Here is a 57,671-nt window from a genome sequence, read left to right as displayed (position 1 = left end):
CACCAAGGAGATAATAAAAATGAAAAAGTTATTAGTGATTGCGCTGTTAGCCAGCTTTATTACAGCGTGTGGTTCAGACAAGGAGGCTGCATTAGAATGCCCGCCTACAGCGATTGCAATTGATATAAATGACATTAAATTAGCGGTTAATAATGGCCAGTACCAAGCGAATACTTTAATTTCCTACGACAAAATCAACGTATCATTTGAAGCCTCAGGCACCAATGTTTACAGTGCCGGTAACGAATTCGATGAAAACAAAACGTATGCTGAAAATTGCGTAACCTTGCCTGTTGTTATCCCGGCTAATAATAAATTAACCAAGCTTAATGTTTATTCGTCCGCTGACTTTAGTGCTGACTTAACAGCTGGCAGCAGTTTAAACGATGTGTTTAGTGTCATTGAATTTAATATTGAGAACAGCCAAGAAGCGGTTACAGTTACAAAAGTGGAAGAGTTACTGCCCATTATGATGCAAAGGTACTTTAATTTTACACTAAATACAGCGCCTGAATTTGAAAGCAGCCATGTGTTTTATATCGAAATTAGCTTAGACAACGGTAAGCAGTTTTTACTAGAGACCCCTGAGGTTTTACTTTCTAACTAACTGGCACACCTCACTGTATGGTTAACATCTCAGCTGTAAAGGCTCACTTGCTATTGCAGCTGAGATAATTTAAAAAAGAATAAGACGGGTTTGATTGATTCTGATCAACATAAAGCTACCTTAAACGCCATACACTCTCGCGCTTCATTTAATCTCAATTTTCATGCAACTGATTTGCACTCAGTTCGATGTATGGAGCGCGCATGCCGTCAGCTATTTCTACCCCTAATTCATCTACCCCAGATCTTTTTGTGCCTGAGTTGCTATCGCCAGCAGGCAGTTTAAAAAATATGCGTTACGCATTCGCCTACGGTGCAGATGCCGTGTATGCGGGGCAGCCTCGTTACAGTTTACGGGTGCGAAATAATGAATTTGATCTCGATACCCTTAAAACAGGCATTAACGAAGCTCACGCACAAGGTAAAAAGTTTTATGTGGTATCAAACATCGCGCCGCACAACGCTAAAGTTAACTCTTACCTGCGTGATATTGAACCTGTGATAGCTATGAAACCGGATGCGTTGATCATGTCAGATCCTGGTTTAATCATGCTAGTTCGTGACAAGTGGCCCGATATGCCCATTCATCTATCGGTACAAGCGAATGCGGTAAACTTCGCAAGCGTTAAGTTTTGGGCAAAGCAGGGCATAGAACGCGTTATTTTATCGCGCGAATTATCACTTGAAGAAATCAGCGAAATTCGCACACTGTGCCCAGAAACAGAGCTCGAAGTATTTGTACATGGCGCACTATGTATGGCGTATTCAGGGCGTTGCTTGCTCTCGGGTTACATAAACAAGCGGGATCCTAACCAAGGTACTTGCACTAATGCATGTCGTTGGGAGTACGACGTAAAGCCCGGCACTGAGAACGAAACCGGTGAGATGGTACATAAAATTGATCCGAAAGATGTGATCCCGACACTTGGCGAAGGCGCACCGAGCGACGACATTGTGATGCTTGAAGAGCAAGGCCGCCCTGGTGAATATATGCCCGCGTTTGAGGACGAGCACGGCACTTACATCATGAATTCAAAAGATTTACGCGCTGTACAATACGTTGAACAATTAACAAAAATGGGCGTGCACAGCTTAAAAATAGAAGGGCGTACTAAATCATTTTATTACGTAGCCCGCACCGCACAAGTGTACCGCAAAGCCATTGATGATGCCGTGGCAGGTAAACCCTTTGATGCCAACCTATTTAAAACACTTGAGAGTCTAGCACATCGAGGGTATACCGAAGGCTTTTTAAAACGCCACGCTCACCAAGACTACCAAAACTACGAATACGGCCATTCAGTGTCAGACAAACAACAGTTTGTTGGCGAAGTGCTTGGTCGAGATGAGCACGGGTTAGTGCAGATTGATGTGAAGAATAAGTTTTGCGTGGGCCACTCACTGGAGCTAATGACCCCGCTGGGTAACTTTAACTTTACACTGCAAGCGATGCAGAATAAAAAAGGTGAGGCAATTACTGATGCAAAAGGCTCTGGCCACATCGTTAGTATCCTATTACCTGAAAGCATAAACTTAGAGCACGCCATTTTAATGCGCAATCTTGATGAAAACCAAGATACTCGCAATCCGTTTAAAAAAGCCGTGGTTGGTGGCTAAATCATGGCTTTACTAATAAATAATAAATGCATTAACTGCGACATGTGCGATCCAGAGTGCCCTAACGAAGCCATTTACATGGGCGCTAAAATTTACCAAATCGATCCTGCAAAATGCACCGAATGCGTAGGCCACTACGACAAGCCAACTTGTGTGAGCGTGTGCCCAATTGACTGCATAAAGCCCGATCCAGTCCACCGAGAAAGTGTGGATGAACTGGCCGAAAAGTATGTCAGGCTAACGGGGTAATCAAAACGACTGATTGATACAAGCAATCCAACCGACATAACCTTTGCCCGCTAATCTTTATTTGTTATTATCTTGCTTAACAAGAACAATGGATTAGCCATTTAGCCTTAAGCTAACAAGGCTGGCAAAGGAATACGATGTCGTTACCCGATTACCAATCTTTCATGACTCCTCTTTTAGAATGTTTAGCCAATGGGAAAACGGTTAAATTGCGTGATATTGACGCCGACGTTTATCATAAAATTGGGCTATCAACTGAACAACTAAAATTACGTATACCCAACGGTAAGCAAACCTATGCCTATCATCGCTTGGGGTGGGCTAAAACCTATTTGGTGCAAGCGGGTTTAATTGAGCAGCCTAAAAGAGCCTTTTGTAACATTACACAAAAAGGTTTATCAGCATTAGCAACGGGCGAACTAATCAATAACCAGTACTTAAGCCAATACCCTGAGTTTTTAGACTTTAAAACCCGCACTAAAGACACTAGCGACTCACTAGATGAAAACACTACCAGCTTAGTAAATAGCAACTCACACAAAACACCAGAAGAGCTTATAGAAGCCGCAGTAGATACACTCAATACTAACTTGAGCGACGAAATACTACAGGCAGTGCTTTCGGCCTCACCTGCGTTTTTTGAAAACCTTGTAGTCGATTTAATGCTAGCTATGGGTTACGGCGGATCACGTAAAGATGCAGGTCAAGCTACGCAGTATACTCAAGACGGTGGCATTGATGGCGTAATAAAAGAAGATAAACTCGGCCTTGAAATGATATATTTACAGGCTAAGCGCTATACCAATAAAACAGTGGGTAGACCAGACATACAAGCCTTTGCGGGTGCGCTTGATATGCACCGCGCTAAAAAGGGTGTATTCATTACCACCAGCGGCTTTAGTAAAGATGCATTGGAATATGTAGGCTTAATAGAAAAGCGCATAGTGCTGGTAGATGGTAAACAACTTACAGAGCAAATGCTTACTCATAACTTAGGCGTTAGCACTAAACAAGTATTTGAAGTAAAAGCGTTAGATAGCGACTATTTTATTGAAGATTAATAAGTACGCTCGGCGTGCTAGTAGAAGCCTCTACGCGACCAATTAAGAGAACACACAACAATGGTTCAACAACACCAACAAGAATTAAAAAAGCAGCTTTGGAATATTGCTAACAGTTTACGTGGCAACATGTCTGCTGATGACTTCCGCGATTACATACTTGGGCTTATTTTTTATAAATACCTGTCTGATAAGCTTAACACTTATGCCGATCAGCTACTGAGTGAAGACGGTATTGTATTTGCTAAAATTGACGAAACAACAGCAGAAGGCCAAGAGTATTTAGAGGCAGTGCAAGAAGAGGCACTTGATAAGTTAGGCTACTTTTTAAAGCCAGCAGAGCTTTTTCATGTGCTTGCTGAGCGCGGTGCTAACGATAAGTTTATTTTAGACGATGTAACCAATGTACTTAACCATATTGAACAAAGCACCATGGGCGCAGATAGCGCCGATGATTTTAATGGTTTGTTTGACGAGCTAGATTTAACCTCTAACAAGTTAGGTAAAACACCGGATTCGCGAAACAAGTTAATAGCCAAAGTATTAGAGCACCTTGATAACATCGACTTTCACTTAGAAAGTAGCGAAATTGACATACTTGGCGACGCTTACGAATACCTTATTGGCATGTTTGCCAGTGGCGCGGGTAAAAAAGCAGGCGAGTTTTATACGCCGCAAATGGTGTCAAAGTTACTGGCAAAATTAGTAACCTTAAATAACCCGCATATTAAATCGGTTTACGACCCGACCTGTGGCTCGGGCTCATTGTTGTTACGTGTTGCTAAAGAGACTAATAACCCTGATTTAAAATTTTACGGCCAAGAGCAAAACCCAAGTACCTATAACCTAGCGCGTATGAACATGATTATGCACGACGTGCATTACACCAAATTCGACATTCAAAACGACGATACGTTAGAAGTTCCCGCGCACCTTGAACAACGCTTTAGCGCCGTAGTCGCTAACCCACCATTTTCGGCTGACTGGTCTGCCAACCCGCTACACATGAATAACGAACGCTTTGCCGATTACGGTAAGCTAGCACCAAAAGGTAAAGCTGACTTTGCTTTTGTGCAGCACATGATCCACCAGCTTGACGACAACGGCACTATGGCGGTGGTGTTACCGCATGGTGTGCTGTTTCGTGGTGCTGCCGAAGGGCATATACGCAAACACCTTATTAAAGAAAAAAACTACCTTGATATGGTAATAGGCTTACCTGCTAATATATTTTTTGGCACGTCTATTCCTACCTGTGTACTTGTACTTAATAAACATCGTAACGCCGACGACAACGTATTGTTTATAGATGCCAGTAATCATTTTGAAAAAGGCACTAACAACAACGTAATGAGTGAGGAAGACTTACAACGTATTTTAAATGCCGTTAGCAAACGCGGTTTCATTGATAAATATGCCTTTACCGCAACACAAGCAGATTTAGCAGAGAACGACTACAACCTGAATATTCCGCGTTATGTAGATACCTTTGAAGATGAAGAGGTTGTTGATTTGAGTGAAGTTACAAAGCAGTTGATCGCAAATGATAAAGCAATGCTTGAAACAGATAAAACAATCGCTGATTTTTGCGATGAGTTAGGGATTGATAGTCCGTTTGAGGTGTGTGAATGATACCTGCATTAAGGTTTAGCAAATTTAAATCTGAGTATTTACCTAAAACTATTGATGAAATCGCAAAAGTTACTTCCGGCGGCACACCTAGTAGGGCGAAAGCTGATTATTGGAATGGTCATATTCCTTGGGTCACAACTTCACAAATAAATTTTAAGGATATTACTGTTGCAGATGAGTACATTACAGATTTAGGCTTAAAAAAGAGTTCTGCAAAATTATTTCCAAAGGGAACCATACTACTTGCATTATATGGACAGGGGATAACCAGAGGTAGAGTCTCAGTTTTAGAAATAGAAGCTACAACGAACCAAGCATGTGCGGCTATTATTTTGGAGTCAGAAGATGTAAATACAAGATTCACTTTTTACTATTTACAATCTAAGTATGAAGACATCCGAAACCTAGCGAATAATGGTGGGCAAAAAAATCTAAGCGGTGGGTTAGTTAAATGCCTCCCAGTGGTTTTACCTTCAGATGTTATGGAACAAACTAAGGTTGCTGACTTCCTAACCTCTGTAGATACTAAAATCAGCCAGTTAACTGAAAAGCGTCGCTTATTAAAAGACTATAAAAAAGGTGTAATGCAACAAATTTTCAGCCAACAAATCCGCTTTAAAGACGATGATGGAAAAGTTTTTCCTGATTGGAATATGCATAAGTTGATTGATATTGCTGAACCAATAAAACGTAAGGCAGATAGAGTAATTGATAATGTAATGACTATCTCTGCAGGTAAGGGGTTTCTTCATCAAAATGATAGGTTTAGCCAAGTTATTGCAGGTACTAGCTTAAATAAATATATCCATTTAAAACGAGGGGAGTTTGCATATAATCGTGGCAACTCTAAAAGTTATACCTATGGCTGTATTTATAGGTTAGAGGCTGAGGAGGCATTAATTCCTTTTGTATACCGAAGCTTTAAATTATCTAAAGGTGTAGAAGGTTTTTTTGCTCAACTGTTTACGATGAAATATTTGGATAAACAACTAAGAAGATTAATTTCATCATCTGCTCGTATGGATGGACTATTAAATATTGGTGAGAAAGACTTTTATCAGGTTAAAGTTCCTTTCCCATGTATAAAAGAACAACAAAAAATAGCGCGGTGCTTACAATCACTCGATAAAAAAATAGACGCTGTTAACGATCAAATAGAACAAACTAAGCTATTTAAAAAAGGCTTACTACAGCAAATGTTTGTGTGAGAAATAATGACTAATAAAATTAACGACAACTTAATTACGAATGTTATTGATATTCAAACTTTGCAAGAAAGCGTAGAGGTTGAGTGCAAGCTGGCTGGTGGCCGCGATGGCAGTGGCGCAGTGCCTAACGATATGTGGGAAACCTATAGCGCGTTTGCCAATACCCGTGGTGGCTTAATTTTATTGGGCATTAAAGAAAAAAAAGGCACGTTTACAGTTGAGGGTATAACAAACCCAGCGCCGCTAATTAAGAATATTTGGGATACGGTCAATAACCCGAATAAGGTGAGTGTTAATTTACTCAGCGAAAGCGACGTGCGGATTGAAACACTTGAAGGCAAGTCGGTTATTGCGATTACTGTACCTCGCGCCCCGCGCGAAAGCCGCCCTGTATTTATAAATGCGAACCCACTTAATGGCACCTATCAGCGTCGTTACGAGGCCGATCAAAAATGTTTGCCACCGGCAGTAAATAAAATGCTGGCAGAGCAAGAGGAAGTACGCGACAACCGAATTTTAGAGCATTTTACCCTTGACGACATAGACCCCGAAAGCCTGCGCATTTATAGGCAAATGTTTGTTGACACTAAACCACAACACCCTTTTTTAGAATTAAGCGACCAAGAGTTTTTACGCTCAATACGTGGCTGGCAAAAAGACCGCGCAACAGGTAAAGCGGGTTTAACCCTTGCAGGCTTAGTGATGTTTGGTAAGTGGGATGCGATTCAAGATGCATTGCCAAGTTTTGCACTTGATTATCAAGAAAAAGACGACAGCACGCACCGTTGGATAGACCGTATTTACACTGATGGCTCTTGGTCGGGCAATGCCTTTGATTTTTATCGTAAGGTGTATCGTAAGCTCACGGCAGATTTAAAAGTAGGTTTTAACTTAACTGATGACGGTCAACGGCAAGATACCACTCCTGCGCATGAGGCCATTCGTGAAGCACTCGTTAATACATTGGCACATGCAGAGTTTAATACCGAAAGTAATATTTTAATTGAAAAACACCCTGACTTTATCGGCTTTAGAAACGCAGGCTTAATGCGTATACCTGTGCATGAGGCTAAAGCGGGGGGTAACAGCCAGTGCCGAAACCCTGCTATTCATCAAATGTTTTTAAATATTGGTTTAAGCGAAAAAGCAGGCTCAGGTATTCCTAAAATATACAGTAACTGTAAAGCGCAAAACTGGCAGCCCCCACATTTATACGAAAAAGACGAGCTAAACCAAACCTTATTAGAGCTGCGTATGGTAAACATGGTATCGCCAGAGTTACACCAACGCCTTATTGAAACGTATGGTGAAGGTTATAACAAACTAAGCGAGCTGAAACGCACCATTTTAATGACCGCCATTACTGAGTCATGGTTTAACCACGAGCGTATTTGTTCACTCACCTCTGAGCATACAAGAGAAGTGACACTTGCGTTAAGCCAGTTAGTTAATGCAGGGTACTTAGAGTCGGCAGGCCAGCACCGAGGCAAGATATATCATTTAAAAGGGATAGAGGTGCCAACGCCAGACAACGAGGCAGGCAGAAACATTAGCTTTGTATTATCACCTAGTCCGGCAGAATCCCCCTTGATTGGTAGTAAAACAATTAATGAAGTGCCAGACTTAACCGAGCCAGTGCCGGAGTTAGTGCCGGAGCTTAACCCGCCAGTGCCGGAGTTAGTGCCGGAGCTCAATCCGTCAGTGCCGGAGTTCGATTTAAGTGCTTCTAACCTTTGGCTTGAACTCAAAGAAATAGCATCGCCTATTGCAAAAAACTCAGGACGTAAACAAAAGTCTGATGTAGAAAAAGCGATAATTGATTTATGCACTAAGTCTGCTCCTAATTGCTTAAGGCTTAGCGATATAGCGCAGTTGCTTAACATGAATACTGATACATTGAGAAAGCATTACTTACGTGAAATGGTCAAAGAGCAGGTATTGTTTTTGGCATACCCAACAATACCGAATCACCCTGAACAGGGTTATAAGTTACACAAAGATTAACAACAAAGCTGTGAATGTATTACACAAGGCGAGCACCAAGGAATTATAGGTATAAATGAATTATCAAAGTGAACAACAATTAGAAGATAACTTAATTGCACAGCTTAGCGAGCAAGGTTTTACGCGTATTGTTTTAAAAGACAATGTCGCACTTGAGGCCAATCTTAAACAGCAGCTTGAAAAAGTGAATAGCTGCACGTTAAGCGATACTGAGTTTACACAAATATTGGGTAAGCTTGGTAAAGGTAATATATTTGCAAAAGCCAAAATACTGCGTGACCAGCTTGATGTAACACTCGATAACGGCGACAGTAGGCACTTAACTTTATTGTTTGATGAGCCGCAGCTAAATAGCTTTCAGGTGGCGCAACAAATAACAGTAAAGGGCACATATACTAACCGATACGATGTAACGTTATTGGTTAATGGTTTACCGCTGGTGCAAATAGAATTAAAGCGCCGTGGTATTGAACTAAAAGAAGCGTTTAACCAGATTAAGCGTTATCAAAAGCATTCGTTTCATGCCAATCATGGTTTGTTTAACTACGTGCAGTTGTTTGTTATGTCTAATGGGGTTAATAGCCAGTACTTTTCTAACAACAGTGACATGTCGGCTAAGCAAACCTTTGACTGGACTGATAATGAAAATAATAAAATAAGCCAGTTACATGACTTTGCCGAAGCATTTTTAACGCCTTTGCATTTAACGCGTATGCTCACCAAGTATATTGTACTTAATGAAACAGGTAAGCACTTAATGGTGCTTAGGCCGTATCAGTTTTATGCAGTAGAGGCGATTGTAGAGCAAGTTAAAACTACAACCGATAATGGCTATATTTGGCATACAACGGGATCGGGTAAAACATTAACCTCGTTTAAAGCCGCGCAAATTATGACCTCGCGGAGTGAGGTTGATAAAGTAGTGTTTGTGGTAGACCGTAAAGATTTAGATTACCAAACTGCGCTTGAATTTAATGCGTTTGTAAAAGGCTCTGTAGACAGCACCGATAACACCAGTATGTTATTCCACCAGCTGTTAGATAAGCCAATGAAAGGCAAAAAGATCAACCAAAGCCGTAATACTAAGCTGGTGGTAACTACGCTGCAAAAGCTAAATAACGTGGTTACTAAGCAGCGCTATTTAAAAGAAATGCAAAGCCTGCAAGATAAGCGCATTGTGTTTATATTTGACGAGTGCCACCGCAGCCAATTTGGTGATACACATAAAAACATTACCGAATTTTTTAATAACGCGCAGTTGTTTGGTTTTACGGGCACGCCTATATTTGCCGACAACGCGGTTGCTAAAAACTCAGTTAAACGCACCACAAAAGATTTGTTTGGTGAATGCTTACACCCGTATGTAATTGTGGATGCGATACGTGACGCTAACGTGCTTAAGTTTGCTATTGAGTACGTTGGGCGTTATCAGTACAAAGATGGCTCTAATAACAATCTAGACATTGAAGTTGAAGACATCGACACCAAAGAGCTTTTAACCTCGCCTGCACGGTTAGATAAAATAACCGATTACATTATTGCCCAGCATAACCGTAAAACACATAGCCGCGAATATAACGCCATGTTTTGTGTATCAAGTGTAGCTGAGCTTATTCAGTACTATGAGCTATTTGCAACGAAAAAGTCACAGGGCAAACACAACCTTAAAATTGCCACCATATTTAGCTACGAGGCCAATGAAGAGGAAGAGTACGAATTAGGTAATGATGATGCGCAAATTAAAGAGGCATCAGCCAAGTATTTAAACGAAGGGCAAGCCGTTAAGCTGCATAGCCGCGATAAGTTAGACTCATTTATTAACGACTACAACGCAATGTTTGGTACAAGCTACTCCACCAAAGACAGTAAGTTATTTGAAGACTACTACAAAAATATATCTAAGCGCGTTAAAGCCAAAGAGATTGATATATTGCTGGTAGTGAATATGTTTTTAACAGGCTTTGATGCCCCTAAACTCAATACCTTATACGTTGATAAAAATCTTAAATACCATGGTTTAGTTCAGGCGTTTTCGCGCACTAACCGTTTACTGGGTGAGACTAAATCGCACGGTAACATAGTGTGCTTTAGAAACCTTAAAAAAGCTGCTGACACTGCCTTTACTTTATTCTCAAATAAGCAGCCAAAAGAGTTTATAGAAACCCCTTCATATAATGAGCTACTAGCCGATTTTAACGAAGCTTATGGCGCGCTAATCGCAATTACGCCTACCGTTGACTCAGTTGATGCTTTACCTGACGAAGAGGCTCAGGCGTTATTTGTGAGGCAGTTTCGCGAGCTTATGCGCTTAAAGAACATGTTAAGCAACTTTGCTGACTTTGATATGGACTCTACCGCGATGGGCGAGCAAGAGTTTCAGGATTATACGAGTAAGTATGCCGATCTTGGCAGGCAGTTGCGTGAGAATTCAAGTAAAGAAAAGGTATCGGTTTTAGATGACGTTGATTTTGAACTAGAGCTACTACACAGCGATATAGTAAACGTAACCTATATTTTGCAGTTATTACGCGAGTTACACGGTGAAGAAAGCACCGACGAAAAAGCCCGTAAACGCCAAGTAATAGCAAACCTGATAGCCACAGACCCAACCCTGTTAAGTAAAAAAGCACTCATAGATAAGTTTATGGACGAGCATTTACAAGGCATACCCGCCAGTGCTGACATTGATGAAGAGTTTGAGCTTTATTGGGAAAAAGAAAAACGCCTAGAGCTTGAGAAGTTTGCCCAAGAACAAAAGCTAAACCAAGCACGCCTAGAAAAGCTAGTAACCCGTTATGAGCTAAGTGACGAAATGCCACTTAGGGATGACTTTGCTGACGTGCTTGAAACCAAACCCAGCTTGCTACAGCGTAAAAAAGTACTGCCCATTATTACTGATAAATTTAAACGCTTTGTAGATACGTTTATGACAGGGTTTTAAATTCTTCCGCTGATATATACAATCACTAGGTTAATAGAAGTCATAGGTAATTTAAGTGAATAAATATAGAAAAAGTAATAGCTAACACCTTTGTTTTTTACTACCTGTAAATAAGGACTGATTGTGATATTTAATTTAAATGATATAAAGCAACGCGCGGCCAGTAAAACCTTTGATCTGGGTTGTGAGTTGTTTGCGTCAAACAGTGTGAGCAAGTTGCTTATTATTGATAACCAGGCCATGGCAACCGTGGCAGGGCAGTATAAATATAAAGTCACTTTAGAAAATAGTGAAAGCGGACAATGTTTGGCTAGCTGTACCTGCCCTGCAGGCGATTATCAAGAGATATGCAAACACGCCATTGCCGTGGCGCTCAAAGTAAATAGTTTATCCGCTGCTGAATTCGCTGATGCAAATGCTAATGATGAAACAGCGCAAGATAATGAGCGCAGTGAACTCATCGCGTGGTTTATGGATAAACCCACTACTGAACTGACCGATATAATCATGGCTTTTTTAGACGAGTCAGAGCATGAATACGACAAATGGGTACTTATGATGGCAAACGATAAACAGGCAATGGGCGCAGGTGAACTAAGCAAACTGATCACCAAGGCGTTGCCTAAAAAGCAAATATGGGGCTGGAGTGAAGTGCGAGGCTATTTTGCAGATGCAGACTCGCTGTTTGAATTGATATTTCCTGCGATAGAAAAACTGCCCGTTGATCAGCAATGGAAACTAAACCTTAAAGCCTTGGTACGTTTAAATACAGTGCTTGAGGGTATAGATGACTCGGGCGGCTTTCGCTATGAAATAGAGGGGCAGCTTAACCAAAACTTGAGCGAGCTTTTTAATCAACTACCTTGGTCTGATGAACAAAAAGCGCAGTGGATTTTTGAGCACTTTGCAGATTATAAATACGATGTATTCCCGAGTGTGCCGCATGACTTTGACATAACGCCTAGTGTAAATACCTTGTTTTTATCACAGTGTACAGCGGCAATAGAAAAACGACTGCAAACAGGCGTTGATTTTGATGATTGGAGACAAAAAAGCGCAGTTACCCGTCTTACCTCGGTATTGATAAAACAAGCGCAAGAACAGGATGATTGGCAAGAGCAACTGCGTTTAATTAAACTAACAGCCCATGATTCAGATGATTATTTAAAAATAGTGGCGCTTTGCAAAGCGCGTAATGACCTATTAGATGCCGAGTATTATTTAAAGCAAGCGTATCAACGTGCACACAAACCGCACGAACTGCTTGCATGTAAACGCGATGAGATAGAACTTCGCCTTGAATTGTCAGAGTTTAAAGCCGCATGGGCAATAGCGTGGCAGTTATTTGTTGATAACCCAAGTTTTAATGGCTTTAAAGATTTACAAACGCTACAACTAAAAATCGGCATCATTGATGCAGAGTTTACGCAAAAGGTAGAGCAATTATTACTTTCTTTGTCAGATAAAGCGGTTAAATCAAACCAAGGTGCTTATCGCTTTACTAATTATCCGAGTGAGTTACTGGATTTTTATATTGATCAAAACGACATTGCAAAAGCACGCTCATTAGCTGCAAAACATGAGGTTAAGTCGAGTCAATTAATTAAATTAGCCGATATAATTTTAATGCAATACCCACAAGAGTCGATTGATTTGTATCAAAAATCAATCAGCAACATCATTGGACAAACCAATAACAACGCCTACCGCGAAGCAACTAATCTATTAATTAAAATAGAAAAAAACTTAAAAGACACCAACGCTGACTGCACGCTATTGTATGACATGATTGGTACACTCGCTAAAAGCTTTAAACAAAAACGCAACATGATGAAGTTATTGCGAGAATACTTTCCTGAGTGTTTTTAATAATTAAATTTTACGTGCTTTTTTAACTAAGCGTTACGCCTACAGCTACGATACTAATCTAATTTTAAAACTTGGCATGGCGCGTAATAACCGACAGTGATGGAGCTCTAAATGGGCTGGTCAGCCCACTTTAAGGATGCTATGAGTTTCTAATCCCTGCTTATAAAACACATATAGATAAAGTTAGCCCTACAAAGGACAAATCGTTTATGACCATGCCTAGACCTGTACGAATATTCCATATTACTGCGATTGATAACTTGCCGGTGATTTGTCAGCACGAAGCATTGTGGAGTAAAACGAAGTCAACGGGATTAGGCATTACATACAATAATATTGCACATAAAGGCGCGCAAAGCACTCGTGCTAACAAATAGGTGATTAACCCTCCTGGTGGAAGTATTCATGATTATGTGCCTTTTTATTTTGCACCACGTTCACCAATGTTATCTGCAATTCATAATGGGCGAGTAGGGGGCTGTAAGTATAGTCAAACTGATATTATTTATTTTGAATTAACAATAGAGGGAGCCTATCGCTCAGGTATGCGTGAGTATATATTTTTTGATCGAAATGCGACTATTGCGTATAGCAAATCAAGTACGGACTTAAAACAATTACATACATTAATTGACTGGGAACTTCTAACAGAACAGCCTAGTTTAGATGGGTATTGTAAATTTTTTCATGCAGTGCCTACTAATCCTCGATATACACAAAGGCTAGAAAAACGTATGGCTGAGTTTTTGATAAAAGATCAAGCACCACTTAACTGGGGAGTACGAATTGGTGTAGCCAACCAAACAAAAGCGCAAGAAGTTAATGCTATTTTGAGGCGCTTTGCGTTAGACTTGCCAGTAGTTGTTATGCCAGCTTGGTATTTTTAAGAGTCATTTTGGGGCTGTATGAGTATTAAATCAGTAGAGGGCAATCTTTTACAACAGCAAAATGTTGATGCCATAGTCAATACCGTTAATTGTGTTGGCGTTATGGGTAAAGGTATTGCGTTACAGTTTAAAAAGAAATGGCCCAGTAACTACAAAGCTTATGCAACAGCCTGTAAAGCTGGAGACGTTGCCCTAGGTAAAATGTTTATTTTTGAACTGGGTGCACTTGCTACTCCTCGGTTTATTATTAATTTCCCAACAAAAGGCCATTGGCGCAGTGATTCTCGCTTAAAAGATATTGAAGCAGGTTTACAAGATTTAGTTGCTCGTATTAAAGCATTAAATATTCAATCTATTGCTATACCACCTTTAGGTTGTGGTAATGGTGGGCTCGATTGGGAAATAGTAAAACCTTTAATGTTAAGGTATCTGGCTGACATTCCAGAACTGGATGTTTATTTATATGAACCGACAGATTCTATAAAAGCACAAGATATGCAAACAAGTACCCCTAAGCCAAAAATGACTCCAGGCAGGGCTGCAATTTTAGCTCTGCTAGAATCGTACCAATCAGTTAGTTATGGCTTATCAAAAATTGAAGTGCAAAAGCTTGCCTACTTTTTGCAGGCCGCTGGCGAAGATATGCGACTTAACTTTGTTAAAGATAAGTTTGGTCCTTACGCTGATGCGCTAAGACACGCTTTAAATACGATGGACGGTCATTATATTCAAGGTGTAGGCGATGGTGTTGTAGAGTCTGAAATCCGCGCTGTTGAAAGTACACTTGAAGATGCTAAATTATTTTTAGCAAGTTCTAATCCTGAAATTAGTTCACGTATTGCTCGTGTTTCAGATTTGATAGAAGGGTATGAATCACCATATGGTGTAGAGTTATTAGCGACAGTTCATTGGGTGGTGAAGCAAGAGCAAGCCAATACACCAGAGCAAGCATTTCAAGCAATCCAACATTGGAATGACAGAAAAAAGGGCTTAATGTCTTTAGAGCATGTTACTTTTGCGTGGGATCAATTAAAGAGCCACGGTTGGTTATAAAAAGCTGACTGTACTAACGCGCTAACAACCAAACTCATCTTACTACTGTGCAAAATAAGTACTGCTAGCTATTACCGGAACTCAAATATAGACAAGTTTATGACCGAGTTTTAAATTTTGCAGACGGTGTCTGCAAAATTGAGCAGGTTATTTTTATTGAGCTTGCAATGATTTAGCGTGGATTTAACGCGGACTTACACACGGTAAGCCCGCAGCTATACGTTACTCTGCGTAATCACGCTTTTTAGACATGCCGCCGATGCCTGCATTTAAGGTATTGGTTGGGTCTAAGTGTCGGTAATTATCGGCCAAGGCAGGTTTGGCATGATAATGATGCCCTACGTTATGCTCTGCAGGATATTCGGCACCACGTTGCTCTAACAGTGCGAGTAAAGCCGCTTTTACGGCTTTGCAGTCTTCGCCTTTGCGTACTAAATAGTCTTGATGAAATACGTGACACAAAAAGTGGCCGTAATAAAGTTTACTCACTAGTTTATCGGTAATGCTGGGTGGTAGCTTTTCAAACCATTCGTTGTCGTTGCGTTTTAATGCGATATCTAGCGCGAGAATATCTTCAACTTCGTTATGGTTTATTTTTGCATATTGTACTGCTGCGCCTGCGGCTGCAAAACGCAGCAAATACGCTGCTTTTGCTTCTTGTTCGCTACACTGAAAAAAATCAAGTTGGTAGTCTTTTTTAACTTGCTCAAGCAGTGCTAGAGTTTGCTGGTGAGCATCCCCTTTGACAGTCAAAATTAATTGGTGTTGGTATTGCTTGTTCCATTGTTGGAGTTTCTTTGGCGTTTGGCTTGGGAACAGCTTAGCAAGGCGATAAACTAATTTATCAATGGTGTTTTTTGGTAAAAAAGGCAGTTTTTGGCATACAGCATCAAGTTGGCGCTTAATATTAAAAAATTTAGGTAGCCAGTTTGTGCCTAGGTTTTTTATGAGTAAAACCGTATCGCGGCCGTAGTTATCAGCAAGTTCAAAAATATCGCGGTGTAAATACTCAGCGTAAACAGGCAAGCTGGTGGCTTGCTCTAGCAATATTTTGCGTACAGCTTGTAATGCGGTCGATGAATTAGTACCAAGATAGAAAGTAAGTTCTTGTTCGTTTTTGGCAAAGGTGTCTACACGTACTGCAAAAACAGCGAGTTTGCCTGCGCAGCCGCTGGCTTGGTGCAAGCGCCGTGGGTCAGCATTAAAGCGTGCAGGGGTATCATCATCCGTTTTACGCACCCAGTCAGCGTATTCTCGATCAGAGGCTTTTTTTGCTGTTGTTTTTACATCGTGTTCGCTGTATTTCTTATTTTGTAAGTTAGTGAGTATTTGCTCTGGTGTATCACCAAGGTCAATATCTAAATTATTAATTAAGCTTAGGCTGCCATCACTGTTTATTTGTGCATATAAGGCAAGCTCAGTATACGCTGGGCCACGTTCCACTAATGCGCCACCTGAGTTATTACATACGCCGCCAACAATCGATGCGCCAATGCACGAGGAGCCGATAACGGAGTGTGGCACTCGGCCATACGGGGCGAGGGCTTTTTCTAGTGAGAATAAGCTAGCCCCTGGAAATGCCACAATTTGTTGTTGCGCGGGCAGTACTTGAATATCGCTAATTCGTGTTGTGTTAATAATAACCGTATTACGGTCACACCCTTGAGTTGGGGTTGAGCCGCCCGTTAAGCCGGTATTGGCCGCTTGCATAATAACAATGACATTGGCGCTTACACAGGCTTGTAAAATATGCCATTGCTGTAATAGTGTGGCAGGTTTTACTACCGCAAGCGCGGGGCCATGGCCTTCTCTAAAGCCTGTACGATAAGGCGCTGTGGCGCGGTCGCTTGTTAATACATAACGAACGCCAACGATTTCTTTTAATGATGCGACTAACTGTGACTGTGACATAAGAGCTCTAATTTAGTGATGGCTTTAATGATGTGTCATTAAATAGGTTTTTACGCACGCTGGTACGTAGTTTTTCTTGTTCTAACAAATGCGTTGCGTCTATATCATTTAAGGGTAATGCGTCTTCTCGAGTTAAATTGCCATCGGCAACCAACGATAAATAGCGCGAACAGCACACACGCAAAAATGACGTGAAGTTACCTATGTCGTGATCAGCATCAAGAGACTCAAGATACAACTTAGTGATCATTTGGTTTACGGTCATTTGATCACGAAATGCGACTTCTTCTAAAATATCCCAAAAAAACTCTTCTAAACGGATTGAGGTAACAACGCCATCAATACGCAAAGATTTGGTACGACAGGTCCATAAGCGGCTGTCGGCATTAATAAAAAGTTGGCACATAAAAATTAACCTCTCGATGCTGTATTAGCAGTGCTTATAACAATGCCACAAATTGCTTTAACATGGCAGGGTGTGCAGGCCATGCCGGGGCCGTTACTAATTTACCATCTGTGATTGCGCCGTCCATCGGTAAATCTACGTATTGTGCACCCGCCATTTTTATTTCTGGCTGGCAAGCAGGGTATGCTGATACTTTTTTACCTTCAAGCACTCCCGCTGCGGTGAGTAATTGTGGGCCGTGGCAAATAGAAGCAATGGGTTTATCTGCCGTTGCAAAGTGTTGAATAATTTCGATTACTTTAGGGTTTAAACGTAAATACTCAGGGGCACGGCCACCGGGTAAATAAAGCGCATCGTAGTCATTTACATTAAGCTCGGCAAATGTCGCGTTTAATGCAAAGTTATGGCCGCGTTTTTCTGTATAAGTTTGGTCGCCTTCAAAATCATGAATTGACGTTGCGATTGTATCGCCTGCTTTTTTATCAGGGCATACGGCATCAACATCGTGTCCCATTGCTAATAAAGCTTGAAAAGGCACCATGTTTTCATAGTCTTCGACAAAATCACCGGTGATCATTAGTACTCTAGCCATGCTGTGCTCCAAATTTAATAGGTATTTGCTCGTTGCTTTAAGTGCGTTCAAATACAAAAATATAAGAGAGTCTAGTAAAACATATGTGGATCCGGAGCGGGTAATATCCAAATACTACACAGAGCTATTTTGTCGGGTTTTTGCATATTATTAAACGTTGGCTAAATCACATTTAAAGTTTGTAATAGGTAATCTCTTAAAGGGTGTTTTAGTTCAAAAAGAAGAGATCACTGCGTCGATGGGCGCTTAATATTAAATCATGATGCTTTAAATGCCGCTAAAGCTTAAATTATGGTTATGTCCCTAAAATTCTTGGGTACTAAACTAAATGGAATAATATATATCGTTTTTAGTAGCATATTTATAATTTAAAGTTTATAAATGGCCATAACGTATTAGCAGATAAATCCCCCTGCACAGCATTAACGGCGGAGCTTTTAGGATTTAGGTACGTATTTGATTTAATTATATGGTGTAGATTTATCAGTGAGTAACTATTCAGATTTAGCGCAACGAAAGCTAATAATAAAATTATTTTCCGTAATTGGTTTTTTAACTACCAGTTTTATGTCTGTTATGGCATTTTGGGGCGGCTTAGGGGTACTAAGTTTAGTACTTGTTATAGCATCCATCTGTTTTGTAATTTCATTCGTTGTCACTGCATTTTTACAAAAACGCCTATTGCTCGCTTCGACCACTATTTTATACACCATTTATATTTTGATGTTCTACTTGGTTTTAACCGGAGGGAGTCACGGAACTGGGCCATTGTGGATTTATGTTGTTGCACCGATCACCTTTTTTATTCGTGGTTTCAAAAAAGGCATTATTGATATTTTTTGTTTTGTATTAGCAATATTGTATGCATTTCATTTAGCGTCTACTTATCAATTAGTCGATTACGGCACTTTACATTTTCCTTCACGTATTATTTTAACGTTTATTATAGTGGCTGCACTAAGTGGATTATATGAATATTTTAGGCAACACCACAGTGAAAAATTGACGCTTTTAGCGCAAAAGAATGAATTACTTGCCACGATTGACCCACTGACTAACCTACCCAATAGACGCAGTATGATGGCAAAGTTGGCGGAATTAAAAAGTAATGATGTTAATCCTGTGTTTTCGATTATATTGCTTGATGTAGATGATTTTAAAAAAATAAATGATCAGTATGGTCATTTTGTAGGAGACCATGCATTAACCCACCTTGCTGATATTTTTACGCAGCAGCTTACACATAACGACCTAGTGGCACGTTGGGGCGGCGAGGAGTTTTTATTTGTTTTACCAAATAAAAACAAAGCAAAAGCGTTACAATTAACAGATACGTTACATGGCGCACTTAAATCACAGCCGCTGCATATTGACGGTTATACTATAAGCATCACCGTGAGTATGGGGATTGCTGAGATCACAGATTCATCTGCAATTGAGCGCGACATTCAACATGCCGACGCTTTACTCTATCAAGCAAAAAATAGTGGTAAAAACCGTACTTGTGCTTAATGAGGTCTAGTGAGGTCTAATGAGTTTATTGTTGTCGATTGCGCTTAGCGCGCTTCCTGTATTACCCGAACCAGTTGCAAATAATGCAGTAGCAAAAGTAATTGTGAATGAGCAGCCCTATTTTTTAAGTTTTATGGGCATTGGCGCGAGTAAAGATCATACCAGTGTGCACAATAAAGTGTGGGCATTAAAACTAGGCGACGCTAAATGGCACGCTAAAGCACCCGTTCCCAGTAGCTTGTCAATTAAAGGCCGTTTAGCCAGCACCGCCGTTGGTGTAGGTGAATATGCGTATGTATTTGGTGGTTATACGCTAAGCGCAGATCATAGCGAAATTTCCAGCCCTGATGTATACCGTTATGATTTAAAAAACGATAGCTACACTGAGCTTAGTACAATGCCTGTTCCAGTTGACGACAGCGTAGCACTCACTTATCAGCAGCGTTACATCTACTTAGTCAGCGGTTGGCATAACGATGGCAATGTAAATCTTGTGCAAGTGTACGATATAAAAACCGATACATGGCAACAGGCATCGCCATTTTTAGGTGAACCTGTATTTGGCCAAGCCGCTGCAATTAGTGGGAATACAATTGTGGTGTGTGATGGCGTAAAAACGCAGGCAAACGTTGATAAACGTCGATCATTTGCAAGCGTTGCTCAGTGTTTAAAAGGCACTATTGATGAGAATAACCCATTAAAAATTGATTGGCGCACGTTGCCACATCCAACGGGAACATCACATTATCGTATGGCGGCCACCCGCTTTAACGGCGCGATTTATATGTTCGCAGGATCGTCAAATCCCTATAATTACGATGGTATGGGGTACAACGGTAAACCAGCACCAGCGAGCAACCACGTGTGGCGTTTTGATATTGTAAGTAATCGCTGGAATGTGCTTGCCCCGGCTGAATCCTCAAGCATGGATCACCGTGGTTTACTTGAGCACGATGGTATTTTTTATCGAATCGGTGGAATGGATAACAATCAGCAAGTTACTAACTTAGTATTAGCACATATGGTTAAGGATTAACTATGAATACTCTATACATCACTGGTGCTGGTGTCAGTGCCGCCAGTGGTATCCCGACTTTTCGGGGCGAAGACGGCTACTGGACTATCGGCAGTAAAAACTACACACCGATGGAAATGGCTACTCGGGCAATGTATGAAAACAACCCACGGCAGTTTTTAGCGTGGTATTATCATCGATTTGCCACTTATCGCAATCATGGACCTAATGAAGTACATCACTGGCTTAGCGATAAAAACTTAATCACTCAAAATATAGACGGACTCGATGGTAAAGCAGGTAATAAAAATTACATTGCTATTCATGGCAGACTTGATCAAATGACGGTGTTTCATCATCAGGGCGATGACGTAACACCGCACACTACGCCGTGGGATGATGTAGACGAAAGCTGTTTACACGACTCATTACTTGAGTTGTTTAAAATCGATAATCAACAGCCAGTATTGAACCAGTCTTTCAAACCTTTTGTGTTGTTATTTGACGAATACTACACCGAGCTTTACCGTATTAGTGAAGCGCAGCAACGTATGGCGGATGCTGACAAAATAGTCTTTATGGGCACTTCGTTTAGTGTAAACATTACTCAAATGGCACTTGAGGTCGCACGCAGTTATGCTATTCCTGTTGAGGTAGTCGACCCTGAGCCTGCACACATTATGCACCCTAATGTGAGCTATAAAAAAATGACGGCACTGGAATATATTGATTCTACATTTAAGGGCTAAATTTCAACCGTAATGTTACAAATTAAAAAGCCTCAACATGCTCTTCAGTTGAGGCTTTTTAATGCCTGGTCTTTTGTGAAATTTAAGGCCATGATCAAACATAAAGTAATTCAAAGCAAAAGTTGTTATTTTTAAAGGGCTGTCTACTTCCGAGACTGCTCTAATCTTCTAATCAGAAGTAGAAATAAGGAGATCAAGCAAGCCTTTGTTATGTAGTTCTTGATCACTTATAGCTCGTAAAGATTCATGAGCAAGGATAATTTTTAAATTATCAGGAGTTATTGAAAAATAATTTGACTCAAAAAATGAGTAACCACAGCAATCACATTTTCTTAATGTAATAATTTGTGGAAAGTGACAGCGACTACAACGTTTTATTTCATTATTGCGAAGCAAAAACGAATCAAAGCACTCTATCAGGCCAATTCTTTTTACCTTATCTTCATTTGAAAAATCAACCTTGTTATTTTTTGCCTGTAATCTTTGTGCCTCTCTTATCTTTTGTGCTTCTATAGCTTCAAGTCGTTCACGTTCACGCTCAGCATGTGTTTTAGCATCTTCTTTTTTTTGTTCTTCTATAGCCCTTTCTATAGCTGCAAGTCTTTCACATTCAAGCTCAACTTGCTTTGCAGCATAAGCTTTAGCTTGTTCCAACTTGTGGTCATAAAATGATTTCTTTACTTGTTCTTCAAACGGGTGATAAAGCCACTTTTTGTTAGCTATGTCATTCGTTAACAAATCAATAACAACCTGCCTAAAAGATATATTGTGACGTTCAAATATTTCTCTTGAACCTTCAAGATCAACAATTATATGAGCTAATTTTTCACCATCAATTACATACGGTGTCTTACTATTAAAATCAGGGTCGAAATTTACGGTTATAGCGACTTTTTGAGAGTCGATACATACAAAAAAAGTGCAAGACTGATCTAAAGCGATTGAGGTTTTATAATACGAGTAGGAAAAAGAAGCTGTTTCTTCAGGAATAACGTTTAATTCGACGTCAATATCACTTTCTGGATCGGTTACAAATACATTATAAGCTGGTAAAGCAATTGAGTCTGTAGATTCAAATACCTCTCTACACATCCAAAATACACACCGTTCAAAGCTAATTTCACAAGCATCTTCAGTGGTATCTTTATTCTTGTGTTTAAAGTGGTGTACGTTGACTTCGCCTTTACTAGCAACTAAATCAAGATTGCAACTCAAACAAATACAATTACAATTTTTACCTTGAGCCACTTCGTCAATAGACACTATTTTTTGTGTACTTTTATCCAGCGCAAAAGGGATTAGTGTGCTCAAAATATCATCCCAGCCTAATTAACCGAGTTTCCTTGTTAATAGACTGTGATAGTGTAATCTATATTGCATTAAATAACATTTAAATTATGCAACCAATAAAATGCTAAGACAAATATTAGTCGATAACGATATAAATTCGCTTCTAAATGACGCGTGTACTGGTAAGTATTCACTTAAAGATAGGTATCTAATAACCCAACTTGCTTGCGTCCCCTTGTCACTTACAGAGCATAATTTATTAAAACTACATCAGTTGATAAGTGACAAAGGAGAAGTTTATCGCAAGTGGGTTTTGCCAGCAGAATATAGTCGAAACAAGAATGAGCGCATTATCGAAGTGCCTGAAGTTTTTTGCCAAGCACTAGAGCAATATTTAGACTGGTACGCACAGCAACAAGATTTACCAGTTGAATACAGGCATAACTTAGGAACGTACAGGGGGTTTAGTCAAAAAGCCCCTGCTTTACTTAATGACCGCCTAACTGCGTTTGCTATGAGTGAGCGAACCGTTAAAAAGGGCATTAATAAACAACCAACAAACTTAAGAACCAAAGTTAATACACTGCTTAAAAAGGCTGGTTTAGATTGGGCTACAGCTAAAACCTTTGAGGACTCGCTCATAATCCATTTAGCAAAAAACGTAGATCATGGTGTTGTAGCTGACTTGTTTGGTTACGCATCAAGACAAGTAGTAACAGATAAGTACAACGGTAACTTGTTGCAATTATCGGACGCTATCAATAGCGTGTATTCAAGAATTAAAGTGACAGGACATTAGGAAGTTGAAAAAGTTTAAGTTTATAAACAATCAATCAAAAAAAGAGTTTCTAGCGTTGCCTGATAAAATTCAAAAGCGCTTTGCAAATGATTTAAACGCTATCTGTCAAAACAAAGAACCATTTAGCAAGTTTAAGCACTTAAAGGAGAGTGTAGGGATTGGCGCGGTTGAGCTGATAGAGAACGGCAGACCAGCATACCGAACGATTTACGTTGCAAAGTTTGCAGATACAGTGTTCATCTTACATTCGTTTACCAAGACTACTAACGGAGTGGACAAACAGGCTATGGACACTGCGAAGAAGCGGTACAAGCTAATGCAAAAAGAATTGAACAAATGAATTATATCAGTGCTTGTATATATATCAATGCTGATATATAGTGATTATAAGTTAAGCAATAAGGTTGTTAAGATGAATCTTGAATACTCAAATATCTTTGATGCAATAACCGAAGATAAAGCAGAAGCCTCTGAATTACAGACGCGCTCAGATCTGATGATTGTTATTCGTGACATTATCAATGCTAAGAATTGGTCACAGACCGATGCAGCGATTCAATTAGGGCTAACCCAACCTCGCGTAAGTGATCTGGTTAATGGCCGAATTGATAAATTCAGCATTGATAAGTTAATGACTTGTTTGTATCGAATTGGTTTTCGCTTTAAACCGTCCTTTGCAGATGATCAGTTAACAATGGCCGTTGAAGCCGTTACAACTAACTAATGATTGGAATATATTCAAAGGGTAGGTTTGCGCTAGCCTAACAACATAATGGGAATGATGTGGCATTTATTTTTGAAACTCAAAGACTTAGTGTACGTGAAATCACGCCAAGTGATGCTGAGGATTTAGCATTTGTGCTTGCGGATCCGCTGGTAATGAAACACTCAACAGTGGGTGTGCATTCTGAACTGCAAATAAATGATTTTATAAAAAACTGCCAGCAGCAGTATAGAATAAACGGCTATGGTCATTGGATTATTTATAACAATTTCAATGAATTTGTTGGTGTGTGCGGGCTAAATAAGCATCAAGTAGGTGACAAAGAGCTTGTACACATTAATTATCGGCTGGCCACTTCGCAGCAAGGTAAAGGCTATGCAGTTGAGTCGACGCAAGGGGTACTATCTTTTGCCAAGGATACACTTGCGCTAAGCTGGGTATATGCGCTGATTGAGCCTGACAACGTGAACTCGGTTAAAGTGGTTAATCGAGCTGGATTTACATTTATTGAGTCCTCTGTGTTTCGAGGGTTTGATATAGATATATACCAGCATTCATTATAAGTTTGTGTAGGTGAGCTTTACGCCGCGCATGTGGCTTATTGAGGCATGTTGATGTCGTGATTAAAGCAAACAAAGCGTGCGAAGTTAGTGCGTTAAAGGAATGTTATTAAATTTTAAAAGGAGTTATATAACCAATGGCGTACTTTAAAACCCCTCAATTTTTGCATGAGGTATTTGGTGAAAAGCAATCGATGCTAGAGGTGAGTTGCACTGTATTATTTGCGCTGGTAGGAAGTTGGCTTGTTTATTTTGTTGCGGACATCAAGCTCGACAATTGGCAGGTAATCTTAGCGTTTATATTAATCGCTGATGTATTAGCGGGCTGTATTGCTAATTTTAGCCTTGGCACGAATGCGTTTTATGCAAAACGCCCGAAAAACCGGCTTATCTTTATTGCCATTCATGTTCATATAGTAGCAATTGCATGGTTACTTTCGCAGCCAATGGATATTGCGCTGATTATTTGGACATATACGATAGTGACAGCATGTGTTGTAAATGCATTACACGGTAAATCGATACAGGGTTTTATTGCTGCAAACTTAATGTGCTACGGGATTTTTTTGCTAATTTACTTATCTCTTCCTACGTGGTTTTTAATGGTTAGTGTATTTTTTATGATTAAAGTATTGTTTAGTTTTGCTGTTGATCATTATAGGCAATCAACTCAGTAAGCTTGTTAAAAAACCAGTACAACTTTATAGGCTGTACTGGTTTGGTATTTGGCAAAAAGCTTATTTAAATAACTGTGCTAAGTCTTTCATCTCCTGGGCAGAAGTATACCAAATTTGGTGCTATCAAATTGACTTACAATTAAAAGCGAGTACGAATACCAAAGGTTATACGGCGCTCAAAGATATTTTGAGTGATCACATGATCTGACCACTGCGCATAAATATCTTCCTTCTCTTCAGTTGAGTTGCTCACCGACGTATAAATACTCATATCTTCGGCAAATTCATAGCCGGCATACATATCAAAGTACAAAGTGCTGTCGGTCCAAAATGGCATTACTCCCTCTCCCATCGGCGAGCTTAGGCTATCTAAACGGTCGCTACGGTAGTTAGCCGCGAGGCGTAGTTGTAATGGGCCTTTTTCGTACCAAAGTACCGCATTGGCTGATTTCTCTGAATTATCTTGAATCGGTAAGCTTTCGCCATAAACATCCACATTTGCACTGTCACTTGGCGCATAGGTAAAGTTAACTGACGTCCCTAAGCCATCAAATGGTGCAGGTAAAAAATCAAACGCTTGTTGGTAAACCACTTCAATGCCTTTGATATTTCCGCCTTTGCCGTTTATTTCTGTGCTTACGGGCACTTCTCGGCGCACCACGCCATCAATATCGGGCAGGCCTTGCATTACTATACCGCTTTGAATGAAGGACTCCATATCCATTAAAAAGGCTGAAATACTCAGTAAGCCGCTGTCGTTAAAATACCACTCGGCCGATAAGTTGTAATTTGTTGCGCGCCACGGTTCTAAATCAGGGTTACCATTTTGACGACCCTGTACAGCCACTAATAAATCAGGGCTAACACCAAGCTCTGCGGCTAGTACATCGCCTGCACGGGTACGACCAACACTAATACCACCAGCAAGCTTACCAATATCTAAAGTGGTCATGGTTTTACCGTAACCGGCACGTAAAATAACCTCTTTGGTGAGGTTTAAGTTAAAGTTCATTGATGGTAAAAAGTCTGAGTAATCTCTGCTTAACCATTTTTCACCGATTTTTTCACTGGCGGTACATAATGAGCAAGGGCGTGCTGAGCCTAACTGGTTTTGCAGCATGTCGAGTTCGGTTTTAATGTATTGCGCGCCGATATTAGCGGTGTAACTTAAATCCCCTAATTCGCCGGCAAAGTTCGCTTTAAAGTAGGCGGTTTGGGTTTGCTCTTTTACTTGATAGGTACGTGAGGGATTAGCTAAACGTTTGTTACCCGGATAAATGGCATTTTGAAATGCCATTGGGTCGTCCATCACTTTTGGGTCGATTAAGTAAAAACTGTGCCCACTACCACCTGGGCCTAAACCATTTACTTGGTTTACCCAACCGGCAGGCATATCGCTAAAGAAGTTGGTTTTACCTATCGTTAAATCACCACCTGCTACGCTGTTTTCGCCATCACCGTTAGTATCACCCAAAGATGCGCCTGAATCCTTCCACATCACATCGGCAGTAATATCCCCAGTGGTAAATGGTGCAACTAAAATATAGGTTTCGCGCTCTACATCACGTTTTGATGCGCGCAGGCCAAAATCAACGTTCTGTAGATGATCTGTCTCAAAGGCATAATGACCATCAATACGGGCAACATCAAGGGTCGCTTCTTCTTCAAAGTTATTTTCAGAGTAAGTTGAGACCAGATTATATTGGTTTATGTCGTTGCCAAACCCTTCGTCAAAGCCAAGCGTGAGGTATTCGCCACTGCGAGAAAAACTTACATCCACTTCATCAGGGCCGTAACCATTGGGGTTAACAGGCGTAATGCCATCACCGTGATTTTTTAATAAACCATGTTGTGCACCAGAGGTTAAAAAGCCATGGGCGACGTTTTCTGTATGGCTGCGCTCTGCTGAACCATGAATATACTTAAACTCGCCAGATAATGGGCCATCACCTTGGTATTCGAATAAAAAACTGGCGTTGGTTGATTCGCGATCGTTCGTTAAACTTTCAGAGTAGGCACTAACACGGCGTACTTTTAAGTTTGTATCGTTAACAGTGTATATTTGCCCACCTTTACCATTATCTAGACGTGGGATGAAATTATCTGAGTAAGCCCAGATATCTCCTCGCGCGCTATCAACCATCACCCCTTGTTTACGGTCGGCGTCATCCATTTTTGTATAAAATAAATCACCGGTGAATGTCAGTGAATCAGCTATTTGATATTGAATGGTGGTGTTTAAGCCAAGGCGATCACGCTCGGTTTCACGGTCCATTACGCCATAAAATCGCTGGCTGTAAAAACTGTCATTAAAATCACCATCACCGTTAAAGTCTCTGTCAGTTGTAAGGTCTGTGCGCGTTTCACCTCGCACTTCTGATGAGTTTAAAATAGTGCCGTTGCGGTAGTTTGCTAAGGTGCTTTCGTCGTAAGCGGCAGTGACAATAATGCCAAATATATCGTTGTTGTAACCAGCAAAGGCGACGAATTTAGGATCTGTTTGCTCCGATAAGCTCCCACGTGTTGCTTCCCCAGTCAATGACAATGTACTGCCTTGGTCAAGATCGAATGGGCGGCGTGTTTTTAAATCTAAAGTACCAGAAATGCCACCAGCTAAAGTGTCGGCTTGTGGCGATTTAAGCACATCTATACCGGATAAGAGTGCGGCTGGAATATCAGTAAAATCAGGTTGTAGCTGTGTGATAGAGCCAGCACTTAAAAATTGTTCGCCATTGAGCAATGAGGTAACTTGGGGCATACCACGTACGTTAATGGTTGAACCTTCACCTGCTGAGCGGCGAATTTGCACCCCCGGGATCCGTTGCAGGGTATCGGCAATAGTGACATCGGGTAATTTACCGATATCTTCAGCGGTGATAGAGTCCATTACCCCAGTACTAAAACGCTTGTTGTTAATATCTTGTTTTTTACTGGCGGCAATGCCCCGTACTTCAATGGTTTCTATGTCGTCACTTGCTGTTTGGGCTTGATCAGCGGCAAAAGCGCCAAAGCTGGCGTATCCACAAATGATAGCGGCGACTGCTTTCGCTGTTAAGCTCTTATTGAGAGTAGGCTGGCGACGGTTTTTAATGCTCATGTTGATGTACCTCATCCTGTATATTTAGACGTTAATTATTATTCTCTGTTAATTTGTAACACATGTTGACTCTTTGCTTGTTATTAATTAACATTACTTTCAAGCAAAATGCAATAACAATTACATTAACATTTGATAATTTTTTGATTTTTAATGTAACGTTGCTATCTAAGGTAATGATTTAAAATAAGAGTTTTATTTATAGGAAAGTTAGTCATGCAACACGCCGCAAAAATTTATACTGTGAATAAAGGCTTAGGCACTAACGATGCGCTCATACAAGGTGATTGCAATGTTGCTAAGCAACAAGTGAGCCTCCCTTGTGCATGTATTTACCAAACACGCTTGGATAACAACATTGCGTGGATGGCAAAGTTTGCCAAACAAAGTCAGATGGCGTTTTCACCCCATGGTAAAACAACGATGGCACCGGGCATTTTTAAAAAGCAGCTCAGTGCCGGCGCATATGCGATTACGGTCGCCACTGTGCATCAAGCGGTTGTAGCAGCGCAGGCCGGTGCTAAGCGTATTATTATGGCAAATCAGTTGGTCGGCAAAGCTAACTGTCAGCACTTAGCAAACTTATTGCACAGTGCTGAAATTGATTTTTACTGCTTAGTTGATGATGTTGATAACGTGACGTCACTGGCTGAGTTTTTTTGCGAGCAAGGTGTAACACTCAAACTGTTAATTGAATTGGGTGTGCCCGGTGGGCGTTGTGGTGTTGTTGATAGTAAAAAACTACAGCAGTTGGCTAAACATATTAGTCAGTTTCCATCATTACAGCTTGCGGGTATTGAAGTGTATGAAGGCGTACTAAATACTCAAAGCCAAGTTGCAGCGTTTTTAAGTGATGCTGTTGCGCAGTGTAAAGAGTTGATTGCCGATAATGCATTTGCTACCGATCAAGTGATGATCACCGCCGGCGGCTCTGCATGGTACGACTTAGTCTGTGATGCCTTTGCCCCTGCCAATATGCTTGAAAATATGGTGCCGGTGATCCGTCCTGGCTGTTATGTGGCTCATGATCAGGGAATTTATGATGCTGCCCAACAGCAGGTTTTAGCGCGTAATCCATTAGCGTGTAATATTGGCAGTGATTTACAGTCATGCTTAGAAGTTTGGGCGTATGTGCAATCAATACCTGAACCTGGGCGTGCAATTATAGGAATGGGCAAGCGCGATGTAGCGTTTGATGCTGGGTTGCCCATTGCCAATTTACATATTGATCAACACGGTGTTGTTACTAAAGCGGGTGCTGATTGGAAAGTTGAAAAAATAATGGACCAGCATGCCATGCTCCGTGTTGAACAAAATAGCAATTTAAAAGTCGGTGATATTATTGCATTTGGGACTTCGCATCCTTGCCTTACATTTGATAAATGGCGTTATATTAATGTCATAGACGATAACTATAACGTTATTGATATCTTTGACACGTATTTTTAGGAGAATAAGTAATTGGATATTGTTTCGCGAATTAAAGAGCGTTTAGGTCATTTACGCCAATCAGAACAGCTTGTTGCACAATTAATTTTAGCCGATCTGCAATATGCAGCATCCGCAAGTATAAGTGATTTAGCACAGCGCGCTAAAGTGAGCCATGCATCAATTACTCGTTTAGCTAAAGCATTAGGTTGCGATAATGTACGTGATATGAAACTCCAGCTTGCGCAATCACTGGCAGTAGGTGAGCGCTTTATTAGTGAAAGCAGCTCAGTACGTGAAGATATTCCGGCCATTTATCAAGCAATACACGATATTTTAGATATTAATGCCGGGCTTATTGAGCAATCGCTGGTGGAAGAAGCCGCACGTTGTATTGCGGGGAGCCGACATACTTTAATTTTTGGCGTTGGCGGCGGCAGCTCGGTGGTCGCACAAGAGTGCCACAACCGGTTGTTTCGCCTTGATGTACTAAGCAATGCCTATAGCGATCCGGTGATGATGCGCATGACCGCAGCAAGTGTTGATATCAGTGATGTGGTGGTGGTGTTATCGCTTACTGGCTTACCAAATGACCTAATTGACGCGGCAAGTATTGCCAAAGATTACGGTGCTAAAGTGATTGCCATTTGCCCAGACAGTGCCCTTGCTGATATCGCAACGATTCACTTGCCAATAAAAACCAATGAGTCAGATTATATTTTTACGCCAAGTACAGGGCGCTACGCCATGCTTGCGGCCGTAGACATATTGGCCAGTGAAGTGGCTATTTTGACTCAGAAAAAATCTCGAGAAAAACTGCGTCGCATTAAGCATGAATTAGATGAGTACCGTGAAGGACCAGATAGAGCGCCACTAGGAGATTAATGATGCACGATACCTCGCAATCAGTAGATACAATTATTTATCAAGCAAACGTGTTTGATGGATTAGGCAATGATCCCCAGCGCATGGATGTCGCAATACAAGGGCAGTACATTGTTGCTCTGGGCGAGTTATCACAGTGGCAGGCGACGCACAAAATAATGGCCAATGGTTTGTGCCTTGCACCTGGGTTTATAGATGTTCATACCCATGATGACCTTGAGCTGCTAAGAAACCCGAATATGGCCGCAAAAATAAGCCAAGGAGTGACTACAGTGATCACAGGCAATTGTGGGATCAGTGCCGCCCCTGCAAAATTAAACGCCGATGCGCCAGATCCAATGAATTTATTGGGCGAGAAAAGCGAATTTACCTTTGCGCAGATGCGCGATTATATCGATGCATTTAATCGTAAAAAGGCCAATGTGAATGTGGCCGCTTTAGTCGGGCACACTACGCTGCGTAACAATGTTATGACTGATTTACTGCGCCCAGCAACCGCTGATGAAATTACTGCGATGCAATTGCAATTAGATGAAGCCATAGCGCAAGGCGCACTTGGTCTTAGCACGGGCCTTGCCTATCGCAATGCACATTGTGCGCCCGAACAAGAAATATACGCATTTGGCGGTATTTTAAAAAAGCACGATGCGCTTTATACCACCCATTTACGCACCGAATTTGATGCCGTACTTGAAGCAATGGATGAAGCGTTTGCAATGGAGCAAGAGTTTGGTATTAAAGTGATTATTTCCCACTTAAAGTGTGCGGGTAAAAATAATTGGGGGCGTGCCCCTGAACTACTGGCAAAATTTACAGCGCAAGGTGAGCACTCAAAATGCAGTTGTGATGCTTATCCGTATGCAGCCAGCTCCAGCACCTTAGATTTAAACCAGGTGACCGATGACTTTGATATTTTTATTACCTGGTCAGAAGCCCATCCAGAAATGGCAGAGCAATTACTGGCAGATATAGCCAAGCAATGGGGCATGAGTTTGCTTGACGCGGCTAAAAAATTGCAACCTGCGGGCGCGGTATACCACGGTTTAAACGAAGACGATGTAAAAACTATTTTAGCGTTTGATAAAACCATGATTGGCTCTGACGGTTTACCGTGCGACCCGCATCCGCATCCACGGTTATGGGGATCATTCCCACGTGTGCTGGGACATTATAGCCGCGGGGAAGGGATTTTTTCACTGGCAACCGCTGTTCATAAAATGACCGGGCTCAGTGCCGCTAATTATCGGTTGGCAAATCGTGGCGTGATCAAAGTCGGTAACTTTGCCGATTTAGTGCTATTTGATGCCGATGAGGTTATTGATAACGCAACATTTGTCGATTCAGAATTACCGGCCTCAGGTATTCACCAAGTCTGGACTAATGGCCAAACTACATTTAAAGATAAACGAGTTTTACCCGCGTATTCGGGTCAATTTTTAACATCCTTAGGAGCAAGTAAACATGATTAGACGAATTGGTATTGAGGGCGGTAAAGGCACGGGTGGTCAACATTTACCGTTTGCACGTGCAGTAGAGGCGGGTGGTTGGTTAATGGTGTCAGGGCAAACCCCGATGAAAGATGGCGAAGTTGTTGAAGGTGGCATTATTGATCAGTCTCGGTTAGCGATTGAAAATTGCCTCGATATTATGAAAGAAGCAGGTTACGGCCTCGAAGATGTGGTTCACGTTACCGTTATTCTAACCGATTCACGTTATTTTCAGTCGTTTAATAAAGTATTTAAAGCGTATTTTGGTGCTAATCCACCGGCACGTATTTGTGCTGTGGCGGATTTAGTGGTCGACTGTAAAGTTGAAGTGGATGTGACGTGTTATAAAGCACCTTAACTTCTCCTGCCAACATCAAAATTTATACCTAAGAGCATAAAAAATAATAACGGCTCTTAGGTGGCTTAGATATATTAATCAACAGAATAATAACTAACATCAACCTCGTAATTAATAATGATAAGTGCCGTAAGGTACAACGTGGATTGGTGCAGCAGGGTGTCTTATGAAGTGGCAATTATTAATGGCCTTTTTAGGTTACTTAGGTTTTATGATCTGGTTTGGCTGGTGGGTAAGCCGCAATTCTAAAGGGGGAGATGACTTTTTACTGGGTGGACGTAACTTACCGTTTTTTCTTACGTTAGGCACTACCGTTGCCACTATGGTTGGCACCGGCTCGTCAATGGGGGCGGTCGGTTTTGCCTACTTAAATGGCTGGGCAGGGATGATTTACGGCCTTGGCGGCGCGTGTGGCATTTTGCTGCTGGCCAAGTTATTTGCGCCGGTGCGCGAGCATCAATTTATGACCATGAGTGAAGAAGTTTCTTACTATGTTGGAGCCCACCCATTAGTCAAAAATACCATTGCCGTGTTTATTTTTGTCGCCAGTATTGGCTGGTTAGGGGCACATATTCTTGGCGGTGGTATGTATTTAGCGTGGCTGACTGGGCTTTCACCGTTTTCAGCCAAACTGATTATTGCCTTAGGTTTTAGTATTTATGTGGTGATTGGTGGCTATGTTGCAGTGGTATGGACTGACTCGATTCAGGCGTTGATATTATTTGTTGGATTTTTCTTGATGGCGGGAGTCGCGCTGTACGAGATAGGCGGTTTAGCAGAGATGGCAAGTGCGCAGCCAGCTGTTAATCAAAGCTTTTTATCACTCGATAAAATTGGTTACGTACATGGTTTATCATTATTTTTTGCGGTATTGATTGGTGTGTTAGTGGCGCCATCATTTCGCCAGCGAATTTACTCAGGCAAACATGTAAAAAGTATTCGCCAATCGTTTTATTTATCAGGCGGGTTGTATTTAGTGTTTGCTATTGTGCCTGCCATTATTGGCATGGTGGCCTATGCACTTAACCCCGCATTAGAAAATAGCGCCTTTTCGTTCCCGTATATGGCATTTGAATTATTGCCCTTTGGCTTAGCGGCTCTGGTCATTATTGCGGGCCTGTCGGCGACAATTTCCAGTGCCAGCTCTGATGCTATTGCCGCAGTGAGTGTATTAATACGCGACCTTTATAGTTTAGTGTTTAAACGTATGCCCCACGCCAAAGACGTGGTGATGCTGTCGCGTATCGGTTTAGTGATGACCATAGGTATTGCTTTATTATTGGCGCTACTGACTAACGACGTGATTGGTTACATTACCAATATGATCGCTACTTTGATGTCCGGCTTATGTGTCTGTGTGTTATTTGGCCATTTTTGGCCGCGTTTTAATTGGCAAGGCGCGATCACCGCTTTGGTTGTTTCGCTGTGTATATCGCTGGCGATTATCTTAACGCCCAATTGGCTGGCTTATTGGAGTAATCCTATTATTCCAGCTACCCTAGCATCCGCTGCGTTAGCGGCAATAATCACTTTACTCACTCCTGTGCAAACGTGTACATCAGCACAAGCTTTGGCTATTTTACAAGCGCAACGCGAGGAAATGCAGCATGATTAAAATAGCGTTTTTTGGTGAAGCGATGCGCGAGTTATCGCTAAATAATACACTGTGTTTTGGTGGTGATACCTATAACAGTGCGGTGTATTTAAAGCGGTTATTAATGAGTAGCGCTGAGGTATATTTTGCATCGGCAATCGGCAATGATGAATTAAGTAAACAGGCTTACACTCGCTGGCAAAACCAAGGGCTTAATTTACAGTACTTATTTCGCAGTGATGCACGTACTTTAGGCTCATATGGCATTCTTGTTGATGATAGCGGCGAGCGGACCTTTCATTACGACCGTAAAAATAGTGCTGCCAGAGAATATTTTAAACTAGATCAACAGCAGGCTTTTTTAGCGGATCTTGAGGATAAACAATTTGATTACGTGTACTTTTCGGCGATTAGTCTCGCTATTTTGGACGATCAAAGTAGGCAGCTATTTATGGCCGCGATTGCGGTTTATAAAAATGCGGGTGGCAAGGTTATTTTTGACAGCAATTACCGTGCAGTACTTTGGCAAAATAAAGCCAAAGCGCAAAGTAGTTATAAGCAAGCCTACGCGTGTGCCGATATTTTATTGGTCACGGATGATGATCACTTTGGTGTTTTTGGGCTTGTTTCGCATCAGCAACTGGTAAATTTTTATCAAGCATACGCACATACCTTAGTGATTATTAAACAAGGGGTTAACGACACCTTGGTAATACAACAGCAGCTGTTAAGGCGTTACCCCGTGCAGCCTGTAAAACGTATTGTTGATACTACTGGCGCTGGAGATGCGTTTGCCGCAGGGTTTTTGGCTGAATACTTAATATCGCAACAGTGTGATGCTGCGGTTAATACGGCGCAACAACTTGCTGCACAGGTTATTGCTGCAAACGGCGCAATTGTGAGCACAACACTTACAACAGTAACGAGTAATCTACTTAGCACCACCGAACAGGACACTGATTATGAATAAGTTTATTTATTTGATTGGCATAATCATGCTCATCGTAGTGCTGCCCAGAACTGCAAGCGCTCAACCTGCGCTCATGCCAAAGCCTGCAAAGGTAATCATGATGACAGGTAAAACCCAATTAAATGCTGAGCTTGGTGTGCATATTAGTAAACAGCATCAAGCGTTATTAACGCCATTGGTGTTGAATTCAACGTTTGCGCAGCAGTTTACTAAGCTTGATTGGCGTGGTGTTAAAAACGCACAGTTACAAATAAGTATCAGCCAACGCGCTTCAGCTCTGCCTTATTTAGGTATGGATGAAAGCTATAAAATTGTGATTGCAGATAACTCAATTAAACTCAGCAGTCGTAATCAGTATGGCGTTTTACGTGGCCTTGCGAGTTTATCGCAGTTAATGTTTAGTGCCGAAAAGCCCCGCGAACTGACCAATTTAGTTATAACGGATGCGCCTACTTATCCATGGCGTGGTTTATTATTTGATAGTGTGCGCCACTTTTTGCCTATAGAAGACGTAAAACGCACGTTACGTGGCTTGGCCTCAGCAAAATTCAATGTATTTCACTGGCATTTAACTGATGATCAAGGTTGGCGAATAGCGCTAAATAGCTACCCCAAGTTGCATCAACAGGCTTCAGATGGTTTGTATTATAGCCAAGCGCAAATCAAAGACGTGGTTGCGTATGCTGCAATGTTAGGTATTCGTGTGGTGCCAGAGTTTGACGTGCCAGGGCATGCCAGCAGCATTGTAATGGCGTATCCAGAGCTTGGTAGCGGTACAACTTTAACTGAGCTGGAACGACGTTGGGGGGTATTTAAACCGCTACTCGATCCAAGTAATCCTAAGGTATATAAATTTGTTGATGAAATAGTGGCAGAGCTTGCTGGGTTGTTTCCTGATCCGTATTTACATATTGGTGGCGATGAAATTGACGACACAGATTGGCAAGCAAACAGCAAAATACAGGCTTTTATGCGCGAGCAAAAATTGGCTGACAGCCATGCACTACATGCTTATTTTAATCAACGGGTTGCGAAAATATTAGCAAAGTACAATAAAAAAATGATTGGCTGGGATGAAGTACTGCACCCAAGCTTACCTAAAAATACCTTAGTGCAATCATGGCGCGGGCACCATTCACTCGCGGCGATCACCCAAGCAGGCTACGACGGGTTGCTATCGAGTGGTTTTTATATTGATCAACCGCAGTGGAGTAGCTATCACTATCGCAACCACCCGCAGCAACCGGTTAAGCCCAGCGTAACGGCAAACGCTGTGATAGGACATGTTGATTTTACGCTAACACGTTTAAAAGGCAGTGTGGTAACGGGCGACATTACCGTATTTGAAAGTGACGATGATCATGCAGGCATACACGCAATTGTAAACATTGTTGGTAAAGGGGCATTTATTACCGATAACGTGACTAAAACGGCAGATAACTATCAGCTGTTAATCGACACTTGGCTTGGCCCTACGCAACTGACCTTTAATTTATCAAATACTGCTAGTATCTCTGCATATGTGGGCAACACGCCTTATGCGTTTACCAGTCATGGCGCAGATAAGGTATCGCTTATACAGTTAAACCAGCAGTTAATACATGAGCAGCAACGGGTTAAATCAGGCAATGTACTCGGTGGTGAAGCGACAATTTGGGCTGAACTGATCACCACTGATAATCTAGATTCACGCATTTGGCCAAGGCTTTATGCCATAGGTGAGCGTTTCTGGTCACCTGCGAGTGTAATAGATGAGCGCGATATGTATAACAGGCTTGATGTTATGAACCGTTATGCGATTGAAAAAATTGGTTTACAACATCAGCAACAATTTATTCAGCGTTTAAAGCAATTACCAATTAGTTCAAAAGACGATCTTAATGCACTCGTTACTTTTAGCCAGCTGATCGAACCTGCGCACTATTATACTTTGCATCATTTAGCGTTTTTACGTGATGAATATCATCAATTAGCGCCACTGGATAAACTTGTGGATGTACTGCCCGTAGAGAGCCTGACGTTAAAACAATTTGACTATGCGGTGGATGACTATCAGCAATCGTGTGACGATCAGCAATTATTGTTACTACACAGCAAACTACTAAAGTGGCAACAATTACTAGAACGCGAGCAGCCGCTGTTTTTAGCGGTTCAACAATGGCAAGCAAGTTACTCGGCAATACTCCTTGCACTCAAGCAACACGATAAGCTGACTAAGCAGCATTTAGTGAAAAATAACAACGGCACTATTCCCCAAGTTATCGCATCAATTAACCGTTTAAAGAAAGCACGCTTAGGGTGTGGGCAATAGGGACTTAATGAGGAATAGGTTACGTTTGTTTGTAAATCATTGCGTTGCTATTTTAAACGCAATGATTTTAAAGTGGATGTCATTTTAAAGTAGCGGTTTATAAAAATACACAGTAGCGTTAAGTTCACCTGATGAACTCAGTGCAAACTGTGGTATTTGCCCAGCTTCTATATAATTTAATTTATGATATAAACGTGAGGCTACATCACCTAAACGAGTATCAAGCACCAGCAGTGTTAGTTGTTGCTGTAACGCGCTTTGTTCAAGGGTATTCATCAGTTGTTTAGCAAACCCTTGACCTTGATGTTGGCTGTGCACCATGAGTTTTTCAATTTCACCACGATGTGCGCCATTGGCTTTACTACATAGCGATAATTGCACAGCACCAATCACCTCAGTTCCAACCGTGATAATAAATAACTCACGGTTGTTGTTTAGTAAATCGTTTTCAATACTGTACCAATATTGATCAGCATTTTTGTGGGTTAATGGCGCGATAAAACCAATTGATGCCCCGCAGTTAACACTATCAATGAGTAAATTACTCAGCGAATCTTTAAATTCATGCAGTGAATTTATTTTATAAACTTGAGAGTAGCCAGCGGCGACATCTTGCATTGCTTAAACTTCTAGTTGAAATGGGTAAACAGCGCCTAATTCCAGGTGCTGGGTAAGCTCATCAAGCGCATTATAGCTTTCGATAAGTAAATTAGGATCCGCAAAGTCATCATTGCTGAGTTTGTCGCGGTAGTGTTTATTAGCCCAATCACATAATTGTTGGTACTTGCTATCATTTAAAATGACAGCAGGGTTGACGGCCGCAAGTTCTGGTTGATTTAACGCAACACGCAAACGCAAGCAAGCAGGGCCACCACCATTTTGCATGCTTTGTTTTAAGTCAAAAAATTGCACTTGATCAACGGGGTTGTCAGCCATGATTATTTCTTCAATATAGGAGTTAACGGCTTGGTTATTTTTACATTCATGTGGGGCGACTAATAACATTTTTCCGTTTTTTAGACTAACGAGTTGGCTATTAAATAAATAGCTGGTAACGGCGTCTTGCACGCTTACTTTGGCGGTGGGTACTTCTATAATATGCAGCGTTTTATTCCCCATATAGGCATTTTTTATTTGTTGTAATGCATGCGATTGATTTAAAAAAGCTTGTTGATGGCATAGCAGAACATTGGCATTACCAACTGCAATCACATCATTATGAAATACACCTTGATCAATCACGTCAGGATTTTGTTGGATTATCAATTGGCTAGATGGTTTTAGCTGATGCAGTCGACAAATTGCTTGTGATGCTTCGAGAGTTTGGCGTGCCGGAAACTTACTTGGTTTTGGTAATGCGCTGTTAAATGCGCTGGCACCATACACAAATAACTCAAGTCCTTGTTCGCCATGCTCATCGCCTAAGCGTGTGTGATTAGCTGCGCCTTCATCGCCAAAAAAACCTTGATCGGGCAAGTGAGTGTGATGACTAAAATAATCATCGTTATTAAACATGGCTTTAAGCAAGCGAGTAGTAGTTTGGGGCTCAAGAGAGCGATGAAATTTATTATTTAAATTAGCGGCCGTAAAATGCACTTTGCCGTCAAGTGTATCGGCTGATGGAGACACTGTACCGGCATTGGCAGTCCACATTGATGATGCTGAATAACATGCACGAACTAACACCGGATCAGCTTTGAATGCTTTACTGATCACTTGTTCAGCAGTGCCTGTAAATCCTAAACGGCGCAGCACATTGATATCAGGGCGGGCATGCGGTGCAAATACGCCTTGGGTCAGCCCTAAATCATGCATTGCTTTCATTTTTGCAAGGCCTTGTAACACAGCCTCTTTTGGGTTTGAGTAACTAGCTGCATTGTTGAGCGAAGCTACGTTACCATATGATAAACCGGCATAATTATGAGTTGGGCCAACAAGGCCGTCAAAATTCACTTCTACTGATTTCATTGTCATCTCGTAATTTTAATATCTTGTGTATTAAAACTATACATAAAATAGCCAGTAATAGTTTAATTAAAATGAGCTAATTTTATGCTTTATAAATAACGCGCTCAGGTTAATCATAGTGTTCAGATGCTTCACTGATCGTTAATTGATGTACCGGTAGCTTTTTAGCGCTTAGTCTAAGTGCGGATAGTTATACCCAAGCCACCTCAAGATGCAGTTTCAGTTGGAATTAAAAGCGATTTAAACAAGGCATTGATTGCAAATAATGGTTGTTCCCTTATTAAAATCAATAACGTAGTATAAATCGCTTTTAAACCAACCCGTTGGGCGTTTCACAGGCGCTTACTCTCATCGTTGTTACTTCTTAAAAGGGACTGCCATTCTTGCAAAGTAACGCCTTGATATTAAACACCTGTGAAACGCTGAAGTCTGCATCTTGAGGTGGTTTGGGTATATTTAACATCTCTACGCTCCTTTTCTGACATAGAGTGTGTATCATTAGCATCATGAACATGCCAAACGCTGATGTCTAAGTGCCATAATAAATACAAAAAATTACTCATAGCCCGCTCCTTGTTAACGAGGTGATAAAGTTAAATCCCACACTTTATGTGAGTTAATTTTATATAAGGAAGATCTATGCCAGTACGGAAAATTATTTTTATGATATTAAAATCAAATAATTAGGTTTTTTGGAGAGTAAATGTTTGAGTGTAAGCACTAATATAGTGAAAAGTAATGACTAAATTGCACAATACTGGAGCATTAGAATTTAAATTGTGTGGGGGTTTTTGCACGAAATGGCCGGCTTTCGTGCAAAAAGAAATGTGCTTAAAACCCTTCGAGTACTAGTTTACCGCGTGATTGATGAGACTCTAAAATTTGGTGCGCTTTCATTAAGTTCGCAACGCTGATTTTCCCTAGATGTTGGCCTAAGGTGGTTTTAATAGTGCCGTTATCAACCAGCTGGGCTAATTCAGTCAATAACTGATGTTGCACTATCATATCCTCGGTTTGGAACATTGAGCGGGTGTACATAAACTCCCAATGTAGCGAGATACTTTTGCGCTTAAGCTTTAAGATATCAAAGCTGGCAGGGTCGTCAATTAACGCCAATTTACCTTGTGGTTTGATTATTTTGACTATTTCATCAAGATGTTGATCTGTATGAGTAAGGCTAACGACATAGTCAAATTCCCCAAGGTTTTGTTCAGTGCGTTGTGCATTTAAACCTTTTGAGTGATCAAGTACATACTCAACCCCTAATTCGTTAAGCCACGTAACGCTATCAGCTCTTGATGCAGTACCGACAACCGTTACGTTGGTCAGCTGTTTAGCCAGTTGCACTAAGATTGAGCCGACACCACCGGCAGCCCCAATTACTAACAAAGACGCGGGTTTTGCATCACTGGAGCGAGGTATTTGTAAGCGATCGAACAACAATTCCCATGCAGTAATACTGGTCAGTGGCAATGCTGCGGTTTGGGCATCATTTAAAGTGGTAGGCGCACGACCAACAATGCGCTCATCAACCAGTTGAAACTCTGCATTACTGCCTGAACGAGTTAAATCACCGGCGTAATAAACACGGTCGCCAATATTAAATAAACTCACTTTATCGCCGACTGCTCTTACAATACCCACCGCATCCCAACCAATGACTTTATGACCTTCATCAGGACTTACATTAGCGCGAATTTTTGCATCCACAGGGTTGACCGAAATGGCTTTTACTTCGACTAGCAAATCGTGGTCATGTGCCGTCGGTGTCGGTAGTTCGATAACGGTAAAAGACTGTGTATTAAGTGTTGGTGTTGCTGCTTGGTAGCCGATGGCTTTCATGGGGTAACTCCTTAGTATGTTTATGAGCCCACTATAGCTGATTAATTATTATGAAAAAGAGGGTTGTATCTAAAACACTATCAAATATTTTTTGATAGTTAGCTTAAGTCAGTATTGAGTTTATCAAGCAAACTGATTAGCTGGGCTGCTTCTTGTTCATTAATAGATGGGAATTGGCAGCGAATTTTTTCAGGAATATCAGCAGCCTGTTGTTGTAGTTGTAGGCCGTGAGGTTGCAGCTTAACGACTCGCTTACGTTTATCAGTTTCACCTTTGACCACCGATAAGAGCTGTTTATCGGCCATTTTTTTAAGAATTTGTGTCATTGCGCCACCATCGACCATCGTTTTTTCTAATAGTTGCGCAATACTGACTTTGTCTTCTTCCCAAAGCGCCATCATAACCACATATTGAGGATAAGTGAGATCCAGTTGATTTAATGCATCTCGATAAGCACGTACCACTGAATTTGACGCCATATACAAGCGATGACAAATTTGGTTCTCTAATTTTAATTGTGGGTATTTCATGAATGCTCTCTATACGGCTAGACAATACATTTTAATTTGCACACAAAGTATTTGCAATCATGATTTTTCTGCTTTATTATTTTGCATGCAAAATACTTTAACGTTTAACCTTAAATAAGGAAAAGACCATGAAAGAATTACTACAAGTCGCATATACAGCTAAAGCAACTGCAACAGGTGGCCGTGAAGGGTCTGCAAAATCAGACGATGGCCGTTTAAATGTCGCGCTTTCAACCCCTAAAGGCTTAGGTGGCGATGATGGTCAAGGTACTAACCCTGAGCAATTGTTTGCAGCAGGCTATGCCGCATGCTTCATTGGTGCATTAAAATTAGTAGCGGGCCAGGCTAAAATTAAATTACCTGCTGATACCCGTATTGATTCAGAAGTATCAATTGGTCCAATCGAAGGGGGCTTTGGGATTGCTGTAAAACTGGCTGTATTTGTTGGTGATTTAGATAAAACCATCGCTGAAGAATTAGTCACTAAAGCGCACGAAGTTTGCCCATACTCAAATGCCACTCGTGGTAATATCGCAATTGAATTATCGGTGATCTAAGTTTTGTTAAATTAATTTTAAAAAGGCGCATTTTAAATCAAAATGCGCCTTTTTTACGACCGTTAGTTTATAATCCAGGGCGTTTTACGAACAACAAATAAAGGGTGGTAGCCATGTGGCAGTGTGTTTTTTTGATTTTTTCAATCCTTGGGTGTTGTTTTCTCTACTTAACGAATAAACATCAAGATGCTTTAATTAATACATTGGCTGTTAAACCGTGGCGAATTTTAGGTTATTTTTTTCTATTCGTATCACTACTGGGGTGGCTTTGGTTGTTTACGATTAGTAACGCAATTTTTACTTGGGTTGTAATTAATATGGTCACACTGGGTTGTGCGCCATTGCTAATAAACCGTAGTAGTAAGGCAAAATAAATGCGTATAAAAAAAAGCAACAGAATTGCACCTGATTGGTGGACAAAAACCATTGCCGCCACATTACTAGGGTATTTATTAGCACTGGGGTTAGTTGGCCTATTTGCTTGGTTTGGTCCCGGAGGAATAGACGCAAAGAGTAAAGTACAATTTAATGTATGGCTAACGCCACTAATATGGTTATTAATTGTAAGTTTTAGCTTTTTGTTTAAAAGTGGTTTACGTGCTTTTTTATGGCTATCGGCAAGTAATTGTGTGGTGTATGGCGCGCTGTATTTATTTAAATAGTTTATTTATTAAGGTATGTAGATGAAGATACGCAGCGATGTTTTGCGCATTTATCAATTAATTCATAGTTGGACTGGCATATTCGCAGGGATCATACTGTTTATTGGTTTTTTTGCGGGCTCATTAACTATGTTTAAAGATCAGATAGCGCAATGGGCTACCCCGCCTCATCATGTATTAGCGCCAGTAAAGTTTACGCAGTTAGACAGCTTGATCAGTCAGGCAACCAGCAGCCACGACAAAGCCCGTAGCGGGTTTAGCCTCTATTTAAACGATACAACTCGTTCGCCAATGATGTGGTACGAGCAGGGTACTGCACGAGGTTTAGCGTTAGATAAACAACGACAGCATGCAAGTTTAAATGCACAAGGACAACTGATAACACACCGAGCAGAGCAAGGCGTATTGGCTGAGCTTATTGACCAATTACACCGTAGTGCAGGAATAGCAGGAGCTATTGGTTACCGTATAGCGGGAGAATACGTATTAGGCACTGCCGCAATCGTGTATTTTTTGGCAATTGTGTCAGGCATCATATTTTTACTACCCAGTTTAACTAAAAATTTTTTTGCGATCCGTAAAGATAAAAGCGAAAAACGTTTTTGGCTTGATACCCATAATTTAGTGGGTATAACCAGCTTACCGTTTCATCTTGTTATTAGTTTAACGGTTGTGGTCTTTACTTTTAATAGCCAGATCTATGCAAGCTTAGGTACAGCGGTATATGGCGATCAGCCATTATTTCCAAGGAGCAACACCGTAGCTCACGTTTATCCATTTACAGAGTTACCACCGGTAGCGAAATTTCAAGCAATTGTAGATGAGCAAGCCCCAGGCTATATTATCAAAGAGCTTCGTTTTGTTGGTCTTGATACAGCATGGCCGTTTGCACAACTGGGAATTTATAACCCAACAGCGTTGATGCGCGGGCCAACCACCGACTATATTTTTATGCATCCTTTTACACTTGAAGTAAGCAATAATTCAGCCAGTACAACGGATGATGCAATATGGAATCGCATTGTAGCCAGTTTTTATGCGCTGCACTTTGGTAGCTTTGGTGGTGATATTGGCCGTTGGAGCTATTTTATACTTGGTTTGGGCGGCGCATTTTTATTTTACAGTGGTAACTTATTGTGGCTTGAAAAACGCCGTGTTAAACAACAAAGTGCTGAAAATGTAAAACAAACACGTGCTTGTAGATTAATGGCTGCAGCTACTGTGGGGATGTGTCTAGGATCGATAGCGGGTGTAGCAATCACGATGGTGGTAGCAAAGTGGTTGTATCCGTTGGTAGATAATATAAACCATGCGTATTTATACAGTTACTACGGTGTATTTTTTTCATTTGTGTTTTACAGCTTTTACAAAGGAGCTGCCAAAGCGGGAATTACATTATTAAAAGTATGTATGTTTAGTTGTTTTGCAATCACTGCTACGTCACTTGTAGCAATGTTACTGCCACAACTAGGTTTATACGTTGTAATTAACTTTACGAGTATCGGTGTTGATATTGTTGCGCTTTTAGCGGGGTTTGCGTTTATGTATTTTTATAAAATTACAAAACATCGTGCTCTGTACGGGCCTAAAGACAGCGTATGGGCATTACCTAAGCCGTTATCCACGATTTAATATAAAATATTTACTAATTTATGGTATGAAATCATTAATTAATACTATCTTCCCAATAAATGTAGTTAAATTATTTGTAATTAGACTAGAATATAGACGTAGTTTTAATTAAAGGATAAGTGGAATGCGGCAATTAGCGTTGGCGAAAAAGTTACTATGGCTTACTTTAGGCAGTATTTTTATAACCGTTTTAGTGCTATCAAGTGTGCTTTGGTGGCAACTTTCAAGTAGTAATAAGGTACTTTCAGCACAGGCTGAAACGTTAATAGTGGCTGAAGTAGAAGAAAAGCTAGCAACAAATGCAGCTGCATACGGCGAAAAAATAGCCGGTTTTATTAATGAGGCTTATCGTGTCCCTTTTTCATTGGCTGCTACGCTTGGTAACGAAGCGGCAGACGAAACACTAACCCGTGATTCTGTTGTACAACTTAACCGTTCCATTATTGCTGGTAATTCAATACTTTCATCAATTTATTCGCAATTTGAGGCGAACGGTTTTGATGGTAATGATCAGCAATTTAAAAACGGTTTTGATCATTCGGTCGCAGGTTCAGGTACTTTAGAGATATATTTTACTCGCAGCCGTGAAGGCGTGATTGATCAACAAATTGTCGATGACGCATCAGAAAAATACGTCACAACTAAAAATGAATTTGGCCTACGTGAAGCTGAATGGTACTTGTGTGCAAAAGACAATCGAAAAGCTTGCATAATGGAACCATACCTATACGAAATATCACCGGGTTATTCTGAAATGATGACTTCGTTAACGGTACCCATCCTGCGCTCGGGCAAGTTTATTGGGATCAGTGGGGTGGATATTACCTTACCTGTTTTTCAAACCATGACAGAGCAATTATCAAAAGAACTGTATAACGGTCAAGCTCGGGTTACTTTGTTAAGTTCACTCGATTTGATTGTGGGCAGTAGTCACTACAAAGAAAAGTTAGGTCGTCCACTTAAAGAAGCGGCTCCTGGGAATATTTTAGATGATTACGTTGCGCTGAAAAAGAATGCAGGCGTACTAAAGTCAGGTGATGAATATTTAGTTAACTACCCAATTGACATTAAGCTTGCGGGTAGCCAGTGGACATTGCTTGTTGAAGTACCCATAGAGCTTGCCTTAGAAGGGCCGCAAGCGCTTAGCGCAAGTATGCAAGATAATGCTAATACGTTAGGCGGGCTTATACTCGTGTCTGGTTTAGTGATTGCTGGGGCTGCATTTATTATCATGACGTTAGTGATCAAAAGTATTGTTGCGCCACTTAAGCAAATTCAACAGCGAGTTGATAATTTAGCCAGCGCTGAGGGCGATTTAACGCAAACATTATCTGTCGATACTCATGCTGAGTTAATGGCCTTAGCAACTGGCTTTAATGCATTTTTAGAAAAGCTACGCGATATGATTGCTCAGCTCAAAGATGTGTCAGGCCAAACAAAAGATCAAGCGCAAATTGCAGCGCATGTTGCCGTAGATACAAAGCAAAATGTACAAGCGCAATTTCAAGAAATTGAAAGCGTAGTGACTGCCATGAATGAAATGAGCGCCACGGCATTGGAAGTGGCTCGTGCATCTGAGCAATCGGCTCAGCAAGCTGATGAGATTAATAGCTTAGTTGTTAGCAGTGAAACAAGTTTGTCGTCTGCAGTAACGCAAGTTAAAACAATGTCTGAAGAAATCAAGCAGGCTAACCAAGCAGTTGAAAAAGTAGCGGCAAGAAGTAACGATATTACACAAATTTTAGATGTTATTCGGACTATTTCGGAGCAAACAAACTTACTTGCTCTTAATGCCGCAATTGAAGCTGCACGTGCTGGTGAACAAGGCCGAGGGTTTGCTGTAGTTGCTGATGAGGTTCGTGCGCTAGCATCGAAAACGCGTGCATCAACAGATGACATAAGTGGCCTAATTGATAACCTACAGTTAGAGGTGGGTAATGCATCAACCGTAATTGAAAAAGGGGTAATTCGTGCCCAAACGGCAGTTGATGAAACGACAGTCGCATTTGATGCATTGCACAGTGTTGTTGTTAAGGTTGAAGAAATAACCAACCAAATTACACAAATAGCGACAGCTGCAGAAGAGCAAAGCTCTGTGACTGAGGAAATCAATCGGAATTTAACGCTCATATCTGATGCAGCATCACAATTAGCTGATTTATCAACGCAAGCGGGAGACGGTAGTCAAATGCTGAATCAACTCGTTGCACAGCAAGATGATGCATTGAATAAATTAAAGACTTAAACCCGCCAACAGGTGTTTTAGATCTTAATACAAAAATGTTGAGATCTAAAACACACTGCTTTTATGCTATTTTAACAGCTGTAAAGATAGAAACATTTGCGCTATTAGTCCCGCAGCTAGCCTATTTGAATTTGGTCTATTTAAATAACTACGCAAGCCAGTAAATTGTATTTGAAAAAAACGCGCATATTCAAGTGCTGTTAAATCCTCATCGAGCTCACCTTGGCGCTGTGCTTTTGTAAAAATAATACTTAAGAACTCTTCGAATTGACCTAACAAATTTTGACTTAATGTTTTTAGCGTTGGTTGATCGTCACCAAATTCGCTATTTGCTTTAATAAGCATGCATAAGTTGCTAGGAGTATGATGCTGGTCTTCAATCAATACCTGCGTTACAAACATTGTCAACCCATCAAGCACTTTTGAGTGTGCAGCTAAACAGGTATTTAACTTGTTTTGCATTTGCAATGCGTAGTCTTTTAATGCTTCGCAGTATAGACCTTCTTTAGAACCAAACGCAGCATAAATGCTACCTGGGCGCATGTTTATTGCATCTTGTAGGTCGCGGGTTGAAGTGGTGTTAAAGCCTTTTTGCCAAAATAATTGGCTGGCAGTGCGTACAACCGCATCACGCTCGAATTTAACTTTATTGACCATCATCATCACCTTCTTGAACGAATGCTCAATTTTAACTTGAACAATCGCTCAAAATCAAATAGTCTAGATCAGGTAAATACATTTAAATGACAACTTTGGAGTTAAATAATGACCGATTTTACTTTATATACTCAAGATAACGCACCTGAAGCCGCAAAACCTTTACTGACTAAATCAGTCGCTGCATTTGGTATGTTACCTAATTTACATGCTGTAATGGCAGAGGCGCCAACTTTGCTTGAGGGCTACCAAGTACTGCATGAACTATTTCAAAATACGTCGTTTAACGCTGAAGAGTTAACCGTGGTTTGGCAATCTATAAATGTCGAACATGATTGCCATTATTGCGTACCAGCACACAGTGCGATTGCTGCGGGCATGAAAGTTGATCAAAGTATTGTTGATGCATTGGTAAATAAAACACCGTTAGCAGACACTAAACTTGAAGCACTTCGCGAGACAACGTTGGCAATGACGCGTAGTCGTGGCGTAATAAGTGATGAGCAAATAGTTGCCTTTTTTGCTGCAGGTTATGCTAAGCAACAGTTATTGGAAATTATTGTAGGTTTATCACAAAAAGTAATGAGTAATTACACAAATCATCTGGCAGATACCCCAATCGATGCACCATTCAAAAAGTTTGTAAAATAATCAGTTGCTTTTACAGCGCAGACTTTCCTGCGCTGTATCTTGAGGTGGTTTGGGTGTAGTATTTAAAGTTATTTAAAAATAACCTGCTTATCACTACGCGTGTATATACGCTTTTCAGGTTTAGTCCACTCACCTTTTTTTAAATAAGAAGTCGACACTATAAACTCGCCGTCTTTATAGTCACTAATAGATTTAACTTTAGTAATCCCTTCTTTTGATCCTGTTACAGTTTCGTATGCAACAAACTGTGTTGGGCTCAATACCTTCATAGTACCTTTAGTGTAAAAGCCTGCAGTAGTGAAATAATAAAATACCAGTGACTGTTGCTCACGATCCCAAAAAATCATCGACTCGCCACCGTACTCACCTTTGTTTATCGAGTGTTTGGTATGAATTGCTTGCCCATTTAACGCACGTTCCCATATACCTACATCTTGAATTTTTGGTTTGTTATCAGCAACCTTGAAATCAGCTTGCCATGTACCAAGGTAAGGTTTAAATACTGCTAGCTCAGGGGCTAGCTCGCTAGGTTGGGCGTGAGCAAAAAACGCCAAAGTGAGAAGAAAGGTTAAGGTAAGTGTTTTTATATATGACATAATTAGCGCCTTTAGTTGTTATTCTTTGCATAGTATAGGCGATAGTTCATTGATTAAAAAAATCTTAGTTATTTTTTCGAGTAGTTTTTTGTGTGTGTTAGTACTAGGCGGCTTGCTTGGCTATTGGGCTGCAATTATAAGCTGTGCGTATGTTCTAATGACGGTTATAACTATTTGTGTTTATAAATGGGATAAGCGTTTAGCGATAGACACGGCAAATCAAACACTCAGAGTACCTGAACGTAGTTTGCATATTTTAGCGTTAGTTTGCGGCTGGCCAGGGGCATTGATTGCACAGCAATGGTTTCGGCATAAATCACAAAAGCGTTCATTTATTGTTGTGCTGTGGCTAACCATTTTTATAAATATTAGTGTGTTAGGTGCGGCGTATTACTGGCAATTTATTTAAATTGCTGCATTATCAGGTTATATAAAAATAAAAAGTTAAATATTATGCATGTTTTTTACCGCTGTTATCACTTTATTTTAAAATGTATTGTCATTTTCATTGGTATACCTCACCCACGTTTATATCAAGGTTATTCGGGGCTAGAGCAATGGGCAGCCCAATGGAATAGCGAAAAACCTGTGTTAGTCGTCAGTGACGCGACCTTACAAAAGCTTGGCGTGCTTAAGCAGACACTAGCGCAACTTGACGAGAAAAAAATAACTTGGCATTTATATACTGATGTTGCTCCAAATCCTACCATAGACAATGTTGAGCATGGCCTTGAAATGTATATAGAACATCATTGCACAGGCATTATTGCCATTGGTGGGGGCTCGGTAATGGACTGCGCTAAATTGATTGGAGCACGTGCCGTGAGGCCTAGTAAATCGGTAAAACAATTAAAAGGGCTTTTTAAAGTACTTAAATCTTTACCGCCTTTGTGTGCTATTCCAACAACAGCAGGAACAGGCTCAGAAACCACTGTTGCAGCCGTTGTTAACGACCCTAATACCAAAACAAAGTATGCCGTAACTGATTTTTCATTGGTGCCAAGTGATGCGGTTTTAATTGGCGAACTAACACAAAGTGTGCCTGACTTTATTACAGCTGCAACGGGTATCGACGCGTTAACGCATGCCATCGAGGCGTATATAGGGACTATTGGCTTAGCATTTAGCAATGAAAAATCACTCCAGGCGATAGATCTTATTTTAAAAAACCTTAAAGTTGCTTATAACGAAGGTGATAACTTAGTTGCCAGAGAGCAAATGTTACTGGCCTCTTTTTACGCTGGACAGGCATTTACCCGTACATCGGTAGGGTATGTACATGCTATCGCGCATCAATTTGGCGCGCAATATGGCACCGCACATGGTTTAGCTAATAGTGTACTATTAATGCCCGTTTTGAGGTTTTATGGCAAAGCAATATACCTTAAACTGGCTGAGATTGCGGATTATTGTAAGTTGACACAGCCCCAGCAAAGTACTGAGCAAAAGGCGTTGTTATTACTTAAAACGTTTGATGATTTATTAGCATCTTTAGCCATACCGAAAACGTTACCTGAGATAAAAGTAAACGATATATCGGGTATCTCACAAGCGGCAATGAAAGAAGCGCATCCAGATTATCCCGTGCCAGTATTTATGAGTCATTCACAATGTGAAGCAATTGTTCTGCAATTAACTCAGCAATCAAGTCAGTAATAGGCTTTAAGCGTATGAGTTTGGCAAGAAGCGTCGTTCCTGCAAGAGAAAATTGCAGGAACGAATTCACGAAATTAAATCAACGCCTTAGCTGAGCCTCAGGCTGGTTTAGTAAATTAATAACTGGATTTTGTTCAATTATTTTTGATTTTAAAGCAAAGCCAATAATTAAGCCTGCAATAAAGCCACCAATATGAGCGCCATAGTCAACACCATCTGGCGCAGAGATCATGCCAAAAATATTGATCCCTAACCAAATTACAAAAAACCAAACCGCAGATAACTTTTTCTGATAAATGATGATCATAAAGGTTAAGCTTGCGTGCCTAAACCACATTAAATACATACCAAATAAACCAGCGATAGCACCGCTTGCCCCTACACTTGGAATTGCTGAATTTGGATCAACGATAAAGCTAGCAAAAGACGCCGCCAAGCCACAGACCATATACCACATTAAAAACTTTTTATGGCCTAATACGTCTTCTAGGTTATCGCCAATAATGTATAAAAAGTACATATTACCGATAAGGTGCATTACTGAGCCATGTAAAAACACACAGGTAATCACGCTCCATAAATGTTCGCCTTGAGAAATCTTACTTGGGTTCATGGCAAACAGTTCGAGTGTGGTGCTGAATGCGGTGGTATTAAAAAAATACAAGGCAAAAATAATGGCATTGAGAGCAATTAAACTGCGTGTTACCCACGGCGTTTGTTTTGGTTTTAGGTTATATTCAACCGGCATTTGCGTTAAAAATTGAAACAGGTAAGTTTTCCAACTAACTTTTTGATTTAGCTTGTCTAAGCTCGCTTTAAGTTCAGGGCTATTTTCAACGCTTTCTAATTGATCTTTTTCAATCCAACTACCATCACAATGACGGCACACATCAATTTCTGTATGGAAATCTTCGAGTAAATGAAAACGCTCTAAATTTTTATTACAATCAGGGCAATCTAGTTTGGAGATCCCCAACGACTCACCAAAATGAGTTTCGTATTTATCGCCGATTGGGCCTTCATTGATCTCGGCAATCATTCTATTAACTTCGTTTTTTTCAAACCATAGTCCACCACATTCACGACAAATATCAATTTCTTCACCTTGATAATGCGTCACTTCTAATGGATGGGTAATACAATGTGGACAGCGCTTAGTTGGCATTATTAGTGTCCTTTAATGAGCCAATAATTATATCGTTTTTCTTTAATTCGTTTTGCAAGTTTAATGCACTCGCCTGAAGCTTAGGCAGTGTTTGCAATTCAATAATATCAGTAATTTTATTGAGTTCTTTATTATCGACGGTTTTTAGAACATCAGATATTTTTGGGTTGTGGGTCATTAGGTAGTGATGCCACGGTGAATCGCCTTTTCTAAATCGTTTATAACTTCAACTATAAAGAATGATGGCAAGATTTCACTACTTACCATCAAAAATGTTTAAAGCGCAGTTTGGCTAGCTTCTATTTCATCTAACTCTATAGTTAATATAGTTTTTTTATCAATAGTGATCCATCTTCTATAGGTCAAGTAACCATCTTTACTTACTTCAACGTCATACTCACCTTCATCAAGTTCGATCCCTGCTTTATACTTAGGCCTAATATTCATAATACGAATAAGTGCATCCTCAGGTGATGTAATAACGGTAAGCGAAATTGGGCTAATAGTTTCTTCAACAACAGGGGTTGGTTGCTCAATAGGTTTTTGTGGCTGTTCAACTTTAGAACTTGTAGCACAGCCAGACAGCATTAATATAGCAGCTAATACGCTTAATTTTTTCATAATTACTCCATTAAATTTAATAATAAACATAGCTGTTTATACAGTTTAATTGTCATGAAGATTCACGGAATACATAAGGAAGGTTTGATGTGTATATTATTCCAGTCTTCCATGACTTCAATACTTATTGAGATAATAAATAAGAGCGCATTTTAGTATGTATCAACATAAGGTTCAAATTATAGTTACGAATAATTGTTTTTTTATCTAATTTGTTATGCTTTATGCAATAAAAAGTAGTCTGTGTATATATTAATTACCACTTTAGTTTAGGTTTTAGGTGTATGGGAGGCTAAAGGTATGGGCATAAGGTTTATCTTTAATATAACTCGAAGAGGTGCGTCTTATATACCCAAATCCCCCCCCAAGACGCTCGCATCTTGAGGTGATTTGTGTATGTGCTGCGTTATCGCCTATTTATGGGAACAACCACACACCATAGGCTCTGATTTGCCTAAATATCAAACATAATGCTGTAAAATAAATCACGAAAGGTCAACGCGCCCTTGCAACAGGCTAAGATCTAACTAAGCGTTTTAGTCTCTTTAAATCTAGTAAATCGCTTCCATGCACCCCAGATTAAACAAGCAACAAGCAGAAATACCATGATGTAAAATGCTAAAATAGCTACTTTTATTATCAGCAAACATGCAATCACAAGAGCGAATACGCACACGATACGAATAACTGGGCTTTTGATAAATTTACTTGAAAAAAATAAGGCGGTTAGGCTTAGCTTTCTACGGTTGTTTTTATTAACTTCCATGTTTTATGTTCCTTGGTGTTTTTGTATTAGGGTAATTTACTTGTTTAAGTTAGTGCGCACTTTGTGCAATGATAACGTCATCATCATGATTATCTCGCTCAAAGTCCAGGCTAAATTGACCTTGGTGGGTTATAGTAAAAATAGCGCGCGTCCAGTTTTCAGGTTGGTCTTGGGTGGCATTTTTAAATAGAGTGTTGAATAAATCGACTATTTCGTCTGTCACGGTAATTGGCTGTTTACTTGAGTCATCTGTTGTAAGCCTTTTAAAATCGAGTTTAATTTTGCTGAGCTAGCTGTTTTTCAGATAATTGCTGAATGTCTATTTCAGCTTCTTCAATATAGTCATTGTCACCATAATCTATGGCTAGTTCCAGGCGTTGCTGAAATAGTGCGGTTGATTTTTCAATTTCGCCTAATTCAAATTTAAGCACGGCTAGTTGGAATATGCAGTTAAACTTATTTATAAAAGTATCTTCAGGGCAATCAAAGTCTGTTTTTGACATTTCTTTTAGGTAATATTCAGCATCTTCCATTAAACCAAGTTCGTAACTATTGTTTGCTAAATTATTTAAAATGAGATGTTTTACTTCTTCTAAATCAGGATTACTCAAAATTTCTTTATTAAGCTGCAACGCTTCTTCATATCGCCCAATTTCATGGAAGCAAGCCGCTTTTAATGCAATTAAATTAGACACTTCGTTTTGAGTGCGGTGGTTAGCATTGGCGATCGCTGCTTGTAAGTATTTCAGTGCATTTTGGTGTTCATTAAATTCGCTATAGGATTTGTATAAACGGTGATTTAAAGAAAATACTTGCTCTTGATTTAACTTTTTTAAAGTTGCATTTAATTCTAACGCTATCGTTGAGTGACTAATAATTTCAGACTCATAATCATAGTTCTTAGAGTAAATCATTGATATATAATAATTTGCGTATAGTTTCTCTTCATTTGTATGCGAACTAGCTAATAATTCACTTAAATTCTCTAACATACCAGAAAAGCTAAACGTACATTCAGGGTCTTCCATCGTTTTACCCAACTCGAGGATTTTAGATACAAGGTTAGATTTTTTTGACTTAAATATTTTGTTTAGTAATGTAGAACCCACATTGAGCTTTTTCATTTTATTCATCCTTAAATTTTAAATTGGTTTTCTAATGGATTTACTAAGTAACGAGGATTTAATCATCGTGATTATCACGCTCAAAGTTCAAATTAAACTGGCCTTGGCGCGTGATTGTAAAAATGGCACGCGTCCAGTTTTCTGGTTGGTGTTTAGTGGCTTTATCAAACACTTGTTTGAATAAATCGACTATCTCGTCAGTAACAGCGATTGGATGTTCACTTACGTCATCGGCTGTTTTATAATGCGCTTTGCATTCAAGTACGTTTTCATCTTCGCAATTTAAGTTAAGCTGCGCTTCAAGCCACAGCTCTTTTATTTGTTGATAAAGGTACTGACCAAGTTGTTGGGGGATGTTTTTAATGTCTGGTTGCATGTGCTGTCCTTAGCATTTAATTAGTTTATGTATTCTTTAATATTAACAATTTATCTTTTAACAATAAAATCTGGCAGTTGTTTTTCCACAGTTCATAATAACTACTTAAATTTATTTTAATTTCAAGTAAAGGTGCAGCAATGTACCAACTTAAATAATAGTCATTGTCAATTCCGTACAAGGCTTCAAAAAATGCAAATGTTACTTCATTATCATTTTTCTTTGAGTCTCTAATTAAATCTCCAAACTCATCAAAAAGCCAATAATGTGGAATATCGTCATCTATGTTAGACTCGAACTCAGTAGGCGTTACAAATTTAATTTCAAAATTATCTGTTGCACTTCGGAGTTCATCATCCAGATTTTCTAATAAATCAACTTGTTCTAATATAAAGTTTTTAGCATGAGATATGATTGCTTCATCGCTAATATTAGCTTTTTCTTTGACTTCTTTAATTGATAAAACGTCCTCTATTACTTGAGTTAGCTTCTCTTGTTCAGGAAGAAATTGTGTTATCTGATTAACGTTATTAATTATTCCTTCCTCATGAAATATATAAGTGAAATGGGACTTATTTAAGGTTTCTTTTTTCTTACAAAAAACTCCCCATTGATTTATTAAATTATGCATCGTGTCGTATTAGGTGTTTGATATTACTTTTTCGAGCTCCCCTGCGAGCAATTCTTTAAAAGTAGAAAACTCTTCAAGTCGGTCTAAGGCTATTCTGTCTCTAAGTTGATAGCTGCTTGAGTTGTGATCGTAAGTTAACACGGATGAACTTGTCTCCCCAATAAGGAGAAGTTTTTTCAAATCATAACTTTCAACCTCATGAAATGTTATATTAGCTTCTAATAACTCAGATTTAAAAGGCTCACCGGCGGTTGTATTTTTTGATCCAAAAATTATCAGTCCATTAAACTCCAACCCATTTTTTATATTCAAAAACTCAATAAAACCATCAGGTAAAGGAATGCAATAATTTACTAATATATCAGAGTTTAGCTTATTAAGTTCTTTTCTTGAAATAGGTCCTTCAATAGTATCTCCCCAGCTGGCTATTTGCTTTGATACTTCATCGAGTAAGTTTTGGTAAGTCATATATCAATGTCCTTTCGGTGGGTATAAAAACCCTGGAGGTACAGGGAATTCAATTTCAACAGATTTTCCATATGGTATCTTACTAGTAAGTTCACGTTGTGCATTTGTAATTGTGTAATGTTCAGAGTTATTTCTGATTAATATCAAATTATCAAAATCATTAGTGCCACCATCGTCTAAAGGTATTTTGTGATGAACGTTATAGCCTTTAGGAACATAACCATTTTTGATCATTTGTATCTGTTTTTCAGAAAAGCCAGCTGCTTTTAAAGCTTTAACTATGTTAGGATCTTCAGCCATTGATTTTAGGTAATTTTTCCGGATCGAAGAATCGAATTTTTTCCTTAATTCTCCATAAGCTGTTCTATCACGTCTTTTGTAATTTAACTTTACCACGTCAATATCTTTAAGTAGGACTTTTTGTCCTCTAAAAGTGCCAATGAATTCATTATGAAGAATCTCGTGACCTGAACTAGTTTTTTTAGCTGACACCTGCGTTGTTACGCCTCGGGTGGTACCTGGTTGTAATGTTGCATCGGGCTTAGCAATGTGCTCAATTAACTTAGGTTGTTCAGGCGATACGGTATGCGAGATGGTTTTGTTAAGTTGATCACGTTTGAGTATCTCGGCCGTTTCAACTAATGAGCGATGCGCATTGGCAAGGTGTTTTGATTTACTTGCTGCAGAAGCCGCCGCCCCTGTACCCCCTGTTAACAGCGCTAATAATATCTCAAACGCCATAACACCGGTTAAGCGTTCTTTATCAACGTAAGAATGGGCTTCAATATAATCATAAGGAAAGCGCGCCAGTGCACTGCGTGTTTCATCATCGCCCATTAAGGCAAGTAATAGCTCAAACGCCTGTGATAATGCGCTGGTTGTTTTTTGGCTAAAGGCTAAAATGGTTTCAAGCTCGTGTTTAACAGCTTGTTTATCACCACTTGCAACGGCGTCAATCATTCCAAGGCAGGCCGAATACACACTGATATTGATATCAATCTATTTTACTTAAAATCATGTTGCACAAAGAGAAAAGAATGAGAAGTAAATGAGGGGAGCAACCAAAGGCTAAACGCTATTCTTTAAAAAACTGTAGCGTCTAGCCTTGCAACATCCATGTTGTTAAAGAGCGGGTTTATTTATATGTTCGTTTATTCTGGTTTTGGCGGGTTAACATTGATTAGCCAATCAGGAATATACTCATTTTCAACGCTGAGCTGATAGCCTTTGACTTCTTTAGCGATAATAGCCATTGCGGTTAATGCTAAAGGAATAGCGCCTTCATTGGCGCCTAATTGCTCTTCATCACTGTAATATTCTTGGTGCAGTAATAAGGCTTTCTCCATGGCGCTGTTGTAGGCTTGCTCCCCATTTTCGGTGAAGATGGCTTCGATCACAGAAACTAACGGAAATTCTAAGCGACTGACCAGTAAATATATCTCATCATCTGGGAAATCATCCGGGTTAGAGGTGATATACGCTTGCTCAAGCAGGTGGGCTAAATCGGCGTTTGGATTGAATAGTCCTTTGAGTAAGTCAGCTAATGCATAATCAAACGGTTTGCGTTGGTCACCCAATCGCGCTTTGCTAAACACTTGATTGTCGATGGTGGCTAAAAAATCAATAGCGTCTTGATTACGCACGATAATGGCAGCATACAATGCTTCTAACCACGTAGCGTGTTTAGTACCATAGTCATCCGCTTTACCAATTACCTCTAGGTATTCGTCATCATAAAAAAATGGAAAGGCTTGACCATCATTGGCGTTACTTTGAAAAATACCGTGGCCTAATTGTGATGCGCGTAGCAGGTATAACCAAGCGTGATAGCCATTGGGGTTTTCAATGGCTTCCATGGGGAAGGTGTCTATCAGGTTTGTTTTAAAGCTAAAATGCATTTGGTAACCAGGATTTTTCTGGATCATAGCAATTTCATCTACTTGAAGCCTACCATATAATTTTATTGCTCTTTCATAGCTTCTTTGTGCAAAGCTGTAATGGCTTTTAATCATTTAAAATTACTCCTTAAAAT

55 protein-coding genes and 1 pseudogene (1 of these 56 only partly in view) are annotated in these 57,671 nt (G+C 40.2%); 33 read left to right on the top strand and 23 right to left on the bottom strand.

Going from position 1 to position 57,671, the window contains the following annotated elements; genetic code table 11:
* Positions 1-19 precede the first annotated feature (19 nt).
* The 11 genes and pseudogenes from HH219_RS12855 to HH219_RS12805 all read left to right on the top strand — a co-directional run bounded on the left by HH219_RS12855 (position 20) and on the right by HH219_RS12805 (position 15,127).
* The gene (locus tag HH219_RS12855) at positions 20-607 is read left to right on the top strand and encodes a hypothetical protein (RefSeq protein WP_169327689.1); all 588 of its coding nucleotides are present in this window, start codon (positions 20-22) and stop codon (positions 605-607) included.
* Between the two features lie 215 nt (positions 608-822).
* Complete coding sequence (gene yegQ, locus HH219_RS12850; protein WP_169327697.1) at positions 823-2,223, top strand: tRNA 5-hydroxyuridine modification protein YegQ; 1,401 nt, start codon at positions 823-825, stop codon at positions 2,221-2,223.
* A 3-nt stretch (positions 2,224-2,226) separates the two neighbouring features.
* Complete coding sequence (locus tag HH219_RS12845; RefSeq protein WP_169327688.1) at positions 2,227-2,472, top strand: YfhL family 4Fe-4S dicluster ferredoxin; 246 nt, start codon at positions 2,227-2,229, stop codon at positions 2,470-2,472.
* Between the two features lie 137 nt (positions 2,473-2,609).
* Positions 2,610-3,533: a restriction endonuclease gene (locus HH219_RS12840; protein ID WP_169327687.1), complete on the top strand. Its 924-nt coding sequence runs from the start codon at positions 2,610-2,612 to the stop codon at positions 3,531-3,533.
* Positions 3,534-3,593: 60 nt separating this feature from the next.
* Positions 3,594-5,165, top strand: coding sequence for a type I restriction-modification system subunit M (locus tag HH219_RS12835; protein WP_169327686.1), 1,572 nt, complete (start codon positions 3,594-3,596; stop codon positions 5,163-5,165).
* Entirely contained in the window at positions 5,162-6,373 is a 1,212-nt protein-coding gene (locus HH219_RS12830; RefSeq protein WP_169327685.1) for a restriction endonuclease subunit S, read from the top strand. The genes HH219_RS12835 and HH219_RS12830 overlap by 4 nt, the downstream gene beginning before the upstream one ends.
* A gap of 6 nt (positions 6,374-6,379) precedes the next feature.
* Entirely contained in the window at positions 6,380-8,377 is a 1,998-nt protein-coding gene (locus HH219_RS12825; RefSeq protein WP_169327684.1) for an RNA-binding domain-containing protein, read from the top strand.
* A gap of 55 nt (positions 8,378-8,432) precedes the next feature.
* A complete protein-coding gene (locus HH219_RS12820) occupies positions 8,433-11,318 on the top strand; it encodes a type I restriction endonuclease subunit R (protein WP_169327683.1) in 2,886 nt (961 codons plus the stop codon).
* A 123-nt stretch (positions 11,319-11,441) separates the two neighbouring features.
* The gene (locus HH219_RS12815) at positions 11,442-13,187 is read left to right on the top strand and encodes an SWIM zinc finger family protein (RefSeq protein WP_169327682.1); all 1,746 of its coding nucleotides are present in this window, start codon (positions 11,442-11,444) and stop codon (positions 13,185-13,187) included.
* 209 nt (positions 13,188-13,396) lie between these two features.
* Positions 13,397-14,074: pseudogene (locus HH219_RS12810) on the top strand (DUF4433 domain-containing protein).
* Positions 14,075-14,092: 18 nt separating this feature from the next.
* Positions 14,093-15,127, top strand: a complete 1,035-nt coding sequence (locus HH219_RS12805; RefSeq protein ID WP_169327681.1) for a macro domain-containing protein — start codon at positions 14,093-14,095, stop codon at positions 15,125-15,127.
* Between the two features lie 222 nt (positions 15,128-15,349).
* Here HH219_RS12805 and dld read toward each other — a convergent pair whose 3' ends face one another.
* From dld to HH219_RS12790, 3 genes are read right to left on the bottom strand one after another with little or no spacing between them, the layout of a single operon-like run.
* Positions 15,350-17,038, bottom strand: coding sequence for a D-lactate dehydrogenase (gene dld, locus HH219_RS12800; RefSeq protein ID WP_169327680.1), 1,689 nt, complete (start codon positions 17,036-17,038; stop codon positions 15,350-15,352).
* 7 nt (positions 17,039-17,045) lie between these two features.
* Complete coding sequence (locus HH219_RS12795) at positions 17,046-17,444, bottom strand: ribbon-helix-helix domain-containing protein (RefSeq protein ID WP_054204105.1); 399 nt, start codon at positions 17,442-17,444, stop codon at positions 17,046-17,048.
* A 34-nt stretch (positions 17,445-17,478) separates the two neighbouring features.
* Complete coding sequence (locus HH219_RS12790) at positions 17,479-18,036, bottom strand: DJ-1/PfpI family protein (RefSeq protein ID WP_054204106.1); 558 nt, start codon at positions 18,034-18,036, stop codon at positions 17,479-17,481.
* A 486-nt stretch (positions 18,037-18,522) separates the two neighbouring features.
* On the opposite strand from HH219_RS12790, the gene HH219_RS22310 reads away from it, so the two are divergent.
* Genes HH219_RS22310 through HH219_RS12775 form a run of 3 tightly spaced genes read left to right on the top strand, consistent with a single transcriptional unit; the run spans position 18,523 to position 21,312 of the window.
* Complete coding sequence (locus tag HH219_RS22310) at positions 18,523-19,548, top strand: GGDEF domain-containing protein (RefSeq protein WP_169327679.1); 1,026 nt, start codon at positions 18,523-18,525, stop codon at positions 19,546-19,548.
* A 19-nt stretch (positions 19,549-19,567) separates the two neighbouring features.
* Positions 19,568-20,584 carry a kelch repeat-containing protein gene (locus tag HH219_RS12780; protein ID WP_169327678.1) on the top strand — a complete coding sequence of 339 codons (1,017 nt, stop codon included), beginning with the start codon at positions 19,568-19,570 and terminating at the stop codon, positions 20,582-20,584.
* A 2-nt stretch (positions 20,585-20,586) separates the two neighbouring features.
* Positions 20,587-21,312 (top strand): Sir2 family NAD-dependent protein deacetylase, encoded by a 726-nt coding sequence (locus HH219_RS12775; protein WP_169327677.1) that lies wholly within the window; start codon positions 20,587-20,589, stop codon positions 21,310-21,312.
* Between the two features lie 168 nt (positions 21,313-21,480).
* Here the strand turns inward: HH219_RS12775 and HH219_RS12770 are convergent, their stop codons facing one another.
* Positions 21,481-22,623, bottom strand: coding sequence for a hypothetical protein (locus HH219_RS12770; protein ID WP_169327676.1), 1,143 nt, complete (start codon positions 22,621-22,623; stop codon positions 21,481-21,483).
* Positions 22,624-22,723: 100 nt separating this feature from the next.
* Here HH219_RS12770 and HH219_RS12760 point away from each other — a divergent pair, with 100 nt between their 5' ends.
* From HH219_RS12760 to HH219_RS12740, 5 genes are all read left to right on the top strand, one after another.
* On the top strand, positions 22,724-23,401 hold the full coding sequence (locus tag HH219_RS12760; RefSeq protein ID WP_249118521.1) for a hypothetical protein: 678 nt from the start codon (positions 22,724-22,726) through the stop codon (positions 23,399-23,401).
* 4 nt (positions 23,402-23,405) lie between these two features.
* Positions 23,406-23,741 carry a type II toxin-antitoxin system RelE/ParE family toxin gene (locus tag HH219_RS12755; RefSeq protein WP_024589339.1) on the top strand — a complete coding sequence of 112 codons (336 nt, stop codon included), beginning with the start codon at positions 23,406-23,408 and terminating at the stop codon, positions 23,739-23,741.
* A 72-nt stretch (positions 23,742-23,813) separates the two neighbouring features.
* Entirely contained in the window at positions 23,814-24,125 is a 312-nt protein-coding gene (locus HH219_RS12750; protein ID WP_169327674.1) for a helix-turn-helix transcriptional regulator, read from the top strand.
* Positions 24,126-24,184: 59 nt separating this feature from the next.
* Entirely contained in the window at positions 24,185-24,688 is a 504-nt protein-coding gene (locus HH219_RS12745) for a GNAT family N-acetyltransferase (protein WP_169327673.1), read from the top strand.
* Positions 24,689-24,822: 134 nt separating this feature from the next.
* Positions 24,823-25,362, top strand: coding sequence for a hypothetical protein (locus HH219_RS12740; RefSeq protein WP_054452293.1), 540 nt, complete (start codon positions 24,823-24,825; stop codon positions 25,360-25,362).
* Between the two features lie 139 nt (positions 25,363-25,501).
* Here HH219_RS12740 and HH219_RS12735 read toward each other — a convergent pair whose 3' ends face one another.
* Positions 25,502-28,459: a TonB-dependent receptor gene (locus HH219_RS12735; RefSeq protein ID WP_169327672.1), complete on the bottom strand. Its 2,958-nt coding sequence runs from the start codon at positions 28,457-28,459 to the stop codon at positions 25,502-25,504.
* A gap of 216 nt (positions 28,460-28,675) precedes the next feature.
* Here HH219_RS12735 and HH219_RS12730 point away from each other — a divergent pair, with 216 nt between their 5' ends.
* The 7 genes from HH219_RS12730 to HH219_RS12700 all read left to right on the top strand — a co-directional run bounded on the left by HH219_RS12730 (position 28,676) and on the right by HH219_RS12700 (position 37,492).
* Positions 28,676-29,908, top strand: a complete 1,233-nt coding sequence (locus HH219_RS12730; protein ID WP_169327671.1) for an amino acid deaminase — start codon at positions 28,676-28,678, stop codon at positions 29,906-29,908.
* A gap of 12 nt (positions 29,909-29,920) precedes the next feature.
* Entirely contained in the window at positions 29,921-30,772 is an 852-nt protein-coding gene (locus HH219_RS12725) for a MurR/RpiR family transcriptional regulator (protein ID WP_054204114.1), read from the top strand.
* Entirely contained in the window at positions 30,772-32,241 is a 1,470-nt protein-coding gene (locus HH219_RS12720) for a D-aminoacylase (protein WP_211842127.1), read from the top strand. The genes HH219_RS12725 and HH219_RS12720 overlap by 1 nt, the downstream gene beginning before the upstream one ends.
* Positions 32,234-32,617, top strand: a complete 384-nt coding sequence (locus tag HH219_RS12715) for a RidA family protein (protein ID WP_054452287.1) — start codon at positions 32,234-32,236, stop codon at positions 32,615-32,617. The genes HH219_RS12720 and HH219_RS12715 overlap by 8 nt, the downstream gene beginning before the upstream one ends.
* A 166-nt stretch (positions 32,618-32,783) precedes the next feature.
* On the top strand, positions 32,784-34,232 hold the full coding sequence (locus HH219_RS12710; protein ID WP_169327670.1) for a sodium:solute symporter family protein: 1,449 nt from the start codon (positions 32,784-32,786) through the stop codon (positions 34,230-34,232).
* Positions 34,225-35,181 (top strand): sugar kinase, encoded by a 957-nt coding sequence (locus tag HH219_RS12705; protein WP_169327669.1) that lies wholly within the window; start codon positions 34,225-34,227, stop codon positions 35,179-35,181. The genes HH219_RS12710 and HH219_RS12705 overlap by 8 nt, the downstream gene beginning before the upstream one ends.
* Entirely contained in the window at positions 35,174-37,492 is a 2,319-nt protein-coding gene (locus tag HH219_RS12700; RefSeq protein WP_169327668.1) for a family 20 glycosylhydrolase, read from the top strand. Before HH219_RS12705 ends, HH219_RS12700 begins: the two co-directional genes overlap by 8 nt.
* An 84-nt stretch (positions 37,493-37,576) precedes the next feature.
* Here HH219_RS12700 and HH219_RS12695 read toward each other — a convergent pair whose 3' ends face one another.
* The 4 genes from HH219_RS12695 to HH219_RS12680 form a co-directional block, all read right to left on the bottom strand.
* Positions 37,577-38,110, bottom strand: a complete 534-nt coding sequence (locus HH219_RS12695) for a GNAT family N-acetyltransferase (protein ID WP_169327667.1) — start codon at positions 38,108-38,110, stop codon at positions 37,577-37,579.
* 3 nt (positions 38,111-38,113) lie between these two features.
* The gene (gene astB, locus HH219_RS12690) at positions 38,114-39,460 is read right to left on the bottom strand and encodes an N-succinylarginine dihydrolase (RefSeq protein WP_169327666.1); all 1,347 of its coding nucleotides are present in this window, start codon (positions 39,458-39,460) and stop codon (positions 38,114-38,116) included.
* Positions 39,461-40,291: 831 nt separating this feature from the next.
* Positions 40,292-41,302 (bottom strand): zinc-binding alcohol dehydrogenase family protein, encoded by a 1,011-nt coding sequence (locus tag HH219_RS12685; protein WP_169327665.1) that lies wholly within the window; start codon positions 41,300-41,302, stop codon positions 40,292-40,294.
* Positions 41,303-41,400: 98 nt separating this feature from the next.
* Positions 41,401-41,832, bottom strand: a complete 432-nt coding sequence (locus HH219_RS12680) for a MarR family transcriptional regulator (RefSeq protein WP_169327664.1) — start codon at positions 41,830-41,832, stop codon at positions 41,401-41,403.
* Between the two features lie 128 nt (positions 41,833-41,960).
* Here HH219_RS12680 and HH219_RS12675 point away from each other — a divergent pair, with 128 nt between their 5' ends.
* From HH219_RS12675 to HH219_RS12660, 4 genes are all read left to right on the top strand, one after another.
* Positions 41,961-42,389: an organic hydroperoxide resistance protein gene (locus HH219_RS12675; protein ID WP_169327663.1), complete on the top strand. Its 429-nt coding sequence runs from the start codon at positions 41,961-41,963 to the stop codon at positions 42,387-42,389.
* A gap of 374 nt (positions 42,390-42,763) precedes the next feature.
* Positions 42,764-43,051: a hypothetical protein gene (locus HH219_RS12670; protein ID WP_054204126.1), complete on the top strand. Its 288-nt coding sequence runs from the start codon at positions 42,764-42,766 to the stop codon at positions 43,049-43,051.
* A gap of 21 nt (positions 43,052-43,072) precedes the next feature.
* A complete protein-coding gene (locus tag HH219_RS12665) occupies positions 43,073-44,683 on the top strand; it encodes a PepSY-associated TM helix domain-containing protein (protein ID WP_169327662.1) in 1,611 nt (536 codons plus the stop codon).
* Between the two features lie 124 nt (positions 44,684-44,807).
* A complete protein-coding gene (locus HH219_RS12660) occupies positions 44,808-46,928 on the top strand; it encodes a methyl-accepting chemotaxis protein (RefSeq protein WP_169327661.1) in 2,121 nt (706 codons plus the stop codon).
* A 66-nt stretch (positions 46,929-46,994) separates the two neighbouring features.
* Here the strand turns inward: HH219_RS12660 and HH219_RS12655 are convergent, their stop codons facing one another.
* Complete coding sequence (locus tag HH219_RS12655; RefSeq protein ID WP_169327695.1) at positions 46,995-47,585, bottom strand: TetR/AcrR family transcriptional regulator; 591 nt, start codon at positions 47,583-47,585, stop codon at positions 46,995-46,997.
* A gap of 108 nt (positions 47,586-47,693) precedes the next feature.
* Here HH219_RS12655 and HH219_RS12650 point away from each other — a divergent pair, with 108 nt between their 5' ends.
* On the top strand, positions 47,694-48,236 hold the full coding sequence (locus HH219_RS12650) for a carboxymuconolactone decarboxylase family protein (protein WP_169327660.1): 543 nt from the start codon (positions 47,694-47,696) through the stop codon (positions 48,234-48,236).
* 68 nt (positions 48,237-48,304) lie between these two features.
* On the opposite strand, the gene HH219_RS12645 is transcribed toward HH219_RS12650, so the two are convergent.
* Positions 48,305-48,832 carry a hypothetical protein gene (locus HH219_RS12645; RefSeq protein ID WP_054452261.1) on the bottom strand — a complete coding sequence of 176 codons (528 nt, stop codon included), beginning with the start codon at positions 48,830-48,832 and terminating at the stop codon, positions 48,305-48,307.
* A 49-nt stretch (positions 48,833-48,881) separates the two neighbouring features.
* On the opposite strand from HH219_RS12645, the gene HH219_RS12640 reads away from it, so the two are divergent.
* Positions 48,882-49,241, top strand: a complete 360-nt coding sequence (locus HH219_RS12640; protein ID WP_169327659.1) for a DUF1294 domain-containing protein — start codon at positions 48,882-48,884, stop codon at positions 49,239-49,241.
* Positions 49,242-49,285: 44 nt separating this feature from the next.
* Positions 49,286-50,488: an iron-containing alcohol dehydrogenase gene (locus HH219_RS12635; protein ID WP_169327658.1), complete on the top strand. Its 1,203-nt coding sequence runs from the start codon at positions 49,286-49,288 to the stop codon at positions 50,486-50,488.
* Positions 50,489-50,567: 79 nt separating this feature from the next.
* On the opposite strand, the gene HH219_RS12630 is transcribed toward HH219_RS12635, so the two are convergent.
* From HH219_RS12630 to HH219_RS12575, 12 genes are all read right to left on the bottom strand, one after another.
* A complete protein-coding gene (locus tag HH219_RS12630; protein ID WP_169327657.1) occupies positions 50,568-51,653 on the bottom strand; it encodes a rhomboid family intramembrane serine protease in 1,086 nt (361 codons plus the stop codon).
* Entirely contained in the window at positions 51,643-51,831 is a 189-nt protein-coding gene (locus tag HH219_RS12625) for a hypothetical protein (protein WP_169327656.1), read from the bottom strand. Before HH219_RS12625 ends, HH219_RS12630 begins: the two co-directional genes overlap by 11 nt.
* Before the next feature lie 98 nt (positions 51,832-51,929).
* Positions 51,930-52,274: a PEGA domain-containing protein gene (locus HH219_RS12620; protein WP_169327655.1), complete on the bottom strand. Its 345-nt coding sequence runs from the start codon at positions 52,272-52,274 to the stop codon at positions 51,930-51,932.
* Between the two features lie 523 nt (positions 52,275-52,797).
* On the bottom strand, positions 52,798-53,040 hold the full coding sequence (locus HH219_RS12615) for a hypothetical protein (RefSeq protein WP_169327654.1): 243 nt from the start codon (positions 53,038-53,040) through the stop codon (positions 52,798-52,800).
* A gap of 49 nt (positions 53,041-53,089) precedes the next feature.
* Positions 53,090-53,263, bottom strand: a complete 174-nt coding sequence (locus tag HH219_RS12610) for an immunity protein YezG family protein (RefSeq protein WP_211842126.1) — start codon at positions 53,261-53,263, stop codon at positions 53,090-53,092.
* A gap of 52 nt (positions 53,264-53,315) precedes the next feature.
* Positions 53,316-54,164, bottom strand: a complete 849-nt coding sequence (locus tag HH219_RS12605) for a hypothetical protein (protein ID WP_169327653.1) — start codon at positions 54,162-54,164, stop codon at positions 53,316-53,318.
* 58 nt (positions 54,165-54,222) lie between these two features.
* On the bottom strand, positions 54,223-54,540 hold the full coding sequence (locus HH219_RS12600; RefSeq protein ID WP_169327652.1) for a DUF600 domain-containing protein: 318 nt from the start codon (positions 54,538-54,540) through the stop codon (positions 54,223-54,225).
* Between the two features lie 25 nt (positions 54,541-54,565).
* Positions 54,566-55,171, bottom strand: a complete 606-nt coding sequence (locus tag HH219_RS12595) for a hypothetical protein (RefSeq protein WP_169327651.1) — start codon at positions 55,169-55,171, stop codon at positions 54,566-54,568.
* Between the two features lie 9 nt (positions 55,172-55,180).
* Positions 55,181-55,639 carry a YrhA family protein gene (locus tag HH219_RS12590; RefSeq protein ID WP_169327650.1) on the bottom strand — a complete coding sequence of 153 codons (459 nt, stop codon included), beginning with the start codon at positions 55,637-55,639 and terminating at the stop codon, positions 55,181-55,183.
* 3 nt (positions 55,640-55,642) lie between these two features.
* The gene (locus HH219_RS21800) at positions 55,643-56,599 is read right to left on the bottom strand and encodes an HNH endonuclease signature motif containing protein (RefSeq protein ID WP_211842125.1); all 957 of its coding nucleotides are present in this window, start codon (positions 56,597-56,599) and stop codon (positions 55,643-55,645) included.
* Between the two features lie 191 nt (positions 56,600-56,790).
* Positions 56,791-57,651, bottom strand: coding sequence for an immunity 49 family protein (locus HH219_RS12580; protein ID WP_169327649.1), 861 nt, complete (start codon positions 57,649-57,651; stop codon positions 56,791-56,793).
* A gap of 13 nt (positions 57,652-57,664) precedes the next feature.
* On the bottom strand, positions 57,665-57,671 hold the 3' end of the coding sequence (locus HH219_RS12575; protein WP_169327648.1) for a contractile injection system protein, VgrG/Pvc8 family. It continues 3,833 nt past the right edge of the window; the window shows 7 of its 3,840 coding nt (coding positions 3,834-3,840); its start codon lies off the right edge, out of view; it ends in the stop codon at positions 57,665-57,667.

This window comes from Pseudoalteromonas sp. NEC-BIFX-2020_015, assembly GCF_012952265.1.
Classification (GTDB): domain Bacteria; phylum Pseudomonadota; class Gammaproteobacteria; order Enterobacterales; family Alteromonadaceae; genus Pseudoalteromonas; species Pseudoalteromonas neustonica.
Note: the sequence above shows the minus strand (reverse complement) of the source record. Positions and strands in the feature narration are given on the sequence as shown.

Excerpts from the sequence above, each read along its gene's own strand:
- HH219_RS12855 (WP_169327689.1), top strand. The coding sequence starts at position 20 with ATGAAAAAGTTATTAGTGATTGCGCTGTTAGCCAGCTTTATTACAGCG.
- HH219_RS12845 (WP_169327688.1), top strand. The coding sequence starts at position 2,227 with ATGGCTTTACTAATAAATAATAAATGCATTAACTGCGACATGTGCGAT.
- HH219_RS12840 (WP_169327687.1), top strand. The coding sequence starts at position 2,610 with ATGTCGTTACCCGATTACCAATCTTTCATGACTCCTCTTTTAGAATGT.
- HH219_RS12835 (WP_169327686.1), top strand. The coding sequence starts at position 3,594 with ATGGTTCAACAACACCAACAAGAATTAAAAAAGCAGCTTTGGAATATT.
- HH219_RS12830 (WP_169327685.1), top strand. The coding sequence starts at position 5,162 with ATGATACCTGCATTAAGGTTTAGCAAATTTAAATCTGAGTATTTACCT.
- HH219_RS12825 (WP_169327684.1), top strand. The coding sequence starts at position 6,380 with ATGACTAATAAAATTAACGACAACTTAATTACGAATGTTATTGATATT.
- HH219_RS12820 (WP_169327683.1), top strand. The coding sequence starts at position 8,433 with ATGAATTATCAAAGTGAACAACAATTAGAAGATAACTTAATTGCACAG.
- HH219_RS12805 (WP_169327681.1), top strand. The coding sequence starts at position 14,093 with ATGAGTATTAAATCAGTAGAGGGCAATCTTTTACAACAGCAAAATGTT.
- dld (WP_169327680.1), bottom strand. The coding sequence starts at position 17,038 with ATGTCACAGTCACAGTTAGTCGCATCATTAAAAGAAATCGTTGGCGTT.
- HH219_RS12795 (WP_054204105.1), bottom strand. The coding sequence starts at position 17,444 with ATGTGCCAACTTTTTATTAATGCCGACAGCCGCTTATGGACCTGTCGT.
- HH219_RS12790 (WP_054204106.1), bottom strand. The coding sequence starts at position 18,036 with ATGGCTAGAGTACTAATGATCACCGGTGATTTTGTCGAAGACTATGAA.
- HH219_RS12780 (WP_169327678.1), top strand. The coding sequence starts at position 19,568 with ATGAGTTTATTGTTGTCGATTGCGCTTAGCGCGCTTCCTGTATTACCC.
- HH219_RS12775 (WP_169327677.1), top strand. The coding sequence starts at position 20,587 with ATGAATACTCTATACATCACTGGTGCTGGTGTCAGTGCCGCCAGTGGT.
- HH219_RS12760 (WP_249118521.1), top strand. The coding sequence starts at position 22,724 with ATGCTAAGACAAATATTAGTCGATAACGATATAAATTCGCTTCTAAAT.
- HH219_RS12750 (WP_169327674.1), top strand. The coding sequence starts at position 23,814 with ATGAATCTTGAATACTCAAATATCTTTGATGCAATAACCGAAGATAAA.
- HH219_RS12740 (WP_054452293.1), top strand. The coding sequence starts at position 24,823 with ATGGCGTACTTTAAAACCCCTCAATTTTTGCATGAGGTATTTGGTGAA.
- HH219_RS12735 (WP_169327672.1), bottom strand. The coding sequence starts at position 28,459 with ATGAGCATTAAAAACCGTCGCCAGCCTACTCTCAATAAGAGCTTAACA.
- HH219_RS12730 (WP_169327671.1), top strand. The coding sequence starts at position 28,676 with ATGCAACACGCCGCAAAAATTTATACTGTGAATAAAGGCTTAGGCACT.
- HH219_RS12720 (WP_211842127.1), top strand. The coding sequence starts at position 30,772 with ATGATGCACGATACCTCGCAATCAGTAGATACAATTATTTATCAAGCA.
- HH219_RS12715 (WP_054452287.1), top strand. The coding sequence starts at position 32,234 with ATGATTAGACGAATTGGTATTGAGGGCGGTAAAGGCACGGGTGGTCAA.
- HH219_RS12710 (WP_169327670.1), top strand. The coding sequence starts at position 32,784 with ATGAAGTGGCAATTATTAATGGCCTTTTTAGGTTACTTAGGTTTTATG.
- HH219_RS12705 (WP_169327669.1), top strand. The coding sequence starts at position 34,225 with ATGATTAAAATAGCGTTTTTTGGTGAAGCGATGCGCGAGTTATCGCTA.
- HH219_RS12700 (WP_169327668.1), top strand. The coding sequence starts at position 35,174 with ATGAATAAGTTTATTTATTTGATTGGCATAATCATGCTCATCGTAGTG.
- HH219_RS12695 (WP_169327667.1), bottom strand. The coding sequence starts at position 38,110 with ATGCAAGATGTCGCCGCTGGCTACTCTCAAGTTTATAAAATAAATTCA.
- astB (WP_169327666.1), bottom strand. The coding sequence starts at position 39,460 with ATGAAATCAGTAGAAGTGAATTTTGACGGCCTTGTTGGCCCAACTCAT.
- HH219_RS12685 (WP_169327665.1), bottom strand. The coding sequence starts at position 41,302 with ATGAAAGCCATCGGCTACCAAGCAGCAACACCAACACTTAATACACAG.
- HH219_RS12680 (WP_169327664.1), bottom strand. The coding sequence starts at position 41,832 with ATGAAATACCCACAATTAAAATTAGAGAACCAAATTTGTCATCGCTTG.
- HH219_RS12675 (WP_169327663.1), top strand. The coding sequence starts at position 41,961 with ATGAAAGAATTACTACAAGTCGCATATACAGCTAAAGCAACTGCAACA.
- HH219_RS12670 (WP_054204126.1), top strand. The coding sequence starts at position 42,764 with ATGCGTATAAAAAAAAGCAACAGAATTGCACCTGATTGGTGGACAAAA.
- HH219_RS12665 (WP_169327662.1), top strand. The coding sequence starts at position 43,073 with ATGAAGATACGCAGCGATGTTTTGCGCATTTATCAATTAATTCATAGT.
- HH219_RS12660 (WP_169327661.1), top strand. The coding sequence starts at position 44,808 with ATGCGGCAATTAGCGTTGGCGAAAAAGTTACTATGGCTTACTTTAGGC.
- HH219_RS12655 (WP_169327695.1), bottom strand. The coding sequence starts at position 47,585 with ATGGTCAATAAAGTTAAATTCGAGCGTGATGCGGTTGTACGCACTGCC.
- HH219_RS12650 (WP_169327660.1), top strand. The coding sequence starts at position 47,694 with ATGACCGATTTTACTTTATATACTCAAGATAACGCACCTGAAGCCGCA.
- HH219_RS12645 (WP_054452261.1), bottom strand. The coding sequence starts at position 48,832 with ATGTCATATATAAAAACACTTACCTTAACCTTTCTTCTCACTTTGGCG.
- HH219_RS12635 (WP_169327658.1), top strand. The coding sequence starts at position 49,286 with ATGCATGTTTTTTACCGCTGTTATCACTTTATTTTAAAATGTATTGTC.
- HH219_RS12630 (WP_169327657.1), bottom strand. The coding sequence starts at position 51,653 with ATGCCAACTAAGCGCTGTCCACATTGTATTACCCATCCATTAGAAGTG.
- HH219_RS12625 (WP_169327656.1), bottom strand. The coding sequence starts at position 51,831 with ATGACCCACAACCCAAAAATATCTGATGTTCTAAAAACCGTCGATAAT.
- HH219_RS12620 (WP_169327655.1), bottom strand. The coding sequence starts at position 52,274 with ATGAAAAAATTAAGCGTATTAGCTGCTATATTAATGCTGTCTGGCTGT.
- HH219_RS12615 (WP_169327654.1), bottom strand. The coding sequence starts at position 53,040 with ATGGAAGTTAATAAAAACAACCGTAGAAAGCTAAGCCTAACCGCCTTA.
- HH219_RS12605 (WP_169327653.1), bottom strand. The coding sequence starts at position 54,164 with ATGAAAAAGCTCAATGTGGGTTCTACATTACTAAACAAAATATTTAAG.
- HH219_RS12600 (WP_169327652.1), bottom strand. The coding sequence starts at position 54,540 with ATGCAACCAGACATTAAAAACATCCCCCAACAACTTGGTCAGTACCTT.
- HH219_RS12595 (WP_169327651.1), bottom strand. The coding sequence starts at position 55,171 with ATGCATAATTTAATAAATCAATGGGGAGTTTTTTGTAAGAAAAAAGAA.
- HH219_RS12590 (WP_169327650.1), bottom strand. The coding sequence starts at position 55,639 with ATGACTTACCAAAACTTACTCGATGAAGTATCAAAGCAAATAGCCAGC.
- HH219_RS21800 (WP_211842125.1), bottom strand. The coding sequence starts at position 56,599 with ATGATTGACGCCGTTGCAAGTGGTGATAAACAAGCTGTTAAACACGAG.
- HH219_RS12580 (WP_169327649.1), bottom strand. The coding sequence starts at position 57,651 with ATGATTAAAAGCCATTACAGCTTTGCACAAAGAAGCTATGAAAGAGCA.